At 60.1% G+C, this 56,629-nt stretch carries 56 protein-coding genes, 1 pseudogene and 1 riboswitch (1 of these 58 cut by a window edge); of the genes and pseudogenes, 31 read left to right on the forward strand and 26 right to left on the reverse strand.

The window, feature by feature from the left end:
• Window positions 1-164: 164 nt before the first annotated feature.
• The 3 genes from nrdI to AC13QY_RS00015 all read right to left on the reverse strand — a co-directional run bounded on the left by nrdI (window position 165) and on the right by AC13QY_RS00015 (window position 1,058).
• A complete protein-coding gene (gene nrdI / locus AC13QY_RS00005) occupies window positions 165-560 on the reverse strand; it encodes a class Ib ribonucleoside-diphosphate reductase assembly flavoprotein NrdI (RefSeq protein ID WP_113350930.1) in 396 nt (131 codons plus the stop codon).
• 11 nt (window positions 561-571) lie between these two features.
• Entirely contained in the window at window positions 572-793 is a 222-nt protein-coding gene (gene nrdH / locus AC13QY_RS00010; protein WP_113350929.1) for a glutaredoxin-like protein NrdH, read from the reverse strand.
• 115 nt (window positions 794-908) lie between these two features.
• Window positions 909-1,058: a hypothetical protein gene (locus tag AC13QY_RS00015; protein ID WP_488492648.1), complete on the reverse strand. Its 150-nt coding sequence runs from the start codon at window positions 1,056-1,058 to the stop codon at window positions 909-911.
• Window positions 1,042-1,259, reverse strand: a riboswitch (cobalamin riboswitch). It overlaps the preceding gene by 17 nt.
• 160 nt (window positions 1,260-1,419) lie before the next feature.
• Between AC13QY_RS00015 and AC13QY_RS00020 the strand changes: the two are divergent.
• A pseudogene (locus AC13QY_RS00020) lies at window positions 1,420-2,672 on the forward strand (hypothetical protein).
• A gap of 210 nt (window positions 2,673-2,882) precedes the next feature.
• Here AC13QY_RS00020 and AC13QY_RS00025 read toward each other — a convergent pair.
• Entirely contained in the window at window positions 2,883-4,028 is a 1,146-nt protein-coding gene (locus AC13QY_RS00025) for an acyltransferase family protein (protein WP_488492649.1), read from the reverse strand.
• Window positions 4,029-4,291: 263 nt separating this feature from the next.
• Here AC13QY_RS00025 and AC13QY_RS00030 point away from each other — a divergent pair, with 263 nt between their 5' ends.
• Genes AC13QY_RS00030 through AC13QY_RS00055 form a run of 6 tightly spaced genes read left to right on the forward strand, consistent with a single transcriptional unit; the run spans window position 4,292 to window position 11,616 of the window.
• Entirely contained in the window at window positions 4,292-5,305 is a 1,014-nt protein-coding gene (locus tag AC13QY_RS00030; RefSeq protein ID WP_488492650.1) for a LacI family DNA-binding transcriptional regulator, read from the forward strand.
• Window positions 5,306-5,329: 24 nt separating this feature from the next.
• Window positions 5,330-6,649: an ABC transporter substrate-binding protein gene (locus tag AC13QY_RS00035; protein ID WP_488492651.1), complete on the forward strand. Its 1,320-nt coding sequence runs from the start codon at window positions 5,330-5,332 to the stop codon at window positions 6,647-6,649.
• Between the two features lie 51 nt (window positions 6,650-6,700).
• Window positions 6,701-7,546, forward strand: a complete 846-nt coding sequence (locus AC13QY_RS00040) for a carbohydrate ABC transporter permease (protein ID WP_488492652.1) — start codon at window positions 6,701-6,703, stop codon at window positions 7,544-7,546.
• Window positions 7,543-8,376 (forward strand): carbohydrate ABC transporter permease, encoded by an 834-nt coding sequence (locus AC13QY_RS00045; RefSeq protein ID WP_112342903.1) that lies wholly within the window; start codon window positions 7,543-7,545, stop codon window positions 8,374-8,376. Before AC13QY_RS00040 ends, AC13QY_RS00045 begins: the two co-directional genes overlap by 4 nt.
• A gap of 28 nt (window positions 8,377-8,404) precedes the next feature.
• On the forward strand, window positions 8,405-10,513 hold the full coding sequence (locus AC13QY_RS00050) for an ADP-ribosylglycohydrolase family protein (protein ID WP_488492653.1): 2,109 nt from the start codon (window positions 8,405-8,407) through the stop codon (window positions 10,511-10,513).
• Window positions 10,513-11,616, forward strand: coding sequence for an ABC transporter ATP-binding protein (locus AC13QY_RS00055; RefSeq protein ID WP_488492654.1), 1,104 nt, complete (start codon window positions 10,513-10,515; stop codon window positions 11,614-11,616). The genes AC13QY_RS00050 and AC13QY_RS00055 overlap by 1 nt, the downstream gene beginning before the upstream one ends.
• A gap of 68 nt (window positions 11,617-11,684) precedes the next feature.
• On the opposite strand, the gene AC13QY_RS00060 is transcribed toward AC13QY_RS00055, so the two are convergent.
• A complete protein-coding gene (locus tag AC13QY_RS00060; protein ID WP_488492655.1) occupies window positions 11,685-12,449 on the reverse strand; it encodes a GntR family transcriptional regulator in 765 nt (254 codons plus the stop codon).
• A gap of 125 nt (window positions 12,450-12,574) precedes the next feature.
• Here AC13QY_RS00060 and AC13QY_RS00065 point away from each other — a divergent pair, with 125 nt between their 5' ends.
• Both AC13QY_RS00065 and manD read left to right on the forward strand, forming a co-directional pair.
• Window positions 12,575-13,888 carry an MFS transporter gene (locus AC13QY_RS00065; protein ID WP_113350920.1) on the forward strand — a complete coding sequence of 438 codons (1,314 nt, stop codon included), beginning with the start codon at window positions 12,575-12,577 and terminating at the stop codon, window positions 13,886-13,888.
• 30 nt (window positions 13,889-13,918) lie between these two features.
• Window positions 13,919-15,121 carry a D-mannonate dehydratase ManD gene (gene manD, locus AC13QY_RS00070; RefSeq protein WP_113389521.1) on the forward strand — a complete coding sequence of 401 codons (1,203 nt, stop codon included), beginning with the start codon at window positions 13,919-13,921 and terminating at the stop codon, window positions 15,119-15,121.
• A 20-nt stretch (window positions 15,122-15,141) separates the two neighbouring features.
• Here manD and AC13QY_RS00075 read toward each other — a convergent pair whose 3' ends face one another.
• The 3 genes from AC13QY_RS00075 to AC13QY_RS00085 all read right to left on the reverse strand — a co-directional run bounded on the left by AC13QY_RS00075 (window position 15,142) and on the right by AC13QY_RS00085 (window position 17,363).
• On the reverse strand, window positions 15,142-16,260 hold the full coding sequence (locus AC13QY_RS00075) for an FUSC family protein (RefSeq protein WP_113329262.1): 1,119 nt from the start codon (window positions 16,258-16,260) through the stop codon (window positions 15,142-15,144).
• Window positions 16,261-16,478: 218 nt separating this feature from the next.
• Window positions 16,479-17,021 (reverse strand): DUF1269 domain-containing protein, encoded by a 543-nt coding sequence (locus AC13QY_RS00080; protein WP_113350918.1) that lies wholly within the window; start codon window positions 17,019-17,021, stop codon window positions 16,479-16,481.
• A gap of 51 nt (window positions 17,022-17,072) precedes the next feature.
• Window positions 17,073-17,363, reverse strand: a complete 291-nt coding sequence (locus tag AC13QY_RS00085; protein ID WP_113350917.1) for a hypothetical protein — start codon at window positions 17,361-17,363, stop codon at window positions 17,073-17,075.
• A 274-nt stretch (window positions 17,364-17,637) separates the two neighbouring features.
• Between AC13QY_RS00085 and AC13QY_RS00090 the strand changes: the two genes are divergently transcribed.
• Both AC13QY_RS00090 and AC13QY_RS00095 read left to right on the forward strand, forming a co-directional pair.
• Window positions 17,638-17,904: a hypothetical protein gene (locus AC13QY_RS00090; RefSeq protein ID WP_233788653.1), complete on the forward strand. Its 267-nt coding sequence runs from the start codon at window positions 17,638-17,640 to the stop codon at window positions 17,902-17,904.
• Between the two features lie 59 nt (window positions 17,905-17,963).
• The gene (locus tag AC13QY_RS00095; protein WP_113350915.1) at window positions 17,964-18,443 is read left to right on the forward strand and encodes a pyridoxamine 5'-phosphate oxidase family protein; all 480 of its coding nucleotides are present in this window, start codon (window positions 17,964-17,966) and stop codon (window positions 18,441-18,443) included.
• A gap of 72 nt (window positions 18,444-18,515) precedes the next feature.
• Here AC13QY_RS00095 and AC13QY_RS00100 read toward each other — a convergent pair whose 3' ends face one another.
• The 3 genes from AC13QY_RS00100 to AC13QY_RS00110 all read right to left on the reverse strand — a co-directional run bounded on the left by AC13QY_RS00100 (window position 18,516) and on the right by AC13QY_RS00110 (window position 20,585).
• Entirely contained in the window at window positions 18,516-18,740 is a 225-nt protein-coding gene (locus AC13QY_RS00100) for a hypothetical protein (protein ID WP_113329267.1), read from the reverse strand.
• A gap of 269 nt (window positions 18,741-19,009) precedes the next feature.
• Window positions 19,010-20,113: a dimethylsulfone monooxygenase SfnG gene (gene sfnG / locus AC13QY_RS00105; RefSeq protein ID WP_113350914.1), complete on the reverse strand. Its 1,104-nt coding sequence runs from the start codon at window positions 20,111-20,113 to the stop codon at window positions 19,010-19,012.
• Between the two features lie 304 nt (window positions 20,114-20,417).
• Window positions 20,418-20,585, reverse strand: coding sequence for a hypothetical protein (locus tag AC13QY_RS00110; protein ID WP_173002466.1), 168 nt, complete (start codon window positions 20,583-20,585; stop codon window positions 20,418-20,420).
• Between the two features lie 145 nt (window positions 20,586-20,730).
• On the opposite strand from AC13QY_RS00110, the gene AC13QY_RS00115 reads away from it, so the two are divergent.
• Window positions 20,731-21,525: a putative nucleotide-diphospho-sugar transferase gene (locus AC13QY_RS00115; protein ID WP_113350913.1), complete on the forward strand. Its 795-nt coding sequence runs from the start codon at window positions 20,731-20,733 to the stop codon at window positions 21,523-21,525.
• 40 nt (window positions 21,526-21,565) lie between these two features.
• Here the strand turns inward: AC13QY_RS00115 and AC13QY_RS00120 are convergent, their stop codons facing one another.
• Entirely contained in the window at window positions 21,566-22,495 is a 930-nt protein-coding gene (locus AC13QY_RS00120; protein ID WP_113350912.1) for a phytanoyl-CoA dioxygenase family protein, read from the reverse strand.
• A 97-nt stretch (window positions 22,496-22,592) separates the two neighbouring features.
• Between AC13QY_RS00120 and AC13QY_RS00125 the strand changes: the two genes are divergently transcribed.
• A complete protein-coding gene (locus AC13QY_RS00125) occupies window positions 22,593-23,420 on the forward strand; it encodes a helix-turn-helix domain-containing protein (RefSeq protein ID WP_113389520.1) in 828 nt (275 codons plus the stop codon).
• A gap of 38 nt (window positions 23,421-23,458) precedes the next feature.
• Here the strand turns inward: AC13QY_RS00125 and AC13QY_RS00130 are convergent, their stop codons facing one another.
• Complete coding sequence (locus AC13QY_RS00130) at window positions 23,459-24,352, reverse strand: helix-turn-helix domain-containing protein (protein ID WP_113329272.1); 894 nt, start codon at window positions 24,350-24,352, stop codon at window positions 23,459-23,461.
• 95 nt (window positions 24,353-24,447) lie between these two features.
• On the opposite strand from AC13QY_RS00130, the gene AC13QY_RS00135 reads away from it, so the two are divergent.
• Both AC13QY_RS00135 and AC13QY_RS00140 read left to right on the forward strand, forming a co-directional pair.
• On the forward strand, window positions 24,448-26,010 hold the full coding sequence (locus AC13QY_RS00135; protein WP_113329273.1) for a 4-hydroxyphenylacetate 3-hydroxylase N-terminal domain-containing protein: 1,563 nt from the start codon (window positions 24,448-24,450) through the stop codon (window positions 26,008-26,010).
• A gap of 10 nt (window positions 26,011-26,020) precedes the next feature.
• Complete coding sequence (locus tag AC13QY_RS00140; RefSeq protein ID WP_015342805.1) at window positions 26,021-26,533, forward strand: flavin reductase; 513 nt, start codon at window positions 26,021-26,023, stop codon at window positions 26,531-26,533.
• An 87-nt stretch (window positions 26,534-26,620) separates the two neighbouring features.
• Here AC13QY_RS00140 and AC13QY_RS00145 read toward each other — a convergent pair whose 3' ends face one another.
• Window positions 26,621-28,099 carry an aldehyde dehydrogenase gene (locus tag AC13QY_RS00145; protein WP_113350910.1) on the reverse strand — a complete coding sequence of 493 codons (1,479 nt, stop codon included), beginning with the start codon at window positions 28,097-28,099 and terminating at the stop codon, window positions 26,621-26,623.
• A gap of 52 nt (window positions 28,100-28,151) precedes the next feature.
• Window positions 28,152-29,606 carry an APC family permease gene (locus tag AC13QY_RS00150; RefSeq protein WP_113350909.1) on the reverse strand — a complete coding sequence of 485 codons (1,455 nt, stop codon included), beginning with the start codon at window positions 29,604-29,606 and terminating at the stop codon, window positions 28,152-28,154.
• A 317-nt stretch (window positions 29,607-29,923) separates the two neighbouring features.
• On the opposite strand from AC13QY_RS00150, the gene AC13QY_RS00155 reads away from it, so the two are divergent.
• From AC13QY_RS00155 to AC13QY_RS00230, 16 genes are all read left to right on the forward strand, one after another.
• Window positions 29,924-30,709 (forward strand): IclR family transcriptional regulator, encoded by a 786-nt coding sequence (locus AC13QY_RS00155; RefSeq protein ID WP_113350908.1) that lies wholly within the window; start codon window positions 29,924-29,926, stop codon window positions 30,707-30,709.
• A complete protein-coding gene (locus AC13QY_RS00160) occupies window positions 30,709-31,962 on the forward strand; it encodes a Tm-1-like ATP-binding domain-containing protein (protein WP_113350907.1) in 1,254 nt (417 codons plus the stop codon). The genes AC13QY_RS00155 and AC13QY_RS00160 overlap by 1 nt, the downstream gene beginning before the upstream one ends.
• On the forward strand, window positions 31,959-32,609 hold the full coding sequence (locus tag AC13QY_RS00165; RefSeq protein WP_113350906.1) for an HAD-IA family hydrolase: 651 nt from the start codon (window positions 31,959-31,961) through the stop codon (window positions 32,607-32,609). Before AC13QY_RS00160 ends, AC13QY_RS00165 begins: the two co-directional genes overlap by 4 nt.
• 17 nt (window positions 32,610-32,626) lie before the next feature.
• Entirely contained in the window at window positions 32,627-33,982 is a 1,356-nt protein-coding gene (locus AC13QY_RS00170) for an aspartate aminotransferase family protein (protein ID WP_113350905.1), read from the forward strand.
• Window positions 33,983-33,984: 2 nt separating this feature from the next.
• Entirely contained in the window at window positions 33,985-35,268 is a 1,284-nt protein-coding gene (locus AC13QY_RS00175; RefSeq protein ID WP_145634715.1) for an aspartate aminotransferase family protein, read from the forward strand.
• 6 nt (window positions 35,269-35,274) lie between these two features.
• Window positions 35,275-36,294, forward strand: a complete 1,020-nt coding sequence (locus AC13QY_RS00180; protein WP_113350903.1) for a homoserine kinase — start codon at window positions 35,275-35,277, stop codon at window positions 36,292-36,294.
• Between the two features lie 54 nt (window positions 36,295-36,348).
• Window positions 36,349-36,735: a 5-carboxymethyl-2-hydroxymuconate Delta-isomerase gene (locus AC13QY_RS00185; RefSeq protein WP_113329282.1), complete on the forward strand. Its 387-nt coding sequence runs from the start codon at window positions 36,349-36,351 to the stop codon at window positions 36,733-36,735.
• 41 nt (window positions 36,736-36,776) lie between these two features.
• On the forward strand, window positions 36,777-38,294 hold the full coding sequence (gene hpaE, locus AC13QY_RS00190) for a 5-carboxymethyl-2-hydroxymuconate semialdehyde dehydrogenase (RefSeq protein ID WP_488492656.1): 1,518 nt from the start codon (window positions 36,777-36,779) through the stop codon (window positions 38,292-38,294).
• 39 nt (window positions 38,295-38,333) lie between these two features.
• Entirely contained in the window at window positions 38,334-39,314 is a 981-nt protein-coding gene (hpaD, locus tag AC13QY_RS00195) for a 3,4-dihydroxyphenylacetate 2,3-dioxygenase (protein WP_488492657.1), read from the forward strand.
• 69 nt (window positions 39,315-39,383) lie between these two features.
• A complete protein-coding gene (gene gabD / locus AC13QY_RS00200) occupies window positions 39,384-40,838 on the forward strand; it encodes an NADP-dependent succinate-semialdehyde dehydrogenase (protein WP_488492658.1) in 1,455 nt (484 codons plus the stop codon).
• A gap of 23 nt (window positions 40,839-40,861) precedes the next feature.
• Complete coding sequence (locus AC13QY_RS00205; protein ID WP_488492659.1) at window positions 40,862-41,734, forward strand: fumarylacetoacetate hydrolase family protein; 873 nt, start codon at window positions 40,862-40,864, stop codon at window positions 41,732-41,734.
• Window positions 41,734-42,537, forward strand: coding sequence for a 2-oxo-hept-4-ene-1,7-dioate hydratase (hpaH, locus tag AC13QY_RS00210; protein WP_488492660.1), 804 nt, complete (start codon window positions 41,734-41,736; stop codon window positions 42,535-42,537). The genes AC13QY_RS00205 and hpaH overlap by 1 nt, the downstream gene beginning before the upstream one ends.
• 11 nt (window positions 42,538-42,548) lie before the next feature.
• A complete protein-coding gene (hpaI, locus tag AC13QY_RS00215; RefSeq protein WP_488492661.1) occupies window positions 42,549-43,355 on the forward strand; it encodes a 4-hydroxy-2-oxoheptanedioate aldolase in 807 nt (268 codons plus the stop codon).
• Window positions 43,356-43,519: 164 nt separating this feature from the next.
• Entirely contained in the window at window positions 43,520-44,308 is a 789-nt protein-coding gene (locus tag AC13QY_RS00220) for an SDR family NAD(P)-dependent oxidoreductase (protein ID WP_145319685.1), read from the forward strand.
• Window positions 44,309-44,324: 16 nt separating this feature from the next.
• The gene (locus tag AC13QY_RS00225; RefSeq protein ID WP_113329289.1) at window positions 44,325-45,104 is read left to right on the forward strand and encodes a MoaF C-terminal domain-containing protein; all 780 of its coding nucleotides are present in this window, start codon (window positions 44,325-44,327) and stop codon (window positions 45,102-45,104) included.
• 7 nt (window positions 45,105-45,111) lie between these two features.
• Window positions 45,112-45,501 carry a nuclear transport factor 2 family protein gene (locus AC13QY_RS00230; protein WP_113329290.1) on the forward strand — a complete coding sequence of 130 codons (390 nt, stop codon included), beginning with the start codon at window positions 45,112-45,114 and terminating at the stop codon, window positions 45,499-45,501.
• A 40-nt stretch (window positions 45,502-45,541) separates the two neighbouring features.
• Here AC13QY_RS00230 and AC13QY_RS00235 read toward each other — a convergent pair whose 3' ends face one another.
• The 11 genes from AC13QY_RS00235 to hpaR all read right to left on the reverse strand — a co-directional run.
• A complete protein-coding gene (locus AC13QY_RS00235; RefSeq protein ID WP_488492662.1) occupies window positions 45,542-46,486 on the reverse strand; it encodes an AraC-like ligand-binding domain-containing protein in 945 nt (314 codons plus the stop codon).
• An 11-nt stretch (window positions 46,487-46,497) separates the two neighbouring features.
• On the reverse strand, window positions 46,498-47,214 hold the full coding sequence (locus AC13QY_RS00240; protein ID WP_488492663.1) for an SDR family NAD(P)-dependent oxidoreductase: 717 nt from the start codon (window positions 47,212-47,214) through the stop codon (window positions 46,498-46,500).
• 15 nt (window positions 47,215-47,229) lie between these two features.
• On the reverse strand, window positions 47,230-47,946 hold the full coding sequence (locus AC13QY_RS00245; protein ID WP_152092987.1) for an ABC transporter ATP-binding protein: 717 nt from the start codon (window positions 47,944-47,946) through the stop codon (window positions 47,230-47,232).
• A gap of 1 nt (window position 47,947) precedes the next feature.
• Complete coding sequence (locus AC13QY_RS00250) at window positions 47,948-48,652, reverse strand: ABC transporter ATP-binding protein (protein ID WP_152092988.1); 705 nt, start codon at window positions 48,650-48,652, stop codon at window positions 47,948-47,950.
• Window positions 48,649-49,686, reverse strand: a complete 1,038-nt coding sequence (locus AC13QY_RS00255) for a branched-chain amino acid ABC transporter permease (protein ID WP_113350890.1) — start codon at window positions 49,684-49,686, stop codon at window positions 48,649-48,651. Before AC13QY_RS00255 ends, AC13QY_RS00250 begins: the two co-directional genes overlap by 4 nt.
• Entirely contained in the window at window positions 49,683-50,549 is an 867-nt protein-coding gene (locus tag AC13QY_RS00260) for a branched-chain amino acid ABC transporter permease (protein WP_113329296.1), read from the reverse strand. Before AC13QY_RS00260 ends, AC13QY_RS00255 begins: the two co-directional genes overlap by 4 nt.
• Before the next feature lie 65 nt (window positions 50,550-50,614).
• Window positions 50,615-51,868, reverse strand: coding sequence for an ABC transporter substrate-binding protein (locus AC13QY_RS00265; RefSeq protein ID WP_113329297.1), 1,254 nt, complete (start codon window positions 51,866-51,868; stop codon window positions 50,615-50,617).
• A gap of 59 nt (window positions 51,869-51,927) precedes the next feature.
• A complete protein-coding gene (locus AC13QY_RS00270; protein ID WP_113350889.1) occupies window positions 51,928-53,523 on the reverse strand; it encodes a GMC family oxidoreductase in 1,596 nt (531 codons plus the stop codon).
• A gap of 3 nt (window positions 53,524-53,526) precedes the next feature.
• The gene (locus AC13QY_RS00275) at window positions 53,527-54,933 is read right to left on the reverse strand and encodes an aldehyde dehydrogenase family protein (protein ID WP_113350888.1); all 1,407 of its coding nucleotides are present in this window, start codon (window positions 54,931-54,933) and stop codon (window positions 53,527-53,529) included.
• A gap of 103 nt (window positions 54,934-55,036) precedes the next feature.
• Window positions 55,037-56,023: a helix-turn-helix domain-containing protein gene (locus AC13QY_RS00280; protein ID WP_113350887.1), complete on the reverse strand. Its 987-nt coding sequence runs from the start codon at window positions 56,021-56,023 to the stop codon at window positions 55,037-55,039.
• Window positions 56,024-56,119: 96 nt separating this feature from the next.
• Window positions 56,120-56,629, reverse strand: the 3' portion of a protein-coding gene (hpaR, locus tag AC13QY_RS00285) for a homoprotocatechuate degradation operon regulator HpaR (RefSeq protein ID WP_113351071.1). 12 nt of this gene lie beyond the right edge of the window; 510 of the gene's 522 nt are visible here — the last part of the coding sequence; its start codon lies off the right edge, out of view; the stop codon is at window positions 56,120-56,122.

The following is a 56,629-nucleotide window of genomic DNA, read 5'->3' on the forward strand; positions in this document are numbered from 1 at the left end:
GTCCTTGTCGAGCTGAATTTTTCCGTGCTCGTCATAGAGGTTCAGCATGGCGTTCAGGGCGTGATAGTCCAAAGCGGTTTCCGCGGCCTTGGCTTGCCGGTCATTCCCGGGATGAGAAAAAGTGTTATGCGGCTTTTCGCCCGCGTCCCGCGACAAAGAAGAGCTTAGCGTATCCAAAATCGTTCCAATCCATGTCTGACATTGGTGACATCCTCATCCGTGCCCAGAAGTTCGAACCGATAGAGATACGGCACCTGGCATTTGGCAGAGATGATGTCGCCGGCGATCCCGTAGGTCGCACCGAAGTTGCTGTTGCCCGCGGCGATGACCCCGCGGATGTTCGAACGGTTGCCCGCATCGTTGAGGAAGCGGATCACCTGCTTGGGCACGGCCCCCTTGCCGCCTTCGCCGCAATAGGTCGGAACGATCAGGACGTAGGGCGAGGCCGCACGAAACTCGTCTCCCACGGCAAGCGGGATACGAGCAGCCGGCAATGCGAGCTTGACAACGAAGCGATGGGTATTTTCCGACCGGCTGGAGAAATAGACGATCCCGCCCACCGCCCGGATCCTTAAGCGAGAGCGCTGATCATGTCGGGACGGAAGCCGGCCCAATGCTGTTCACCGGCAACAACGACGGGAACCTGGCGATAGCCGAGACCCTGCACCAGTTCATAGGCGGCGGCATCGGTCGACACGTCGACGATGGTGTAGTCGATGCCTTGGCGATCAAGGGCGCGGGTCGTTGCTGTGCACTGGACGCAGGCGGGCTTGCTGTAGACGGTGATGCTCATGAGATATCCTCGTATGGATGGGCATGGAAAATCGCTCGGGCATCGGGTGATGCCCGCTCGTCGGGTGAAAAGTGGAGACAAACCTAGCGGGCGGCCGGACGCATTTAAGCGACCGTCACTCGCGCTGGCGACTATGGATACTCAGGAACATGCACTTCACCCCGAAGTTCTTCAGCGAGGTATTCGAGGAAGCGACGGCGGCCATCATGCCGCATGGATCATCGCTCGCCAGCCGGACACCCCGCCCGTGGACGTCAATGCTCAAGGCAGGTCTCCTGGCTCGCGGGTCATAACATTCGTCTCGCCTTCCCAAGACACGAGGCCTCAGTGACTTCATCGAACGAATGCTCACCGCTCACAGTTGCGGGGGCAGCTCCGGCTTAGCGATCATCATGTTCGCCGACCGGATTCCCGTCTTAGCCTCCAATCCTTGCGAATCAGAAGAACCTCGAACACTATATATAGTATCTTCAGTTAAAATTGCGTCAACTGCTTCGATGGCCTCAAGCCCATTTCGATGTTGATGAATTCCGGCAATCTCGCCTGATGCGTGCACAGGAGGCTGGACAGATACAGCGTTATTTCATTACGCTGCACATGTAATGTTATTACATAAAGGACCCTTCATGCCTAACACGAGCTCTGGTATCCTCCTGGCGGCCTCATCCCTGGCTTGCGCCCTCCTGCTTGCCTTTCCATCGTTTGCCGACGACGAAAAGGAGATGGAAAGCTGGCGCCTATTCGTCGCCGATCACAGCCTGCCGATCGTCCGCGCGATCGATGCCTCGAGTGGGAAGGAAATCGGCCGGTTCGATCTTGACGGCCATGCCTCCCTGTCTCTCAGTCAATCCGGCCGCACCATATTTGCCGTGCAAGATTTGCCGTGCAAGGCGAAAAGAATGTGGTCCACGCGATAGCAACCGGCATATCCCTCTCCGACCACGGCGAACATCGCGATATCGAGCTTTCCGATCCGAAATTGCTTCCAGCGTCGATCAAAGGCGAAAAGCCCGGGCATGTGGTGACACACGGCAACGATGTCGCGATCTTCTATGATCGCGACGACAAGTTCGATCTCCTGTCCGAAAGTGGCCTTGCCGAAGGCAAAGCAGATAGTCGTTCATTCCGGACGATCGCCGCCCACCATGGCGTTGCCGTTCCGATGGGCAACCATCTTCTCGTGTCGGCGCCGAACATGGAGGCACCTCTCAAGGAAGGCGAATTGCCGCCGCGCCTCGGCTTGCGCGTGTTGGACCGAAAGGGAGAACAGGTCGGCGATATCAAGCGCTGCACAGGGCTTCATGGGGAAGCGACCTCCGCCCGGCTGGTTGCCTTCGGCTGCGAGGAAGGTGTCCTGATCGCGCGCCCCGGCGGCATCGACGGCCCAAAGGTTGAGATGCTTGCCTATGCTCCCTCCCTGCCAAAGGGCAAGGTCTCGACATTGCTCGGCGGCACGTCCATGCAATACTTCCTCGGCAATTATGGTGAGCAGAACGTCGTATTGATCGATCCGGACAATTCTGACCAACCATACAAGCTGATCGAACTGCCGACACGACGGGTCGATTTCGTGCTCGATCCGGCAAAGCCGCAGATCGCCTACATTCTCACGGAGGACGGCAATCTGCACCTTCTTGACGTCGTGAAAGGCGCGATCGTGAAATCCGAAACCGTTACCGAGCCTTACAGCAAGGACGGCCACTGGCGCGACCCGCGGCCTCGCCTGGCGATCGCCGGCAACCTCGTCGCCATTACCGATCCCCGCCACAGCCTCGTGCGCATGGTCGACAATCAATCGCTGAAGGAAGTCCGCACCATTCCCGTCGAGGGGCAACCCTTTGCAATCGTTGCGGCCGGCGGATCGGGAGCGGTGCATTGAGAGCCTGAGATGTAGAGATTGCGATCCGTCTCAGATCATTGATTGTTGGCAGCCAGTCTCTGACTGCCGCCGCCTATTTGGAGCGCCATGTTTTAAGCGCGATGCCATCGATCGCGACCTGTAGATCATCGCAACGGGAGCCGGTTGCGCGGCCAGCTCCCGACAATTGACGATCGATAAGAATCCGATTTGTCAAGCTCGCTCGTGATATCAGGCAGCGTGCGGACGAAACATTGCGTTCGCGGCACTCTCCAGACGAAGCTTCAGATCGTAAGCCACAGCGCAGATTGCCAAAGTGACAACGGAAATCGGGATAAACGACACGGCGGACAAGAGCCCCATACGATCCAACCCATAGGCGATCAGCAGCATAACGGTCTGATGGAGAACGTAGTAGGTGAGAACCGCCCTGTTGAGATAGCGGATCACGGCGTTTTCCGATCGGCACCAAATCCTCGCATAGCCGAGAACGGCGACGATCGCGCACCACTGGAACGTACCACCAAGCACCCTCCCTACAGACAGCCGCCACATTTCTGGATTACCGGATGGCAGACTGGGAAACAGGCATACCAAAGCCACCGCGCAAGCGACCGTCAGAATCAATGCCGGCCTCCGCATGTTGACAATAGCATCCCAGCAATTGTCACGCGTTGCCATCACAGCTCCCATCAGGAACGCGGCCATATAAACGGCATGACTGTACCAATCCGTCAAAAACTCCAGTGATGGGGGGAAAATTGGTCTCAAGACGAGCCGCAGTAAGATAAATAGCAAGGCGGGCGCTATCAGTACCCATTTGCCCGTAAGCCAGGGTGCAAGCCGATCTCCCATATAGGGCAACAACGATGGCCACACCGCTACCGCGAGCGTAATGATCACGGTATAACTCCACAGATACAGGAGATACCAAAGATGCTGCATGCCGGCGAGGAGCGTCTGCTCACCGCTCGGTAAGGAAACTGGAGTCAAGGTCAGATAATTCCAGAAGACCTCCAAAAGGCTGATATGCACACCCATCTCAGCGTTCAAAAACACATATATCTGTGGTGGAATCAGAAATACCATGCCCGCCAGAAAAGGCAGCAATAGTTGTCTTGTCCGCGCACTCCTCAATGCGTCTGGAGGACGCTTCACAAGCAGCATGCCCGTCACGGCGCCTGAGATGAAAAACAGCAACGTCATTCGCCACGGATGCGTCAACAAATGGATTATATCGAAGGCGGGAGAACTGTCCGGCGCCTTCAGCATGAAATTTCTCGAATTATAAATCAGGCTAACGTGGTAGACGATCAGCAGCAAAAATGCTGCCACCCTGACAAAATCCAGATCATGCCGACGTGATGGTCTCTCCATATTTTCGCATTTTAGATTTCAACCATTAATTGATTATATAGTGAGCCACTCAAAATTTCGCGTTGGGAGGGGCAAGCCTCCCTGAAGCTCGGTCGAGCAGGCCAGAGCGCCCTGAGGCGAACGCCCATATGGACGAACGGCACCTCTCCGAAGCACGGCAGCCTTTCCGCCAAAAGCATGGGCAGAGGCGATGACGGCGCTTGACACTCAGCCTGCGAACTTTTATTGATACGTATAACTAATACGTATAAGCAAAGTGAGTGATGACAAACGGACGAGCAACGCAAAAGGATGTCGCAAGGGCTGCGGGGGTTTCGCAGGCTACCGTTTCCATGGTGCTGAGCGGCGGCGGAGCATCCATCCCGGCGGAAACGTGGGAGCGTATCACCAAGGCGGCAAAGGACCTTGGCTACGTGCCAAACCGTTTTGCGCAGGCGCTCAAGACGAGCCGCACGATGACCATCGCCTGCATCGTGCCTGACATCACCAATCCGTTCTATCCGTCTTTGATCCGCGGCATTCAGTCGGTCGCTGACGGCCAGAACTACGATGTGATCACGGTCAACACGGACGGGACGCCCGAGCGCGAACGCCATTTTCTCGATTGGGCTCGGCAGGGGCGCGTCGATGGCGTGATCGGCGTCTTCTTCACGCTGAAAGCCAAGGATTTCAATCCCTTGGTCGAAGCCGGCGTTCCCATAGTAAGAATTGAATCATCCAAGAAACGCGGCGGCGAAATCCCGATCGACGACATCTATGTCGACAGCAGGGCGGCGGCGCAGACGGTGACGGAATATCTGCTGGGCCTCGGTCATAAGCGCATCGCGCTCGTCGCCGGGCGCGGCGGTCCGCAGGCACACCGTATCGAGGGTTATCGTAAGGCGCTCGCAGAGTTCGGCCACCCCGACCATGTTGTCATCGATGACGAATTTTCCGAGATGGGCGGCGTCCGCGCGGCCGAAAGCATCCTCGGCGGCGATTTCAGACCGACCGCCATCTTCGCCGCAAACGACCTGATGGCGATCGGCGTGATGCAGTCGCTGCGCGAGCGCGGCATCCGCATTCCCGAAGATATCGCCGTCGTCGGTTTCGACGATATTTCCGCCGCCAAGCTCGTCACCCCGACGCTGACGACGGTCGCGCAGTTTCAATGGAAAATGGGAGAACGTGCCGCGCAGACGCTGATGGATCGCCTGCGCGGAGAGAAGACCGGTGCTGGAACCGCCGTTGAAATGCCCTTCGATCTCATCGTCAGGGGTTCGACGAGCAACGAATAAAACCAAATCGGGAGGAGAAAACCGATGCACAGACGTACAGTTTTGAAAGCCGGCTTCGGCCTGGCTGCCCTGCCGCTTATGTCCCGCTTCACCTTCGCGGCGGATCAGAAACCCGTATCCTTCTGGTACGAATCCGCTTCGCCGGAGAACCAGGATAACCTCAAGAACATTCTGATCGATCCGTTCAATGCGGCACATCCCGAAGACCTCCTGAGCATCGACTTCCGCGGCTCGGATCTCGATAAGCAGCTGCGCGTCGCGATGCTGGCCGGCACCGGCCCCGATGTCGTCTTCACGGCCGGCCCGAGTTATGTCGCGGCAATGGCACAGGCCGGTCAGCTTATGCCGCTTGACGACTACGCCAAGAAATACGGATGGGACGAGCGTCTGCTGCCGCTCTTCCTGGATCTCGGCCGCTACAACGGCAAGCTCTACGCGCTCGCAAAGACATACGAAACGCTCGGCCTCTTCTACAACAAGACCTTGTTCGACCAGAACAAATGGAAGGTGCCAACGACGATATCGGATTTCGAGGCGCTTGCCGACGAGATGAAGGCCAAGGGCCTGACCCCGTTCGGTGCCGGCAATGCCGACTGGCGCCCGGCCAACGAGCATTATGTCTCGATCGCCATCAACTCGGTTGCAGGACCCGAGAATGTCTACAAAGCGCTAACGGGCGCCATCCCATGGACAGACCCTGCCTTCGTCCACTCGATCGACAAGCTCGCCGAATGGTGGGACAAGGGCTATTTCGGCGACAATTATTTCTCGCTGACGCTGGAGCAGGCCTTCGCACAGATCGCCAGCGGCCAGGCCGGCATGGCGCCGACCGGTACATGGAATTTCACCAACGTCCAGACCTATTTCCCGCAAAATAACGCGGAACCCGGCTTCGTCGGCTTCCCGAGCGAGAAGGGCGATCCGATCTTCGCGCTCGGCATCGGCTCGACGCTGTCGATCAACGCCAAGTCAGGCAATGCCGATGGCGCCGCTGCCGTTCTCGACTACATGTTCACGGACGACTACTACAGCAAGATGAACTCCGTCTGGCAGGGCGAATGGAACCTGCCGCTGGCCGATCTCTCTAAGGTCAAACTCTCCGATAAGGTCCTGCCTCTTTACGAGGACGCAATGAAGCAGCTGGCAGGCGCAGTCGCCGCCGGCAAATACGGCTACACGACTTGGACCTTCCTGCCGCCGGCTACGGACACCTATCTGGTTAGCGGCATGGAGGAAGTCTGGCTCAAGAAAACGAAGTCGGCCGATTTCCTGAAGAAGCTTGACGAGACCTTCAAGCAGGAACGTGACGCCGGCAAGGCGCCGGCGGTCCCGCCCCGCGTCTGAAAAGCCGCCGCAGGACGGCGTTGAAAGCGCCGTCCTCGCCCGGAGGATATTATGTACCGACTCTATCTCGTTCCGACGATGATTATTAATATCATCATCGTCCTCGTCCCTGCTTTGCTGACGGTGGCACTCGCCTTCTGCAATTGGGACGGCATTTCCCCGCCCACCTTTGCGGGCCTCGACAATTTCCGCGCGCTTGCCGACGACCGAGTCTTCTGGCTGGCGCTCGGCAACAACATCATCTGGACCATCGTCTTCTTGACGGTGCCAATCCTCATGGGACTGCTTGCAGCCTCGATGCTGCTCATCGTGCACCGCGGCGGCAATTTCTTTCAGGTCGTCTATTTCCTGCCCGTCGTCATCGCGACTGCGATCACGGCCCGCATCTGGCAGGGTATGATCTATAGCCCCGTGACCGGTGTCTTCGGCCTCCTCAAAAAATACGGGCTGCCGATCCCTAATCCGCTGACCCAACCGCCGATCGCGCTGTTCGGCGTCGCGACCGTCGACCTCTGGCACTGGTGGGGCTTTCTCTGCGTCATTTTCTTCGCCGCACTCCGCCAGGTGCCGCAGGAACAGATCGAGGCGGCCCGCATTGAGGGCGCGACCTATGTCCAGATGATGCACTATGTGCTGCTTCCCGGCATCCGGCCGACGATCACGCTGATGATGATCATGACCGTCATCTGGTCGTTCCTCGCCTTCGATTTCGTCTACATCCTCACCCAGGGCGGCCCAGCCTTCTCCAGCGAACTGCTTTCGACACTCGCCTATCGCAAGGCCTTTTATGATCTGAACGTCGGACAAGCGGCCGCCGCAGCCCTCGTCATCAGCCTGTTCGGGCTGATCGGCACCTTCTTTTACGTGCGCATCCAGACCAGGGAGGGCGAGCAATGAGGCTCGTGGAAAGCCGCCTGACCCTCTGGATCTGCTATATCCTTCTCGGCATATTCGCCTTCATCGCCCTCTTCCCGATCGCGCTTCTGGTGCTGAACTCGCTGAAGCCGGCGGCTCAGATCGTGCAGAATCCGCTCGGCCTGCCGCAGCCGATCCGTTGGCAGAATTTTGCCAATGCCTGGAACCACGCGAAATTCTCAAAGACTTTCGTCAATTCGCTGATCGTCTCCGGCACGACGATCGCGCTCGTCTGCACGACATCGTCGCTGACGGCCTATGTCATCGCGCGCCGCAAGATCAAAAGCTGGAAGATCTTCACCTTCTATCTGCTGGCGACCACGACCGCACCGATCCAGCTCTATATCTTCCCGCTCTATTTCGGCTTCGCCAAGCTCGGGCTCATCAATAACATCTTCGGCGTGGCGCTGATCTACACCGCGCTTTACAGCCCCTTCGCCGTGATGCTGCTCAGAACCTATTTCCTAGCGGTTCCGAAAGAGCTCGAGGAGGCGGCGATCGTCGACGGCGCCACGCACTGGCAGGTTTTCTGGCGGGTGATGCTGCCGATCGTCTCGCCGGGCATCCTCACCGTGGCGCTCATCATCGGCCTGAATTCGTGGAACGAGTTCCTGATCGCGACGACCTTCCTGCAGAAGCAGGAGAACATGACGGCCGTCATCGCCTTCTTCTTGCTGTCCGGCCAGTACAGCTCCGATTGGGGTGAGATCATGGCCGCAGCGCTCATCATCGTCGTGCCCGTCGTCGCGCTTTTCGTCTTCATGCAGAAGCGCTTCATCGAGGGCATGGCCGGCGGCTCCGTCAAGGGCTGAACGAATTTATCGATAAATGGAGTAAGCAATGCAGCTTCCGAACGACTATCTCGAACGTGTCTATGCTGGCGTCCTGGGCAAGCTCATCGGCGTCTATCTCGGCCGCCCCTTCGAGGGATGGACCTACCAGAAGATCATGGAGGAACTCGGGCCTATCGAATATTACGTGCATGAACGCCTGAACCAGCCGCTCGTCGTCACCGACGACGATGTTGCCGGCACCTTCACCTTCATCCGCGCCCTGGAAGATTACGGCATCAAGCCGAACCTCTCGGCCGAAGAAATCGGCAAGGCGTGGCTCAACTACATCGTCGAGGAGCGCGCTATCCTTTGGTGGGGCGGCAATGGCAACTCCACCGAACACACCGCCTGGCTCAACCTGAAGAAAGGGGTGCCCGCCCCGCAGTCCGGTTCGATCGCCACCAATGGCCAGGGCGTTGCCGAACAGATCGGCGCCCAGATCTTCATCGATGGATGGGCGATGGTTGCCCCCGGTCAGCCGGAACTCGCGGCCAAGCTCGCAGAACAGGCCGGCAAGGTCAGCCATGATGGCGAATCCGTTTATGCCGCCATGCTCTGGGCAGCGATGGAGGCCGAGGCTTTCGTCACTTCCGACATCGACCATCTGATCGATATCGGGCTGAAGCAGATCCCGAGCGACAGCCAGATCGCCAAGCTGATTGCCGACATCAGGGCCTGGCACAAGGCTCATCCCGATTGGCGCGACACGCGCCAGAAGATCCAGGACAATTACGGCTACGACAAATATCCGGGCAACTGCCATATCATGCCCAATCACGCGCTGATGATCATGACGGTGCTCTATGCGCCGCACGATTTCCAGAAGGCGCAGATGATCGTCAATACATCGGGCTGGGATACCGATTGTAACGCCGGCAATGTCGGCTGCCTGCTCGGCATAATGAACGGCCTCGACGGGCTGGCCGAAGGGCCGGACTTCCGTAGCCCCATCGCCGACCGCATGCTGATCTCCTCAGCTGACGGCGGCAACTCCATCAACGATGCCGTGCGCCAGGCCTATTTCCTCACCAATCTCGGCCTTCAGCTTGCCGGGCAACAGTCGCTCGCTGCCCCGAAGAACGGTGCGCAATTTCACTTCTCGCTTCCCGGCAGTCAGCAGGGCTTCCGCCCGCTGACAGGTCTCGACGCGGCAGGTGACGTGCGTGTCGGCAACACCGAATTCGAGAGCGGCCGCGCGCTGACGATCGATTACGAAGCCCTTGGCCCGGCGCAAAGCGCCGTGGTGACGACGCCGACCTTCTCGCCGCGCGAAATGCTCGACATGCGCACCTACGACCTGATGGCGACGCCGCTCGTCTATCCAGGCCAAACGGTGAAGGCCCGCGTCAAGGCCGACGCGCAGAACCGCGGCATAATCGAAGCGCGCCTGCGCATCCGCGTCTATGACGGACGGGACCAGTTGAGCGATATTGATTCAGCTCCGGTTGTCATCGAGCCCGGCTCGGAAACCATTCTCGAATGGACCCTTCCTGAGACCGACGGCCAGCCGATCGCCGAGATCGGCATCGCCCTAACCGGCACCGGCAGGCGTGCCGATGGCCGCCTGTTCGTCGATTATCTCCGCTGGGACGGCGCACCCAAACTGACATTGAAACGCCCGGCCGGCGACGGCGATTTCTGGCGCATGGCCTGGGTGAACGGCGCAAGCTTCTTCTCCAAGCGCTTCCCGGCCGCCTTCCGCATCGCGCAGAACCGAGGCGAAGGCATCATCATTCATGGCACGCGCCAATGGACCGATTACCAGGCCTCAGGCCAGGTTATGATCCATCTCGGCAATTACGGCGGCCTTGCCATCCGCGCTCAGGGCCTGCGCCGATACTACGGCGCACGCGTGACGCGCGACGGCAAGATGCAGATCGTCAAGGTGCGCGACGAGGAAACCAAGGTTCTTGCCGAAACCGCCTTCAAGACCGAGTTCGACAAGCATATCGCCATGAAGGTCTCGGCGCAGGGTGCGCGCATCACCTTCGAGGCCGACGGTGTTTCGGTAACGGCTGACGATACCGCCGCCGATGCCTTCCGTGACGGCGGTGTCGGCCTTCTCATCCATGAAGGCGCCTTGTCGTCGAACGAGATCCGGATCGGAGGAGTATGATGGCAACGGTCACCATCGATAAGGCACGCAAGGCTTATGGCGCCGTGGAGGTTCTCCACGGCGTCTCGGCCGACATTGCCGACGGCGAATTCGTCGTCCTTGTTGGCCCCTCGGGCTGCGGCAAGTCAACCCTGCTCAGGATGATCGCCGGCCTTGAAGATATTACCGGCGGCACAATCGGCATCGGCGGGCGCGTCGTCAACAACCTGCCGCCCAAGGAACGCGACATATCCATGGTCTTCCAGAATTATGCGCTCTACCCGCATATGACGGTCGCTGAAAACATGGCCTTCTCGCTGACACTTGCCGGAGCCGCGAAGGAAGAAAAGCAAAAGCGCGTGGCACATGCCGCGCAGATTCTCGGCCTCACCGATCTCCTCGGGCGCTATCCTCGCCAGCTCTCCGGCGGCCAGCGCCAGCGCGTCGCCATGGGCCGTTCGATCGTCCGCAATCCGCAAGTCTTTCTGTTCGACGAACCTCTGTCCAATCTGGACGCGAAGCTTCGCGTCGCCATGCGTGCCGAGATCAAGAGCCTGCACCGGCGCCTGGCAACGACGACCGTTTACGTCACCCACGACCAAGTTGAAGCCATGACCATGGCCGACCGCATCGTCGTCATGAACGGCGGCCATATCGAGCAGATCGGTAAGCCGCTCGAGCTTTACGACAACCCGCAAAGCACCTTCGTTGCCGCATTCATCGGCTCGCCAGCCATGAACCTCCTGAATGGACGCTTCGACACTGATGGCGGAAAGCCTGTCTTCAAGACCAATGAGGGCATCCTGCTGCCCCTGCCCGACAATGCACCCAGGGTTTCCGGCGTGGAAGGCGTCTACGGCATCCGGCCGGAATATTTCACCCTCTCGCCCGCAAATATCGGCATTCCCGCGCGCGTGGTGGTCGTCGAGCCGCTTGGTTCCGAGACGCATATAACGGCGACGGTGGGCGGGCAGACAATCGTCACCGTCTTCCATGACCGGCTCGATATCGAACCGGAAGAGACGATCTGGCTGCAGCCGCGGACGGAACGGATCTGCCTGTTCGATGCTGGCGGGCGCCGGCTGACCGATAAGGCCGTCGCGCGGGACCTGCAACATTCGTGATGCCAAAGCGCCGTCGTAAGGCGGCACTTCAACCCCCGCCATATCGAATTGGCGGGATACCTGTTCGATCAGTTGATTGGGCCGGCGACACCGGTCCTGACAGCCATATCGGCAAGGCTGACATCGAGTGTTGCCGGATCGACCGACTGGCGCACCTTCAGCAACATATTGCCGAGGTCCTCCATCATCTCACGCACAAACTTCTCCGTGCGGTCGCGATCTCCCGAAACGATGAAGCGCAGCAGCGATATATGGCTTTCGACAGTTGTCTCCATCGGGGCGCCAGGGCCAAGATAGGTGTGATAGATCCATCCGGTACGGCGATAGAGCGTCTGGAGTGGAATGAGCGTGTTCGCCAGGAGCGGCTCTCCGGATGCCGTCAGGATCGCTCTGTTCAATAGCCGATCGGTGACATTGAATCGCTCAAGGCTGAGTTCCGCCTTGGAAGCCTCCAGATCGGTAATGAAGGTTCTGAGGATCTTGTGATCCTGAGGCGTCGCCCGCTCGGTCGCAAGCCCGCAGGCAATCGCCTCCATTTCCGTACGCAAGGGAAGCAAGGTCCGCTCCTGCGCCAGATTGACAGGCGCGATCCGTAGGCCCGAGCGCGGGCTGACATGGATAAGCTGATTTGCGGAAAGGCGCTTGACCGCATCATGAACGGGCGTGCGGCCGAGCCCCGCCTGCTGCTGCAACTGCTGGATCGTGTAGCGTGCGCCAGGCATCAGTTCTGTGGAAACGATCATGCTTTCAAGGCGATCATAGGCCTCCTCCGACAGGCTTCGAGACTGTTTTTCCTTCTTGACCATCGCGCTGTCGATCTTCTCCCGCTCCAACTCACCAACGTCCCTCCCGCCCGATTCACGAGGGTAGGCATTGACTTTTGGCTGCTTATATCAAAATCATTGCGTCATGTGAAATTTCAGATTAGTAGCGTGATATTTCTTAGAGGGAGGAATCTATGACAATCGAACACGCATCAGCTGTTGGCGCCATGCGCCGGCCATCCACCAATCGACGCTGGTGGATCGGCGCGCTTCTCGCGCTCGGCGTTCTCGTCAATTATTTCGACCGGGTGAACCTGACGGTCGCTTCGCCGCTCATTCAGGACGATTTTCACATCGGCCCTGCAGAAATGGGCATCCTGTTCAGCGCCTTCGGCTGGACCTACGGTTTCCTGCAAATTCCCGTCGGAATGCTGCTTGACCGTTTCGGCGTAATGCGGGTCATGCGTTGGAGCACATTCTCCTGGGGTGTCGCCTCCGTCATCACGGCCTTTTCGACGGGCATGCAGACGCTTTTTCTTTCCCGCATGCTTCTGGGCGTAGCGGAAACTCCGGGCTTCCCGGCCAATTCGAAGGCGACCGGCTATTGGTTCCCGCGCCATGAACGCGGTCTCGCAACCGCACTCTTCGATGCTGCCGCGAAATTCTCCAATGTCATCGCCATCCCGCTGGTCGCCTTCCTGATGCTGCATTTCGGCTGGCGCGGCGGCTTCCTGGCGACGGCTATCATCAGCTTCGTCTTCTTTGTCATGTTCTGGCTGTTCTACCGCGACCCCAGTGTCGACAGGAACCTTTCCGATGAGGAGCGGGCCTATCTGAAGGCCGGCGGCGCTGCCCAGGAAGGCGAAGCCTCGGCCAATGCCGTCGGCATGCTCGGCTACCTCCTGCGCAATCGCAAGGTCTGGGGCCTTTCGATCGGCTTTGCCGCCTATGGCTATGCTTTCGCCCTCTTCATCTTCTGGCTGCCGGATTATCTGGTCAAGGAGATGCATATGGACATCCTGAAATCGGCAAGCTTCACGACGATCCCATGGATCTTTGCGACGATCTCGGATCTCCTGATCGGCGGCTGGCTGATCGACCATCTCATCCGCAAGGGCCACGACGAATCCAAGGTTCGCAAGTCGATCATCGTTTTCGGCATGCTGATGGGTCTTGCCGTCGTCGGCGCCGGCCTCACGGCCGATCCCTATTGGGCCATTCTCTGGATCACGATTTCGCTGAGCGGCCTTGCCGCTGCCGCACCGGCCGGATGGTCGATCCCTGCGCTGATCGCTCCCAAAGGTGGCGCGGCCACGGTTGGCGGCATCATGAACTTCCTCAACAGCGTCACCGGCATCGCCGCGCCGATCATCACCGGCTTCATCGTCGGCGCTACGCAGTCCTTCAGCCGCGCCTTCCTTCTGGCCGGCGCGATGCTGGCGATCGGCATCGTCTCCTATGTCTTCGTCCTCGGCCGCATCGAACCGATCGCCGATCCGAAGGCATGATTTAGATCCTTAGACCATGAAAGGGTTCCCATGAAAATCACCAATGCGAAGGTCATCGTCTGCTCGCCCGGACGCAACTTTGTCACGCTCAAGATCGAGACGGACGAAGGGATTTACGGCATCGGCGACGCCACGGTGAACGGCCGCGAACTGGCCGTCGCCTCCTATTTGCAGGATCACCTCGTTCCCTGCCTCATCGGCCGCGATGCATCGCAGATCGAGGATATCTGGCAGTATTTCTACAAGGGTGCCTATTGGCGCCGCGGCCCGATCACTATGGCGGCAATCGCCGCCGTGGACGTAGCGCTGTGGGACATCAAAGCCAAGGCGGCCAACATGCCGCTCTATCAACTGCTCGGTGGCGCCAGCCGCACGCATATGCTGGCCTATACCCATGCCAACGGCGAGACGATCGAGGAAACAGGCGACAAGGTCGCCGCCTTCAAGGAACAGGGCTGGAAGGCAATCCGCGTGCAGAGCGCCGTTCCCGGCCTGCCCATCACCTATGGCGTCGAAAAGGTCGGTTCGCTGGCCCAGGCGGAAGACAAGCCACGGGAAACGCTATGGGATACGCCGACCTATCTGCGGTTCCTGCCGAAGCTCCTCGACCATCTGCGCGATCGCTTCGGTTATGATCTCCACCTGCTGCACGACGTCCACCATCGCCTGACGCCGCAGGAAGCGGCAGGGCTTGCGAAGGACGTGGAGCGCCACAGGCTCTTCTGGCTCGAAGACGCAGTTCCAGCCGAAAACCAAGAATCCTTCCGCCTCATCCGCCAGCACTCGACCACGCCGCTCGCACTCGGCGAGGTCTTCAACTCGATCCATGATTGCCGCCAGCTGATCCAGGAACAGCTGATCGACTATATCCGCACGACGCCGCTGCATGCCGGCGGCATCACCCATGTGCGGCGCATCGCCGATCTCGCCGGCCTCTATCACATCCGCACGGCCTGCCATGGCGCGGCCGACATGTCGCCGATCACGATGGGCGCTGCTCTGCACTTCGATCGCTGGGTGCCGAATTTCGGCATTCAGGAATATGCCTTCCATCCGGACGAAGCCAAAAACGTCTTCCCTCACGAATGGCATCTGAAGGACGGCCATCTCTACAGCGGCGAAAAGCCGGGCCACGGCGTCGACTTCGACGAGAAAGCGGCCGAGAAATATCCGTATCGGCAGGCCTATCTCGACGTCGCGCGGCTTTCCGATGGGACCATGTGGAGTTGGTGATTGTTTCAGGGCCGGCCGGCTTACCCGAGCCCGCCGGCCTTTTCATTGACATCGCTTTCGCGGATGCGGTCGGCAAGATCCAAAAAATTCTGCCGCATCCGGCGCAAGGTGAAATCAAGGCCGAATAGACGGCCGGTTTCGCTGAAGCCCATCGATTGGGCCTCTGTCGAATTCTGCAGAGCGCTGAAAGCGGCTTCGAAGGCCTCATCACCGGCGGAGAGCACCTTGGGATCGATCTCGCCGCCTGAACGAAGCGCCCGGCCACATGCTTCCGCGAAGCGGGCCTGTGCCTCGAGCACTTGCCCTGCTTGCGGCCCGATCGCTTCGACGATCGCCGGTGGGAAGGGCGTTTCCACGATATGGCTGACATAGGTCATGTCGTTGCGAATGCGCCAGAGAGAGCGAGGGATGGCCTCAGAAATCCCATGCCTCGTCAACCAGAAGGCGCGCTCGCGCTGGGCGTCGGTCAAAAGCGTTTCCGTTGCCATCAGCGATTGACGCAGCGCGATATTGGCTTCGGAAGCCGAGACCGGCTCTCCTTTTTCGACTGCGGTTGCCAGAGTGCGCAATATCTGCGCCATGACATCGAGGGCCGATCCGAAACGATCGAGCACCATGGTCCGCGAACGCGTCGGCAGGATGAAGAGGCTGGCGAGCACGCCCACGACACCGCCCAACGTGATCTCGGCGATGCGGTCGATGACGAAAATCTCGACGGGAACGGCGGCGGAATGCGTCAGCATGACGATCGCCGCCGTCAGCCCTGCATTGCGCAGGCGAGGCACGCGCGCCGACACAAAGCTAGAAAAGCCGACGACACAGATAAGTGCGATCCCGATAGCGAGCGGCTCGTGCGGTGTGACGAACACCGCTGCTCCTCCGAGCATAGCTCCGGCGACGGTCGCCACCAGACGGTCGACAGCCATGCCGGCGGTGGCGCCGACAGATGCCTGCATGACGATCAGCACCGTGAAGACGGCCCAATAGCCTTGCTGAAGTTGCAGAAGCTGGGAGACGGCATAGGTGATCGTGCAGGCGATCATGACACGCAACGCCTGCACCGCCGCGCGCTTGGTCTGGATCAGCGATATCCTGGGCTTTGGCGGGGGCTGGCTTTGAGGCGATACGGGTTCGGTCATCGCGCTACTTTTGGTCTGAAAACGTATGCTGACAATGGCCGTTAGGGTCTTGCCCCCTCCCCTGCTGCAACGCCGATCGCGGGATGAACCCGCGAATTACAATGGCAGTGTTCGGCCTGATATGGAAGGAGAGCGAATAATGGCAAATCATCCGATGGCTCGCCGTGTCCTCTGCGGAAGCACGGCTTTGACTGACCGCTACGGATCGGATTTTACGCTCAAACGGTGGCGGACGCCGCAGACGTCGGCGAGGTCTCCTCAACGAGAACTTGTCGCAGCCGTGCTTCCTGTTCCGGTGAAAGCGAGGTGCGCAACAGCCGCGCATGCTCGCCCTTGAATTCGGCGAGGACCTTCTCGGGCTGAACCTTGCGGATCAGCAGGAAGAGCGCGGAACTATGCACCGGAATGGTTTCGGCGAGCTTTTCGATGAGGCCGTCATCGATGCCGTAATCGGCCATCGATCCGGCGAGAGCACCGGAGCCGGCACCGATCGCACCGCCGACCACCAGGCCCGCAAGAGGATTGAGGAAGATCAGGCCAACGAGCGAGCCCCATAACGCACCCGAAAGACCGCCGCTTGCGGCACCGGCAGCGGTCAGATTGACACTCTGCTTGAGACGGACCTTACCGGATTCGTCGCGAATGGCGATAACGGCATCTTCCAGATCGATCAGATATTCCTTCTCGAGCTGAACGAGACGATTAAGGATAGCATCCGCCTTATCGGCATCATCGAAACCAAGCACTATGAGTTCTGACATCGAAATCCTCCGGGTGGTGTTGTCGAGACAAGAAGTAGGGCATCGGGCCGACTAGTGAACAGCCGTGCTGATCAACCGGTAAGGATGAGTAGCATTGAACTGCGAGATCATTGCGACAGCCTGCTGCAGCAATTCTTCCGCTTGTTCGGGATTGTCGCGCGCCAGTTCGTCGGCATGGATGCGGATCGCTTGCGCCATATTGGTGGAAAGCGCCGCAAATTGCTGATTGCCTTCGACGAGAGCCTCGCGTGCGTTGCCCTCCAGCGTCCGGGCGGCGTCGATGAGGATTTCCTCGCGCTCTTCGACGGTGAGGTCTTCGATGGTTCTGGTTCTATCTTCCATTTTGGTCACTCCTAACAGACGTGATTGCAGCCGAGCTCATAAAGCCTCGACTGCTACTCACGTAGGAAGACGTAAATTCGGGTTCAAGGTTCCCTTCTACTCATCCCGCCGGCCGCGAAACCTTGTCATTACGCCCCAGCCGATACGGAACAATGCGGCTGCCGTACGGTTTGATTGATATGGCCCGGCCGCCTTTTCACGCGGAAAAGCTCCCGGCCCTGCTGCATTCGACATGACGCGAGATCTTACGGATCAGACGAACAGGAAAATCGACATGACGGACACGCAACAAGACAAAGGCCATGCAAGGACCGAGCATGACGCTACGCATCATGGCATCGGATCCGTTCCGGCCGACCAGACCAAAGGCGAGATCGACGCGACGTCGGAGCACGTCAAGGAGCGCACTCCCGACGACCTGCCCAATATCGAAGCGGAGAAGGAGGCCGTGCGCCAGCACGACGATGCCTTTGTCGTAAAGAGCGATCTCGAAGATGCGGATGAGCGTGAGGCTGCACCAGGAACCCGCGAGCAGCCGTAGGCTTCATCGGGATGATTTCACCCGCTCCATCCTTTTGCAATCAAGAACAGGAGACAGCCATGACCGAGACCGACGAAAACGCCCGCGTTTGGGAGCTGGTCGACAAGATCGGCTTTTGCATGTTGACCACGCAAATATCCGGCAGCCTGCGCGCCCGGCCGATGGCGGCGCATCCGGAGCCAATTGAAAATGCAATCTATTTCCTGACGGATGTTGCGGGCCACAAGGATGAGGAGATCGCCCGCTGGCCGAATGTCTGCCTCGCCTTTGCCGACACCAGGGGTCAGAAATATGTTTCGATATCCGGAACGGCTGAAGTCAGCAACGACCGCGAACGCGTCAGGGATCTCTGGTCCACGGGCGCCAGGGCCTGGTGGGATAGTGCCGATGATCCTTCGATCCGTGTTTTGAAGGTAACACCTGTCTTCGCCGAATATTGGGATAGCCCCGGCAGCATCATCAGCTACATCAAGATGGCGGCCGCCGCAGTCTCGAATAGAAGACCCGACATGGGCGACAATGTAAAGGTCGAGCTTTAGCCTTTAGCTGGAGCCATGCCGCGCATAGATGGCGACATGGCTTGCCTCAAGCCCTGAGAAGGGCGCGAATTGCTATTCTTCCCATTCCTCGTCATCGGCGGAAAGCAGATCCACCAGCGCTGCCACCTTGCCGTCTGGCAGATGGCGGCCTTCGCCGATCAAAGCCTCATCGCTGTTGACCCAAGCCCATGCCTCGGACAGTTCCGTCGGCGTTGCACCTGTCGCAACGATATCAGCGATAAGGGTCTCGTCTACAGGGCCGAGTACGGAGGTGACGTCTTGTGAAGTCAATATCATGTCCTGCTCCTCTTCCTGTTTGTCAGACCATGAGCATCCCTCGAATATAGAAACTTAGGGATAAACTTCCACCCGTGACCAGGCCGCGTCAGTATGAAATATCTCCATCAATCGATTGAAATATCTGGGAAAAGATCCCGCTCGCCGGCAAAGGAAAATCTTGCCGGTGAGGGAGGTCGTTTGCATATCGCTGCCGCGGTTCGCCGAAATATGGGGCGCCAGCTTTGAAAAGCGCAGGAGATCAAAGCGGTGTTACGTGGGGAAAGCGCTTACTCCGCAGCCACAGCAACAGCATCCCGAGTTTCCTCAAGCGCACGCACCAGCGGAATGACGTGCTTGCCGAAATATTCGACCTCCTCCTGGAAATGCAGGAAGCCGAGAAGGATCAGATCGGCACCCGCCTGCTTCAGAGCGATAATGCGCTCGGCAACCTGCTGCGGCGTGCCGATCAGGTTAGAGCGGAAACCGTCATTATACTGCACCAGATCTTCGAAGCTGGATTTCGCCCAATTGCCCTCGCCTTCCGGTGAAGCCTTGCCGGCATTCTTCACCTCGTGCCCGAAGGCCTTGACGGCATCGGGATTGGCTTTCTCGACAATCTCGGCAAGAACCGCCTTGGCCTCCTCTTCCGTCTCGCGCACGATCGCGAAGGCGTTGACGCCGATGCGCACATGATGGCCGTTCGCTTTTGCCTTGGATTGGATATCGTCCACCTGCTTGGCAATCTCCTCGGGCGTGTTGCCATTGGTGAAATACCAGTCGGATACGCGCGAGGCCATGTCGCGGGCCGCACGCGACGAGCCACCCTGGAAAATTTCCGGCTGCGGATCGATCGGCTTCGGCTTCAGCGAATAATCGGTAAACCGATAGAAATCGCCACGGAAAGTGAAGCTGTCTTCGGTCCAGATGCCGCGCAGCGCCCGGATGAACTCCTCCGAGCGGCGGTAGCGCTCGTCATGATCGAGCCAGTGCTCGCCGATGGCCGCGAACTCGCCGCGAAACCAGCCGCTGACGATATTGACGGCGACGCGGCCGTTGGTCAGGTGGTTGATGGTGGCGATCTGCTTCGCTGCCAGCGCCGGCGTCCATGGCCCGGGCAGGATTGCCGCAATGACTTTCAATTTCGTCGTCGATTCCAGCAGGGCATGGCTGAAGGAAACGGATTCATGCTGAAACTCCGCGCCGTAGCCCGCCGTGAAGCGTATCTGGCTCAGCGCATAGTCGAAACCACTCGCCTCGGCGATCTGCGCAAGCTTTCTGTTGTAGTCGATCGTCCAGCTCGTGCGCTGCTCGATGTTCGAGATGACCAACCCGCCCGACACATTCGGCACCCAATAGGCGAATTTCAAAGCGTCTCTGTTCGCATCGCTCATTGATATCTCCCGGTTTGAATTGTCCTCTGCCGAGTACAAGGATGAAGATTCCAACCCATTGCGATTACATTCTATAGATTCTCTAGATTATCGAACAAACCTATCCCAAGTTTCAGCTGTTTTGCGAAAAAGCTGCGTTGCGAACCTCGCCCGATGGGGACGATGACGTGACAAGGAAGCTTGGGGCCCAAAGGTGGAACGGCCGTCGAAGGCCATAATGCAGCCGCAAAGCGCGCAAATCAAAGCGCCGCCGTCCCCATACCTGATCGGACAATCGACCCGAGATCGCATAGGTCTCGAGCTGTCAGAATGTTGGGCCGGCTCCGCCGTTCTTCAGCGTGAAATAAGCAAAGGCTGCTACGAAAAATGCAATGATGGCCAAAATCGCCAGCAAACGCTTGAGCCAGGGAGGCGTTTGTCTCGGCGGTTTCGGCTTCGGACGGCGTTCAAACTTGATGACATTATCGGACATGACAATCGATTAGCGAAGATCAAATGGTTTGCCAATCCTGTACGAACGCCAACGATGTGACGTTTCCGCCATCGGCCAGATTAAATGCTCCATTCATCCAAACTCTCAATCTTGTCCGCTACGCTTCGGGGTGGCGGATAGTCGATTGAAGCTCACACATCCCGAAGGTGCCTTCTTGAATATCCTCAATAAAATTCGCCCCTGGAGCCCGCAGCAGCGTGCATTGATCGTCCCCTTCCCGGCAGAACAGGATCTGGCCGAACGCAAATCCGCGGCAACCAGCGCCGACGGCCCGATTGTGGCGTTTTTTACCGAAGGCAGTTTTTACGAACAGGAAAAGGAGCGTATGGCCCATTCGGCGGAGCGGATCGGGCTGAAGGTACATGCAACGGCAGTGCCCAGCGCCGGCAGCTGGGTACTGAATGCCGGGCTGAAACCCGGCTTCCTTCTGCAGGAAAGGGCGAGGCTGCGCGGGCCTATTCTTTATGTCGACGTCGATGCAGTCTTCCACCGCAATCCCTGGCAAGAGCTTCGTAAACTCGAATGCGATATTGCAGTCTACTATGAGTTCGATGCCCGTCTTATCAGCGCGACGATTCTCATCAACGACACGCCCGGCGCGGCGGAGCTCATCGAGCGCTGGCGGGAAGGATGTCTTGCCAAGCCTGACGTGTGGGATCAGGTGGTTCTGGAGGAAATCATCGCCGAGGACGCAGCGAGCGCGAAGCCCCAATTCCGTGTAGCCAGACTGCCTGCGTCATTCTGCTGGATATTCGATCGGGTCGAGAATGGTGCCGTCAGCGAGGTCTTCATCGAACAGCTCCAGGCAAGCCGCGAGGCGACCAAGCGCAAACGCTGGTTTGGCCGCATCGGCAAACGGCTGAAGCGCCGTCGCGATCGTGTCGAGGAAATCGAGCGCGTCCTAAACGGTGACAATTAGGGCACGCTTCGAACGAGCCTGCCACACGATCAAACCTGAATCACAGCATGTCGCCCAGCGTCCAATGATTGTTCCATCGCGCATCGATCTCATCCTCGACATTCTGATAGCGAATATCGGTGGAAAGGCGCAGTCTGCGCTGGCCGTCCTGATTGGTGGTGGCGGCGTGGATCATGAACGGTGAATGGAGCATGACGTCGCCCGCCTCATAATCGGCGACCAGCCAGCGCGTGTCGAAGCGCTCAGCCATGCCAGGCAGATCTTTCGAAACCCAGCCACCCTCCGTCATATTGCGGTTGAACGCGCTGACACGCTCTTCGGGGCTGAGGTCCCTGTTCTTTTCGCCAAACTCCCGCTCCATCTCTAGGCCGATTGCGTGCGATCCCTCCAGATAGGTCAGTCCGCCCATTTCAACCGGGATATCGCCGATCGGTATCCATGCCGTGACGATCCGGCTGGTGCCGCCCCGAAGATAGACCAGATCATAATGCGCCGGCGTCGCCGTCGCCGTTCCCGGCCGCACATGGCGCATGATCTTGCGCTTATGCAGATAGGAGATGCCCGAGAGGAATGCATCCATGAAGCGCGAAAGACGCGGCTGCGCGCAGAAGCCCTCATAGGCGACCGAGCGCACGAGCGACATCAGGCAACGATCGACCTCTCTGCCTTCCGGCGCCGAAGCGGACGATATCCCATCCCTCGGATCCGTTCCCTTCTCGACCAGCCCCGTCTTCGCCATGTGACTGAAGACCCAGCCGCGAAAATCGATCACGTCCTTGCGCGGCAGAAATCCCTTGAGCCACACATAGCCGTTCTCCTCGTAGAGCGTGCGGATTGCCTCAACACCGATGCACGGATCGGTCGGGGTGAGATAACCGAGCCGATGGGGCGCGGTGGAGAGAACCTTTCCATTGGCAACAAGGTTAAGTGCACTTTTGTCGGAAAGGACGCTCTGCATGGGAATCGACATTTCACTCGCCTACGGTTTGATTTGATTGCCCATTGAATCTAGCAGCCAGCGATGCTTCACTACATGGACGAAAGTGATACTGGACTTTTCGCTCACCATGACATCGACAACACATGCCATCTACCGCTCGCCACTTGCCTCCACCGGAGGACTGGCCGTCACCGGCAGCGGCAGGCAGCATGCCATGCATGCCGTTAAAGCACGGAAGCTGCCGAGCTATGCGGTGGTGCTCGTCGAAAGCGGCCAAGGCTTTCTCGAAACGGATGCCGGCGGCCGCAGAAGCGTGAAAGGCCCGGCGCTCTTTTGGCTCTTCCCGAACCGCCAGCACTCTTATGGTCCCGATGCGCAAGGCTGGAGTGAGCGATGGGCGCTTTTCGAAGGCTCTCTCGTGCGCGACTTCCTGCGACTGCGCCTCATCAGCGAGCAGAATCCGCTTACCACCCTTCGTAATCTCGATAATGTGCAGCGTCTCTTCGGCTCCATCCACGACGACCTTATCGAAGACACCAACCTATCAAGAGCAGCTGCTTCATCCGCTCTTCATCAGATCGTCATTCTGGCTGCACGGCAGGCGAGCCAGATCGCTCCCTCTCCTCGGCAAGGCTCGGATATCGGCGAGATCATCGAGGCTCTTCGCCAAAGAGCAACAGAAGCTCTCGACATGGCGGCTTTTGCAGCTGAATGCGGCATGTCGCCCGCCACGCTGCGCCGAAAAATTTCGGCGGAAGTCGGGTTGCCGCCGAAGGGGTTTCAGCTTCGCGTGCGCATGGACCGTGCAAAGGAGTTGCTGACGATGACGGATGACAAGATCGAGATCATCGCCTCAAAAGTCGGATTCGATGATCCGTTCTACTTCTCCCGGCTGTTCCATGAGCGCGAAAACTGCACGCCGCGCGATTTTCGCGCCCGCTACCGGAGAAGCTGATCGATCAAGATAGGCCGAACACGTCGCAACGGCCCTTGTCAAGCCGCATCATTCCCCGACGGCGCTCGCTCCAAATTCCGGCGCCGCCAGGCCGCCGGTGCCTCCCCCACCCGCTTGCGAAAAAAGCGTGAGAAATAGGCGGGATCTTCAAAGCCTACTTCACGACCAATATCCTCGACGGAGCGGATGGTGAACATCAGCAGACGCTTGGCTTCCAGCAGCCGCCGGTCCAAAAGCATCTCCTTGACACTGTGCCCGAACACCTCGCGCGCCGCCTTATCGAGCAGATGCGGCGTCGTGGCGAGCAGGTCGACATAGGTGCCGACCGGCCAATCGCTCTTGTAATGGCGGTCTATGGCGCTGCGTAGCGCCAAGGCAAGCGTCACGGTCGGTGAAGCTGAAGGCAGCGCCGCGCTGCCGCCAAGCCGGTTCATCAGCGACAGCACGACGCCGATCAGCCCCAGCATGACTTTTTCGCTTTGGCCGCCGCGCTCGCGATATTCGGCGCTGACCATTTGCAGCAGCGTGTCGATCTTTTGCCAGGAAGGATCGCCCGGCCGTGCCGTCAGAAAGGTCGGCACGTCAAGGCTTAGATCCACCTGAGGTACCAAAGCCTTTAAAGTATCGTCCGATATCGAGACGACGATGGCATCGGACTGATCGTCGACATCGAATCCATGAATGATGTTACTCGGCACGAAGCTGATCGTCGGAGCGGAAAAATTCCAAGTCCGATCCTCGATCCGGTAGCGACCGTCGCCCTTGTACCAATAGGTGATCTGCCCCATCAACGGGTGTTTATGAGACGCGACATGCCCAAAATGCAGCGTTTTGCGGTCCATGACCGTTTCCACGTGCAGAAATCCGACGTCAAGCGCCCGGCTCGGCACGCCATAGACAAAGAAATTCGGGATTTCGTTCTTCTGCGACATGCCGGAAAAAGTACCAGCGAATTGCCCCCTTTGTCCATGGTCGCGCCGAGGGTTCGGACGTAGCATTGATCATGATCTCAAGGGAGGAATACGAGATGCGAGCTGAAGATCACCGCAGCGACAAGACCCGTCCGTTTACCGGCGCCGAATATCTGGAAAGCCTGCGCGATGGCCGCGAAGTCTATATCAATGGCGAGCGCATCGCTGATGTGACTGCGCATCCCGCCATGCGCAACTCCGTCCGCTCACTCGCCCGCATGTACGACGCGCTGCATGACGAAAAGACTAAGGAACGTCTGACCTCGCCGACGGATACGGGATCGGGCGGCTATACCCACAAATACTTCCGAGTGGCGAAATCTTCCGCCGAGCTTGTGGCACAGCAGGGCGCCATCGCCGATTGGGCGCGCATGTCCTATGGCTGGATGGGCCGCACCGCAGATTACAAGGCGGCCCTTATGAATACACTCGGCGCTAATGCCGACTGGTACGGCCCGTTCAAGGACAATGCGCTTTCCTGGCATAAGCGCGCGCAGGAATCCGTGCTCTTCATGAACCATGCGATCGTCAATCCGCCGATCGACCGCCACAAGCCCGCCGATGCCGTCAAGGATGTCTTCGTCCACATTACCAAGGAGACCGATGCTGGCATCTATGTCTCCGGTGCCAAGGTGGTGGCGACATCCTCCGCACTGACCCACTATAATTTCCTCGCCCAGAGTTCGGCGACGGTCACGGAAGACCCGTCGCTCTCTGTCATGTTCATCGTTCCGATGAATGCGCCTGGCATTAAGATGTTCTGCCGCGTCTCCTATGAGCAGACCGCCAATACTGTGGGACATCCCTTCGACTATCCGCTGTCGTCACGCTTCGATGAGAACGACGCCATTCTGGTGCTCGACAATGTCTTCGTGCCCTGGGAGGATGTGCTTGTGCTGCGCGACGCGGCAAAGATCCTCTCCTTCCACCCCGCTTCGGGCTTCATGCATGGCTATTGCTTCCAGGGCTGCACGCGTTTCGCCGTGAAGCTCGATTTCATCGCCGGATTGCTGGCTAAGGCGCTGCGCGCGACCGGCGGCGATGCCTTCCGCGGCAATCAGGCGGCACTTGGCGAGGTCATCGCACTTCGCCACATGTTCTGGTCCTTCTCTAATGCCATGGCCTACAATCCGCAGCCCTGGGCGAATGGCGCGGTGCTGCCAAACATGGAAGCGGCCCTCTCCTACCGCACCTTCATGTCAGAGGCCTATCCCCGCGTCATCGAAACGGTCCGCAAAGTCATCGCGTCCGGGCTGATCTATCTGCCTTCCTCGGCCAAGGATTTCGGTAATCCGGAGATCGACCGCTACCTCGCGCAATATGTACGCGGTTCCAACGACATGGGTCATATCGAGCGCATCAAGATCATGAAGCTGCTGTGGGACGCCACCGGCACCGAGTTCGGCGGACGCCATGCCCTTTACGAGCTCAACTATGCCGGCGCGCCGGAGGAAGTCCGCCTGCAGGTGCTGAAGGGTGCCGAGCGCGGCGGCCGGCTGAAGGAAATGGAAGCGCTCGTCGATCAGTGCATGAGCGATTACGACGAGAATGGCTGGACCGGAGATACGTGGTTGCCGCCTTTGGGTGACACCTCCCCCGTCCGCAACGCCGCCGAGTGAGGACGTTGCCATGGAGGAGCAACTCTCGAAAACAGAATTTCGCAACGCCATGGCCAGGGTTTGCGCACCGGTGAATGTCATCACCACCAACGGCCCCGCCGGCCGCGGCGGCTTTACCGCCACCGCCATGTGCAGCGTCACCGACGAACCGCCGACGCTGCTGGTCTGCATGAACAGCCGCTCGGCGCAAACTAGCCTCTTCCTCGATAATCGCCGCTTCTGCGTCAATGTTCTGACGCAGGAGCACAAGGAACTGGCCGGTTATTTCGCCGGCCAACGCGCCGACATGGAAGAGCGCTACGCCGCCGCGGAATGGATCAACTTCCGCTCTGGCAGCCAGGCGCTTTCCGATGCCATCGTCTCCTTCGATTGCCGGCTGACGGAAGCGCGCTTGGTCGGCACGCACCATATCTTTATCGGCGAAGTGATGGATATCCGCAGCCGCAAGGATGGGCATGCGCTGCTCTATTTCGACCGCAACTATGTGCATGTGCCGACCCAGACGGGGAGCTTCGGCGGCTAGGTGCCGCAGGAACAGCTATCGATCGTGGGAGCAAAAAAGGGGGCCGGCGATAACGCGGCACCCCTTCTTGCGTAATAAAACAATCTGTCAGAGCTGAATCCAGGCCGTCTTCAGATCGACATACTTGTCGAGCGCATGCAGCGATTTGTCGTGGCCATTGCCGGATTGTTTGACGCCACCAAGTGGTACGCTGTTATCGGCACCGCCATAGGTATTGACATGCACCACGCCGGCGCGGATGCCCCGGACCATTCGATGAGCCTGCGACAGGTTCGATGTCCAGACGGCCGAGGCAAGGCCATATTCCGTGGCATTGGCGATCCGCAGGGCCTCTGCTTCACCTTCAAAGGGAATGATCGACAGGATCGGCCCGAAGACCTCTTCCCGCGCCAGGGTCATCGACGGCTTCACGTCGAATACGGTCGGCCGCATGTAATAACCGCCCGTCTCCTCGAGAATACGCGAACCACCAGTGCGCAACGATGCACCCTCCGACAGCGCCTGCGAGACGTAGCCAAGATCCTTCTTCAGCTGGATCTCGCTGGAAATCGCCCCTGCCTCCGTCGTCAGCTGCAGGGGATCGCCGGCTTTCATGCTTTCGGCGATGCGAGCCACCTTCTCGGAGAAGGCTTCATGAATCGACTTCTCCACAAGCAACCGGGAGCCGGCGACACAGACCTGGCCGGAATTGCGGAAGATGCCATAGGCGGAAACCTTGGCCGCATGATCGAGATCGGGCGCATCGGCAAAGACGATGTTCGGCGACTTGCCGCCAAGCTCCAGATAGACGCGCTTCAGGTTAGAACGCGCCGAATATTCCAGGAGCCGCCGCCCGACAGGGCCGGAACCGGTGAAGGCAAGCACATCGACCTCCATGTGCAGCCCCAGCGCCTCGCCGCAGACCGCACCTCGGCCAGTCACGACGTTGAGCACGCCTTCGGGCAATCCCGCTTCGGCGCAAATTTCGGCGAGCCTGAGCAGCGTCAGCGACGCGCCCTCGGCCGGCTTCAGCACGACGGAATTGCCTGCGGCGAGCGCCGGTGCGATCTTCCAGGCGCCGATCATCATCGGAAAATTCCACGGTACGATAGCGGCAACGACACCGATGGCTTCGCGGTGGACCAGACCGAGAATATTCTCCGCCGTCGGCGCGATCTCCCCATAAACCTTGTCGATCGCCTCGGCATAGTAACGGAACGTGCCTGCGGCGCTGCCGGGCTCGGCCTTCAGCGCCATCGAGATTTCAGTGCCGTTGTCGCGCACGCCGAGGACGGCGAGCTCGAGCGCGTTCTTCTCAATCAGTTCGGCAATCTTCAGCAGCACTTTCTTGCGTTCGGCCGGTGCCGCCTTCGACCAGCTGCCCTTTTCGAACGCCTGCCGCGCGGCCTTGACCGCGAGATCGACATCCTCCGTGCCGGCGTCAGCAATCGTGGTCAGCTTTGTTCCATCGATCGGCGAAATGACGTCCATGGCGGCTCCGCTGATCGGCTGGCGCCAGGCACCTGCGATGAACAATGCCTGCGGCGAAACGGATAATGTCCGGAGCTGGTCGATCTTGTCCTGCATCTCATTCTCTCACAAAGAGGGTGGCGGGGTCCTCCGCCACCGCGATTGGAACTCAAGCTTCCTGGCCGGCGCCGAGGCGGGCATAGCCGGCCGCATCCGACGACTTCAGGCGAGCCGCCGCGATGAAGCCGATGATCCCTGCGAGCAGCACGAGCCCCGGCAAGACCACGGCCAGCACGCCATTGGCGCCGGCAATCGCGCCGAAATTCGCCGAGATATAATAGACGAGCGCCAAAAGGATCAGACCCGTCAAGATGGGCAGCACCTTGATCGCGAGCACATTGCGCTCAAGTCCCGGATTGCAGCTGAAGAACACCACGATCGAGAAGGCTGTAAACGCCATCAGCAGGATGATCGCCAGCGTCGCGACATTGGTGAGCCAAGAGAAGAGCGCCAGCACCGGATCCTGACCCGTCACCGCAAAGAGCGCGACGACGAGCACGGCAATAACGGTCTGGATGATCGAGCCGACATGCGGGCTCTGGAAGACTGGATGCGTGACGCCGACCGATTTTGGCAGCAAGCCTTCGCGGCCAGCAACATACATGTAGCGGGCAACGCCATTGTGAAAGGCGAGAATGCCGGCAAACAGGCTGGTGATGAAGAGCACGCTCATGACAACGGTGATCCAGTGGCCGACATAGCGTTCGGCGAGGCCGAAGAGGAACGTCGTGGGATCGGCAAGACCCTGCAGGGTCGGGACGAGCTTGTCGACACCAGCGCCGGTCACCATCAGCCAGGACGTCAGCATATAGAAGAGGCCGATGATGAGAACGGAAATATAGGTCGCGCGCGGCACGGTCTTTTCCGGTTCGCGAGCTTCTTCGCTGTAGATAGTGGTCGCTTCGAAGCCGATGAAGGCGGCAAAGCAGAATAGGAGACCCACGGCCGGCGTTCCGCTCCAGAAGGCGGTCGGCGTGAACGGCGCGGCCGTCAAACCGGTATCGCCACCCTTGATGAAGATCGCAGCATCGATGACGAGCACGACGAGATATTCGAGAATAACGAGCACCGTCAGCACTTTCGCCGACAGATCCACACGGCGGTAGCCGAAGACGGCGACGAAGGCGATGCCGATGAAGCTCCAGACCCACCAGGGAAGATCGAGACCGAGCTGCTCGGCAAAGAAGCCTTTGGTCGCCGCACCGAAAAGCCCGAGAACCCCGACCTGCATGGCATTATAGGCGAGGATCGCGATCAGTGCAGCGGCACCGCCCATCAAGCCGCCAAGGCCCTGGGCCGTATAGGCATAGAAGGCGCCGGCATTGCGAATGTGACGCGCCATGGCGACATAGCCGACCGCAAACAGCAGCAGAATACCCGTCACCAGCAGAAAGGTCAGCGGAATGCCTGGCCCGTTGCCGAGCATCATCGAAAGCGGCACGCCGCCGGCCACCGCCGTCAGCGGTGCGGCAGCCGACACCACGAGGAAGGTCACGGCACCGACGCCGAGACTGTTCTTGCGCAGCTGGTTGTCAGCCGCACCTTGCGAATTTTGCGTGTTCATCTGCGTTCGTTCCCCTTGTTTAAGAACATCCGATCATCGCCGCGATTGCACGCGTGCGACCTCCACCAAAAACCGGACTGACGATCGGGGCCTATGTTTTGTTGATCTTACCGCCGTCAGCGCTTATGGTTCATTATTTGAACCACAGCTTCAAATACAGACTTGCAAACATTGCCGGCCTCTGTCAAGTTATTTCGCATGTTAAGTATCTTGGGTCGCTGCTATCGTGCCGCGGCGCAGGGTCAACAGGCTGATTTGACGGGAAGCCCCGGCTGGACGCGTAGAATCAGACCCTGACCAACCCAAGAGGAGGAATAATGAGCACGATCGGAAAGGCGCTGGCATTGCTGGATACTCTGTCACGGCTGGACAAGGAGGCGGGTCTGACCGACATCGCCCGCCTCTGCGCGCTGGACAAGGCGACGGCACGACGCTTTCTCGTGGAGCTGGAAAAACACGGCTTCGTCGAGCAGGATCCAGAGACGCGCCGCTACCGCATCGGCTCGGCACCGGTTCGCCTCGCCCGTATCCGGGAAGCGCGCTTTCCCTTCCTGCGGGTCGCAATCCCCTTCATCAGGACACTTGCCGAATCCTCGATCGAGACCGTGCATCTGTCCGAATTTTCGGGCGGGCAGCTTTCTACCATTCATGTTGAAGACTCACCGCGCGCCCACCGCATCATCGTCGATGTCGGAAGCCTCCTTCCCTTTCATGCGACGGCATCAGGCCTCGCCTTTCTGGCCTTCTGCCCACCCGTGGAAATCGACGAAGCGCTTAAAAAGCCGCTGGAAAAATTTACCGACCACACCGTCACCGACCCCCAATTGCTGCATAAAATGCTCGATGAAACCGCTGCACGGGGCTTTTCCGTCATTGACCAAGGTCTCGAGGTCGGCGTCATCAGCACGGCGGCACCGGTGCGCACGCCGAGCGGCCGCCCGATCGGTTGCGTGGCAATCGCCGCCCCGCTCTCTCGCACCACGAAGGCTACCATCCAGGAATTCGGCGCGCAGGCCGCCGCCACGGCCAGCACGATCTCAGAAAAATACTACGGGTCGGAAAGACCCACGGGAACCATTGCGAAACTCAGGAGGACGGATTGATGAGCCCGGAGGCTCCCTCACCGCGGATACTCGTCATCGGAACCGGTGACACCAAATGCGACGAACTGCAATTCATGGCGTCCGTCATCAAGCAAGCCGGCGGCCAGCCGGTCATGATGGATGTGAGCATTCTCGGCGACCCACCTTACAGCCCCGATTATTCCAAACATGACATTGCGAAGGCTGCCGCAACGACAATCGAAGCCATTACCGAAAGCGGCGACGAAAACAGCGCCATGGCGGCTATGGCGAAGGGTGCGTCGGCCCTGACCCTCCGCCTCTATGACGATGGACTAATCGACGGCATTATCGTGCTCGGTGGCTCTATGGGCACGGATCTGGCGCTCGATGTCGCTGCCGTCCTGCCGCTCGGCGTGCCGAAATTCGTGGTTTCGACCATTGCCTACTCCCACCTCATACCGCCCGAACGCATCGCGCCCGATCTTATGATGATCCTGTGGGCTGGCGGTCTCTATGGTCTCAACAGCATCTGCCAGTCGGTTCTTTCCCAGGCCTGCGGCGCAGTGGTCGGCGCTGCAAAGCACGGCACCAAGCCCGATCGCGAACGTCCCCTCGTCGGCATGACCTCCCTTGGCTCCTCCTGCCTGAAATATATGAAATATCTGCGGCCAGAGCTGGAAAAGCGCGGCTACGACGTCGCCGTGTTTCATTCGACCGGCATGGGCGGACGGGCCTATGAAGCGATCGCCTCGAAGGGTGGCTTTGCCGCCGTCTTCGACTTCTGCATCCAGGAAGTCAGCAATCATCATTATAGCAGTGTCGTCACCTCTGGGCCCGATCGTCTCGAAAACGCCGGTCGCGCCGGCATTCCGCAGATCGTCGCACCTGGCGCGATCGACATGGTCGATCTTCAGGCATGGCAAGCCCTGCCAGAGATCTTTGTGGATCGCCCGTATCACGCCCATAACCGGCTGATCGGGTCGGTAACGACATCGCCGGAAGGGCGGCGTGCAGTCGCCCGTGTGATCGGAGAAAAACTGCGGCGCGCTGAAGCGAAGGTCGCCTTCCTCCTGCCGACTGAAGGCTTGCAGGAATGGGACAAGCCGGATGAACCCTTGCATGATCCAGAGGGCCTCGACGCCTTCCTCGACGAAATGCGCCGAGCCGTTCCGCCCAGCGTTACGCTGCAGGAGGTCGATGCGCATATCAACGCCCCGGCCTTCTCGACCGCTGCCCTTGCCATCTTCGATCGATGGGTTGCCGAAGGCGTCATTCCGGAGGGGCGGCCATGAGCCAAGACCGCGCGCTTATCCTCGACTTCGGTGGTGTCGTTACCCGCACCCTGTTCGAAACCCATGATATCACCGAGCGCACACTCGGCCTTCCCAAGGGATCGCTGACGTGGCGCGGCCCGTTCGACACGACGACGGACCCGCTTTGGGTCGAAATGCAGAACCGCGAGATCACCGAACGCGACTATTGGCTGAAGCGCACGAAGGAAGTCGGCAAGCTGGTCGGCGAAAACTGGACGGACATGCAGACCTTCGTGCGCCGGGCGCGCGGCGCCGAGCCGGAGCTGGTTCTGCGGCCAGAAGCCCGCGACGCCATCCTGCGCACCAAGGAGGCCGGCCTCAAGCTGGCAATCCTGTCGAACGAACTCGACCTTTTCTATGGCGTCGAATTCCGTCAGCGCTTTCCGCTGATCGAGCTTTTCGACGTCATCGTCGATGCCACCTACACGAAGATCCTGAAACCCGATCCCCGCGCCTACGAGCTCGTCCTTGCCGAGCTCAACCTCCCGCGCGAGGCCTGCGTCTTCGTCGACGACCAGAAGAAGAACATCGAGGGCGCCGAAGCCGTGAGCTTGCCTCACGTGCATTTCGACGTGACCCGCCCTGCCGAAAGCTATGCCCGCGCACTTGCGATGCTGGGGCTCTGAACCAAGAGGAATTTGACATGCGTGAGACCAATTTCATCATCGAAAACAACGCCCGTCACCTGTGGCATCCGATGGCTCACCCCGCTGAGATGCAGGCCAATCCGCCGCGCATCATCAACTCAGGCGAAGGCGTCGAGATCGTCGATATCCAGGGCAGGAAAGTGCTCGACGCGGTCGGGGGCCTCTGGAATGTCAATCTCGGCTACTCCTGCGAGCCGGTGAAGAAGGCGATCCGCGACCAGCTCGACGAACTGCCTTATTATTCGACCTTCCGCGGCACGACGAACTCACCCCTGATCGAACTGTCCTACGAGCTTGCCGAATGGTTCAAGCCGGACGGCCTCAGCCGTTCCTTCTTTACCTCAGGCGGCTCGGATTCGGTCGAGACCTGCCTGCGGCTGGCGCGCCAGTACCACAAGGTCAATGGTCAGCCCGAGCGCACCAAGTTCGTCGCGCTGAAGAAGGGCTATCACGGCACGCATTTCGGCGGCGCCTCGGTCAACGGCAACCAGAACTTCCGCCGCAACTACGAGCCGCTGCTTCCAGGCGTCTTCCACCTGCCGGCACCCTTCACCTACCGCAATCCCTTCAACACCACCGATGGTGCGGAGATTGCGGCTGCAATCGGCAGGCTCTTCGAGGATGAAATTGCCTTCCAGGGTGCCGACACCATTGCGGCCCTGATCGTCGAACCGGTGCTCGGCGCCGGCGGCGTCATCGTTCCGCACGAGACCTTCCTGCCGCTGATGCGCGAGATCTGCGATCGGCACGGCATCCTGCTGATCGCCGACGAAGTGATCACCGCCTTCGGCCGCACCGGCGCCTGGACCGGATCGCGTCTCTGGGGCGTGCAGCCGGACATGATGTTGACGGCCAAAGCGATCACCAACGGCTACTTCCCCTTCGGCGCGGTGATGATCTCCGACAAGGTGGCGCAGGTCTTCGAAGGCAACAAGGGCGCTGTCGGCAGCATCGGCCATGGTTACACCTATTCCGGCCATCCGGTCGGTGCCGCCGCAGCCCTTGCCACCTTGAAGGAAACCAAGCGACTCAATGTCGTCGATAATGCGGCTGCTCGTGGCGAAGAACTGCTCGCCGGCCTGAAAAAGCTGCAGGACAAGCACGAACTGGTGGGCGATGTGCGCGGCAAGGGCCTGATGTGCGCCCTCGAACTCGTCAGCGATCGTGCAAAGAAAAGTGGCGCAGCTAAGGACGTCATTCAGAAGGTGCAGGACGCGACCTATGATGCCGGCGTTCTGGTCCGCACCTCCGGCGCCAATGTCATCATGTCGCCGCCGCTCATCGTGACGGCGGAGAATGTCCAGACCATCCTGACCGCGCTCGACGCAGGTCTCACCGCGGCAAGGGGCTGATCATGTCCGACAATGCAGCCCTCATCGCGCGTCGCGAACGGCTTCTCGGCCGGAACATGTCGCTCTTTTATGACGACCCCGTGCATCTGGTGCGCGGCGAAGGCGTCTGGCTCTGGGATGCCGATGGGAAAAAGTACCTCGATTGCTACAACAATGTGCCGCATGTCGGCCATTGCCACCCGCGCGTGGTGGAAGCGATCGCGCGGCAGGCCTCGACGCTGAACACGCATACCCGCTACCTGCACGAAGGCATACTTGATTACGTCGAGCGGCTGACGGCAACCTTCGACAGGAGCCTCAACGCGGCGATCCTGACCTGCACCGGCAGCGAAGCCAACGACGTGGCGTTGCGCATGGCGCAAGCCATGACCGGCAAAACCGGCGTTATCGCCACCAACCACACCTATCACGGCAACACGGCAGCTGTGTCGCAGCTGTCGACCCGCATGCCGCCGGTCGGCGGCTTCGGTGGCCATGTGCGCCATGTGCCGGCGCCGGACAGCTATCGTCCGCTCGGCGGCGAAGGCGGAGAGGCCTTTGCTACGGCCTTTGCGGCCGAAGTGGAGAAAGCAATTACCTCGCTTCAGGAGAGCCCGCACGGCTTTTCGGCCATCATCATCGATCCGTTCTTCGCCAATGAAGGCTTTCCGGACCTGCCGCCGGGTTTTCTCGACAAGACGGTTGCCGCCGTGCGCAAGGCCGGCGGCCTCGTGATTACCGACGAGGTACAGCCCGGTTTCGGCCGGACCGGCACGCATATGTGGGGTCACCAGCACGCTGGCATCGTTCCCGATATCGTCACGCTCGGCAAGCCGATGGCCAACGGCCATCCGGTCGGCGGCGTCATTGCCAATGTCGATACGATCAACACTTTTCGCAAAGCATTCCGCTATTTCAACACCTTCGGCGGCAATCCGGTCTCCTGCGCGGCGGCCATGGCCGTGCTCGATGTCATCGAGGATGAGAACCTTATCGAGAACGCCCGCAATGTTGGCGAATATACGCGCGATGCCTTCAAGCGGCTGGCCGAGAAGCACTCGATCATCGGCGACGTGCGCGGCAGTGGCCTCTTCATGGGCACTGAGTTTGTGCTGGACAGGCAGACGAAGGAGCCGGCTACCGCTGAGGCAACCCGGATCATCAACGCCATGCGCGAACGCGGCGTGCTGATGGGCAAGATCGGCATTCACCAATGCGCCACGAAGATCCGACCGCCCATGCCGTTTACCCGGAGCAATGCCGACTACATGTTGTCGATCTTCGACGATGTCCTATCCGGCCTGTGAGGCAATATGGCTGATCAATTGCCTCAGGCCATCCGCGATGCCCTGCAGAGACGTGCGCTGGAGGCCCTCGACCATTGGCCTGTGCAGGCCCATGAACCTCTCCTGATGAAATATCGAGAGAATGCCGTCTTCCGCATCACGCTGGAGGATGGTCAGTTCGCCGCACTGCGGCTCCATCGGCCGGGCTACCATGACGAGACGAGCCTGCGCTCGGAACTGCACTTCATGGCGGCGCTCAAGCTCGGCGGCCTTGATGTGCCGAGTCCCGTTCCGACAAGCAGAAAGCAGAGCCTCGTCCGACTGCCAGCCAACAGGCATTTTGCCGAACAGCATGCCGACGTGGTGAGCTGGATCGACGGCGTGCCGCTTGGCCAAAGTGGCGTGCCGCTGTCGCATTCGGCAGAGATGCAGGCCGACATCTTCTTTCGCGTCGGACAGAGCATGGCGACCATGCACGAGCTTGCCGATGCTTGGGAGCCTCCGGAGCGTTTTCGCCGCCCAGCATGGAACGTCGAGGGTTTGGTCGGCGAAAAGCCGTTATGGGGTCGCTTCTGGGATTGCCGGGGCCTTTCGTCCGAGAGCACCACTGCGCTCTCGGCATTACGCGACGAACTACGCCGCACCCTTGGAGATGCAGAAGCTCAAGACTTCGATTACGGGCTGATCCATGCCGATCTGGTGCGGGAAAACATCTTTCTGACGGGAGCCGACGGCGATGTCGCCTTCATCGATTTCGACGATGCGGGACATGGTTTCCGCCTGTTCGATCTTGCCACCACCCTACTCAAGAACCGCAGAGAGCCCGCCTATCCTGCAATCGAGCAAGCGCTGATAGCAGGTTATCGCAGCCGGCGATCCCTCTCCGACGCGGCGCTGGCGGCCCTGCCCCTATTCATGGTGCTGAGGAGCCTTACATATATTGGATGGCTCGCGGGACGTCCGGAAATTCCGGGCAGTGTCGAGCGCCTGTCGCGTTACGTCAATGAAAGCATGGAGATGGCGAGAAAGCTCAATATCGCCGCTTGACATCTTCCGCATAATTATTAACGTGTTAAGTAAATAAGAGATCGGGAGGACTCAATGCCACATCTCGCCATCGAATATTCGGCCAATCTGGAGGGTCGCACCGATATCGGTGCGCTCTGCGAGCGACTGCTGAAGACGGTGCTGGAGACCGGACTTTTCGAGGTCGGGGCTGTGCGCGTGCGCGCCTTTCGCGCCGAGCACTACGCCATCGCCGACAAGCTGCCCGAAAACGCCTTCATCGACTTGAACTTCCGCATTGGCAAGGGCCGCACGCAGGAAGAAAAGAAACGCACCGGCGAGGCAATCTTCGCCGCAGCGATCGACGTTCTCGGCCCGCTTTTCGAGACGCCGCATTTCGCCCTTTCGCTTGAGATCCGCGAGATCGATGCGGAGCTCAGCTGGAAGAAGAACGCCATTCATCCGCGGCTTCGCGGCAAGTGACATTCCCTTCGTGGGACGACATAACACCAAAGGAATAGACGATGTCCAAACTGCAGGAAAACATCGCAAAGGCGGAAGGCTTTCTCGCCCGTTTCAAGGATCGCGGCATTCTCAACCGCATCAATGGCGAGGATGTCTCGGCCGATGACGGTTCCACTTTCGAAACGATTTCGCCTGTGGATCTGAAGCCGCTCGCTACCGTGGCCCGCGGCAAGGCAGCCGATATCGATCGCGCTGCAAAGGCCGCAAAGGCTGCCTTCGCAGAGTGGGCCGCGATGCCTGGTGAAGCCCGCAAGAAGCTCCTGCATAAGATCGCCGATGCGATCGTCGCGCGCGCCGAAGAAATCGCCTTCGTCGAGTGCATGGATACCGGACAATCCCTGAAATTCATGGCGAAGGCCGCTCTACGCGGTGCGGAAAACTTCCGCTTCTTCGCCGATCGCGCCCCGGAAGCCCGCGACGGCAAGACGTTGCGTGCGGAAGGTCAGGTGAACCTGACAACGCGCGTGCCGATCGGCCCGGTCGGCATCATCACGCCCTGGAACACGCCCTTCATGCTGTCGACCTGGAAGATCGCGCCGGCTCTCGCTGCGGGCTGCACCATCGTCCACAAGCCGGCAGAATTCTCGCCACTCACTGCGCGCCTTCTAGTGGAGATCGCCGAGGAGGCCGGCCTGCCGAAAGGTGTATGGAACCTTGTCAACGGTCTCGGCGAGGATGCCGGCCGCGCATTGACCGAACACCCGCTGATCAAGGCGATCGGCTTCGTCGGCGAAAGCCGCACCGGCTCGATGATCATGAAGCAAGGCGCCGACACGCTGAAGCGCGTGCATTTCGAGCTCGGCGGCAAGAACCCGGTCATCGTCTTTGCCGATGCCGATCTGGAGCGCGCCGCCGATGCCGCCGTCTTCATGATCTACTCTTTGAATGGCGAGCGCTGCACCTCGTCCTCGCGCCTGCTGGTGGAGGAAAGCGTCTACGACAAGTTCACCGCGATCGTCGCTGAGAAGGCCAAGCGCATCAAGGTCGGCCATCCCCTCGATCCGGAAACGGTCGTTGGCCCGCTCGTCCATCCCGTGCATGAAAAGAAGGTGCTGGAATATATTCAGATCGGCCGTTCGGAAGGTGCGACGCTCGCCGCCGGCGGTGAGAAAGTCAACGGCCCTGGCGGCGGTTGCTATGTCTCGCCCACGCTCTTCACTGGCGCCAACAACCAGATGCGCATCGCTCAGGAAGAAATCTTCGGGCCGGTTCTGACCGCCATCCCCTTCAAGGACGAAGCCGATGCGCTGGCGCTGGCTAATGACGTCCAATACGGCCTGACCGGTTATCTCTGGACCTCGGACGTCACCCGATCCTTCCGCTTCACCGATCACCTCGAAGCCGGCATGATCTGGGTGAACTCGGAAAATGTGCGTCACCTGCCGACACCCTTCGGCGGGGTCAAGAGTTCCGGCATTGGCCGCGACGGCGGCGACTGGTCCTTCGATTTCTACATGGAAACCAAGAACATCGCCTTCGCCACCAAGCAGCACGCCATCCAGAAACTCGGCGGCTGAGCCGCTAATATCTATAAGTACGCATAAGAGGAGGAACAAATGCCCCTGCCGAAACCCAATCTCTATCCGCCTTTCAACATCGTGCGTCTCAGCCATGTCGAATTCGGCGTTACGGATCTTGCCAAGTCCCGCGCCTTCTATGTCGACACGCTCGGTCTGCAGGTGACGGATGAAACGGCCGATACGATCTATCTCCGGGCGATGGAGGAACGCGGCCACCACTGCATCGTGCTGAAGAAATCCGACAAGGCCGAAGCCCGCGATCTCGGCTTCAAGGTCTTCAGCGACGAGGATCTCGACAAGGCGGCGCACTTCTTCAAGGGCAAGAATCTGCCGGTCGAATGGATCGAGCGCCCCTATCAGGCGCGCACCTTCCATACCCGCGACCCGCATGGCATACCCCTCGAATTCTATTCTAGGATGGACCGTCTGCCGCCGATCCACCAGAAATACGCCCTCTACAAGGGCGTGAAGCCGCTGCGCATCGACCATTTCAACTGCTTCTCTACCAATGTCGATGAAAGCGTCGCCTTCTATAACGAGCTCGGCTTCCGCGTGACCGAATATACCGAGGATGCGGAAACAGGCCGCCTCTGGGCCGCCTGGACGCATCGCAAGGGCGGCGTCCACGACATCGCCTTCACCAACGGCCGCGGTCCACGCCTGCACCACACCGCCTTCTGGGTGCCGACGCCGCTCAACATCATCGACCTGCTAGACCTGATGGCGACGACCGGCTGGGTCGCCAATATCGAGCGCGGCCCGGGCCGCCACGGCATCTCCAACGCCTTCTTCCTCTATATTCTCGATCCCGATGGCCACCGCATCGAAATCTATTGCTCGGACTATCAGACGGTCGATCCCGATCTGGAACCGATCAAGTGGGACCTCAAGGATCCGCAGCGCCAGACATTGTGGGGCGCACCCGCTCCCAAATCCTGGTTCGAACATGGTAGCCTGTTTGCCGGTGCGGAAGTCGCCGAGCCCGATCTGAAGGCACAGCCGATTATCGCGCCTTAAGCGTTACCCTTGAGAGCGGGTGAAAGACGCCCGCTCCTCATCAACGTTCGAAAGCGCGAGGAGTCCGTCATGAATTTGAAAGACGCAACATTGTTCCGCCAGGCCGCGTTGGTCGGCGGTGAGTGGATCGAGGCCGATCCATCCAACGCGATCAAGGTCGACAACCCGGCAACGGGCGAGATCATCGGCCTTATTCCCAATCTAGGCGCCGCCGAAACCAAAAAGGCGATTGCCGCAGCCGAAGCCGCGCAGAAGGAATGGGCCGCCCGCACCGCTAAGGAGCGCTCCGGCATCCTCAGGCGTTGGTTTGAGCTGATGATGGAAAACCAGGACGATCTCGGACGCATCCTGACGGCCGAACAGGGCAAGCCGCTGCCTGAAGCCAAAGGCGAAATCGCCTATGGCGCCAGCTTTATCGAATGGTTTGCCGAGGAAGCCCGCCGCGTCTATGGCGACATCATTCCCGGCCACCAGAAGGACAAGCGCATTCTGGTCATGAAGCAGCCGATCGGCGTGGTCGCGGCGATCACGCCGTGGAACTTCCCGAATGCGATGATCACCCGCAAGGCCGGCCCGGCCTTTGCCGCCGGCTGCGCCATGGTGCTGAAGCCTGCCTCGCAGACGCCGTTCTCGGCCATTGCAATCGCCATTCTTGCCGAGCGCGCCGGCCTGCCCAAGGGCCTCTTCAGCGTCCTGACCGGCTCGGCCCGCGCCATCGGCGGCGAGATGACCGCAAGCCCGGTCGTGCGTAAGCTCACCTTCACCGGCTCGACGGAAGTCGGCGCCGAGCTCTACAAGCAGAGCGCGCCGACCATCAAAAAACTCGGGCTGGAGCTCGGCGGCAATGCACCCTTCATCGTCTTTGACGATGCCGATCTCGATGCCGCCGTCGAAGGCGCGATGATCGCCAAATTCCGCAACAATGGGCAGACTTGCGTCTGCGCCAACCGTCTCTACGTGCAGGACGGCGTCTATGATGCCTTTGCCGAGAAGCTATCCAATGCTGTCGGCTCGCTGAAGACCGGTAACGGCTTCGACGAAGGCATCAATCTCGGCCCGCTAATCGACGAGGCGGCCCTTGCCAAGGTCGAAGAGCATGTCGCCGATGCGCTTTCCAAGGGCGGCCGCGTCGTCGCCGGCGGCCATCGCCACCAGCTCGGCGGACGCTTTTATGAGGCGACGGTACTTGCCGACGTCACGCCTGCCATGGCCGTAGCCAGGGAAGAAACCTTCGGTCCCGTGGCTCCCCTCTTCCGCTTCAAGGATGAGGCCGATGTCATTGCACAGGCCAACGACACCGAGTTCGGCCTTGCCTCCTATTTCTATGCCAAGGATCTCGCCCGCGTCTTCCGCGTCGCTGAAGCGCTGGAATATGGCATGGTCGGTGTCAATACTGGCTTGATCTCGACGGCCGAAGCGCCGTTCGGCGGCGTCAAGCTTTCCGGCCTCGGCCGTGAGGGTTCGCGCTACGGCATCGAGGAATTCACCGAAATCAAATATGTCTGCCTCGGCGGCGTCGTCTGAGGTCAGGAGAAGGCCGTGAAAGCATGACCCATCCCAGATTCCTGTCTTTTTCGAGAAACGGCCGTCATGGTTACGGGCTTGCGGTCGACGGTGGTGTCGTCGACCTCTCTGCCCGCTATGGCGCGACATGGCCGACGCTGCGCGAAGTGATCGAGGCCGGTCGCCTCGTTCAACTCGCCGAGGAAGCCAAGACGTTGAAGCCGGATTTCGCGCTCGACGACATTCGCTTCGAAATTCCCATTCCGTCGCCGGAAAAGATCATTTGCGTCGGGGTCAATTTCCCCGATCGCAACGAGGAGTACAAGGATGGGCAGGCAGCTCCCCCCAATCCCTCGCTTTTCATTCGCTTTCCGCGGTCGTTCACCGGGCACGATCAGCCCCTGATCCGCCCGCCGGAAAGCCCGCAGCTCGATTATGAAGGCGAGGTCGTCATCGTCATCGGCAAAGGCGGTCGCCGCATTGCCGAGGCCGATGCCTTCTCGCATATTGCAGCTCTTTCGCTCTGCAATGAGGGCACAATCCGCGACTGGGTGCGGCATGCGAAGTTCAACGTCACCCAGGGCAAGAACTTCGACAATACCGGCTCGATCGGCCCGTGGCTGATCCCCTTCACGGATGCGGCCCAGATTGAAGACATAGCGCTCACGACCCGCATCAATGGCGAAGTGCGCCAGAGCGACCGCACCAGCCGAATGATCTTCTCCTTCCGCAAGATCATCAACTACATCTCCACTTTCACTACGCTCGTCCCCGGCGACGTCATCGTCACGGGCACGCCGACAGGCGCCGGCGCCCGCTTCGATCCGCCGATCTGGCTAAAGCCGGGTGATGTCGTCGAGGTCGAAGCCGATGGCCTCGGTATCCTGAAAAATACCATTGCCGACGAGGTGCACTGATGCTGTCTCATGACGAAATCCAGGCTGCGGTCGAAAGCCTCGATCAGGCGGAGCGGACGCGCGTCCAGACCGGGCTCCTCTCGCTCAAGCATCCCCAGATGACGATGGACGATTCCTATGCCGTTCAGGGCGCCTGGGTCAAAAAGAAGATTGCGCGCGGCCGCGAGCCGATCGGCTGGAAGATCGGGCTGACGTCGAAGGCAATGCAATATGCCCTCAACATCAACATCCCGGATTCCGGCGTACTCTTCGACGACATGGTGTTCGAAGATGGCGCCACCGTGCCGGCCGACCGCTTTATCCAGCCGCGCATCGAGGCCGAGATCGCCTTTGTCATGAAGGCGCCGCTCAAAGGCCCGAATGTTTCGATCTTCGATGTGCTGAATGCCACCGACTATGTGACGCCGGCTCTTGAGATCCTCGACACGCGCATCCTTCGCGTCGATCCCGATACGAAAAAGGCGCGCACCATCGTCGACACCATCTCCGACAATGCCGCCAATGCCGGCATCGTCACCGGCGGCCGCGCCGTGCGGCCCGGTGAGATCGACATGCGCTGGATGGGTGCGATCGTCAGCCGCAATGCCGAAGTGGAAGAAACCGGGCTTGGCGCCGGCGTGCTCAACCAGCCCGCACGTGGCATCGCCTGGCTTGCCAATCGACTGTCGCAATATGGCGATGGCATCGAAGCCGGCCAGATCGTGCTTGCCGGCTCATTCATCCGCCCGATCGAGGCGCGGCATGGCGATACGATCAATGCCGATTTCGGTCCCTACGGATCGGTTAGCCTGTTCTTTGCATGAAGGAGCGAGCCATGCCTGCGCCGAAAAACCTCTTCAAACAGGCCCTGAAGGAAGGGCGGGCGCAGATTGGCCTCTGGCAGGCGCTCGCCAATGCCTACACGGTCGAAATCTGCGCCGGCGCCGGCTACGACTGGCTGCTGCTGGATGCGGAGCATGCCCCGAACGATGTGCCGCTTCTCGTCTCCCAGCTGCAGGCGATGAAGGGCACGGATAGCCATGCGGTGATCCGTCCGCCGATTGGCGAGACCTGGATCATCAAGCAGATGCTGGATATCGGCGCCCAGACCCTATTAATACCGATGGTCGACAGCAAGGAAATGGCCGAGGCCATGGTCAAGGCTGTTAGATACCCGCCGCATGGCGTGCGCGGCGTCGGCGCAGCCCTTGCCCGCGCCTCCGCCTTCAACCGTTTTCCGGACTACCTTGCGACGGCCAATGAGGAGATCTGCCTGCTGCTGCAAGTGGAAAGCCGCGCCGGGCTTGCGGCGCTTGACGACATCGCCTCAACGCAAGGCGTCGATGGCGTCTTCATTGGACCATCCGATCTCGCGGCCGACATGGGCTATCTCGGCAAGCCGGGTGCCCCTGAAGTTCAGGCAGAAGTCGAAAAAGCGCTCACAAAAATCCAGTCGCATAGCAAGGCCGCCGGCATCCTGATCGGCGATCTTTCGCTGGCCAAACGCTATCTCGAACTTGGTGCCACTTTCGTCGCGATCGGCAACGACGTCACCGTGCTTGCCAATGCCACAATCAAGCTCCTTGACGATTTCAAGAAGACGGATGCCGCCAAGCCGCCTCACGACGTCAAGGTCTATTGAGCGCCGACGCCACCTTCCCTGCGTCGCGTGACTTTGCGCCTCATCACGCAAATTTCGGCATAAAGAAAGCCTTGTGCACGCTCAGTCAAAACGGACTGCACAGCTGGACGCGACGCCTCCGCGAGCATCGGTCATGATGAACCCGAAAGCCAAGAGGAGGAAACATGCGTTTCAAGAACAAGACTGCCCTGATCACCGGCGGCGGCACGGGCATTGGCGCGGCCGTCGCCCGCCGCATCCGGCAGGAAGGCGGCAATGTCGCACTCGTCGGGCGCCGTCCCGAGCCGCTGAGAAGTGTTGCCGATGAAATCGGCGCGACCATCGTCGCGGCCGATGCCGCCGACGGCGCCGCAATGAAGGCTGCCGTCGAGAAGGTCGTCGAGACCCATGGCGGCCTCGATATCCTGATTGCCAATGCCGGCGGCCACGGCGTCGGGCCGACGGTCAGCATGTCGGACGAGACCTGGGATCTCGCCGTTCGTCTCAACCTCAACACCGCCTTCGTCAGCGCCCGCGAATCCCTGCCGCATCTCATCAGGAACCAAGGCAACATCGTCGTCCTGGCCTCGATTGCCGGACTCTTTGCCGGGCCGGATGCGGCGGGCTACGTCACCATGAAACATGGCTGCATCGGCCTCGCGAAATCGCTGGCGCGTGACTATGGCCGCAGGGGCGTGCGCACCAATACCGTCTGCCCGGGCTGGGTCACGACCGCCATGGCCGATGAGCAGATGGAATTCATCGTCGAGAAATACAAGCTGAACAGCATCGAGGAGGCCTACGCGCTCGTCACCAAAGACGTGCCGCTCGGCCGGCCGGCAACCGCAGAGGATGTCGCCAATGCTGTCTGCTTCCTGGCTTCAGGCGAGGCATCAATGATCAACGGCGCGGTGCTTACCGTCGACGGCGGCGCCGGCACCGTCGACCTGCCGACGCTGGCTTTTGTAGAATAACGGGGAGGAAATAGAGATGAACCAGAATCCCAAGGACTGGAAAACCTACGACGAATTCGCCTATGGCATCGACACGAACCGTCTGCCCGCCACGGAGGCCCTGACCGGCTCGACGCACAAGATCGCGTTCGACGATGGCCGTAGGTTGGAACTCTCCTTCGCCAAGGGTGAGGTGAAATGGTCGGATGGCAAGGACAGCGGGAACGACTTGTCCGAGGTGATCGAAGTCGCGCCGAAGACTTATTTCGTCGAGATCATCTTTGCCGGCCGCCCCAGGGAAGCCGAGACGCTGATCCTCAACACCGAGACGCGCCGCGTGCTTTCCATTTACTCGGTCGTTCGCGAGCTCAAGGATTCCGTCGGCGAGCCGCAGGTCGCGCAGATCTTCCGGCCGGGTGTTATTGAAGGTGGCGCCGCAAGCGGGCCGGTGCCGCACGAGAGCCGCGACCTGATCGGGCTCAGGGCTCATTTCACCTACAGCCCCAATCATGTCTACGAGCACACCTATCTCTCGTCGCAGCGCTATGCCTGGCAATGCCTTGTCGGTGTGCAGCGCGGCCACGGCGATGTTGATCTCGCGACGACGTATAAGTTTGATGAAAATCTCTACATCTTCACCTTCCGTGAATTCAAAATCGCGGTCGCATCCACATTCTTCTACAATTTCAAGGATATGCGCTCGACAGGCAAGTTCCTCGGCATCACTGGCGACGGGCGCATCCAGAACAGCCCGGCCGGCGCCTTCATCCGCAAGGCCTCGATGACCTATTACCTGCCCGGCCAGGAACCCGTGTGAGGACGCCATGCGCACAGCATTCGATATCGTAAAGGCGCACTACGACGCCAATGACCGCCGCGACATGGATGGCATGCTTGCCGACATCGCCCCCGATTGCCGCTGGACCGAGATGGATGGCTTCCCCTGCGCCGGCACCTATGTCGGCCCGCAGGAGATCTTCAGAAACGTCTTCCAGGCACTCGGAGAGGCCTTCGAAGGCTACACCTTCAATCTCGAACGCCTGCTCGACGCCGGCGACGAGGTCGTTGGCGTAGGAGACTATAGCGGCACCAACAAGCAGACGGGAAAGACCTTCAAAGCCCGGGTCGTGCATGTCTGGGGCGTGGCGGGCGGCAAGATCCGGCGTTTCGAACAGTTCACGGACACGCTGAGAGTGGCTGAATCCATGAAATGAGAAACGAGGCGGCCCGGCTCCGGCAGGGCCGCTTCATCAACTAAGACATATTGGCCTTGCGCCATTGCGACGGCGACACACCATATCGAAGGCGGAAAGCGCGCGAGAAATGCGCGCTGGAGGAAAAGCCGAGAGCGAATGCGATCTCGGATATTTCTCCCGCGTAGCCGCCGGCATCGCGCAGCTTTTCCGCAGCCTTTTGGACGCGCAAATCCCAGATATAATCGGAAGGCGTCAGGCACTCCACTTCGAATGCGCGATAGACGTAACGCACCGAACAGCCCATGCGGCGCGCGATCATGGTTATCGTCAAATCCGGCCGTTCGAGATTGAGATCGATGAAATCCCTGATCCGCTGCAGCAGCGTGTGAAGGGGGTTTGCGACCGGTATTGCCTGTTGCAGGTCGGCGCCAATCAAGGTGCGCACGAGCTCGATCATGGTCTGGCCGACACTTGCGCGCCTGGCCTCGTCAAGATGATCGATCTCATGAATGGTCGAATCCATCAGCGACAAAAGGATCCGGCACATGCCATCCTTATCGGCATGCGCCGTGAAAGGTTGCGACAACCGTTCTACGGCCGTCGCGGGCAGGCTATGGCGCGGCAATTGCAGCAACAATTGGCGGACCGGCGTACTGTTCGTCAGCATATAGGGGCGGCTGGGATCGTAGACGACAAGCGCATTCCGCGAGACGGGCGCATGCAATCCGCCCTGCGTCAGCGAAGCGCAGCCCTCAGTCTGCACGATCAGTTTGATCGCGTCGGGATCATTCGGCGCTGCCGTCACATGATCGCCGAAGACGACATGCCGATCCGCCTCCAGCCGCGTCAGCCGGCAAGTACCCAGCATGGCAGAGGTCATGCGGCTCTTTTCCTCATCCGCCGTGCTGAAATCAAGCCGGACATTACCGAAGAGATTGCGCGCCAGCCCTGCGAACGATCGACCGCTGGCGCTATCGACATGCCGGTGAAGTGCTGCGGTCATGATTGCTGTCCTCAGGAGGTGAGATAACCGCCATCGACCGGCAGGCAGGCGCCGGTGATATAGCGCGCGGCATCAGATGATAGAAAGACGATCGCATCGGCGACTTCTTCGGACGCGCCCCAGCGGCCGGCGGGAATACGCCGCAGGATCGGCGTCGATGATCGTTCGTCGGCAAACAGCGCGCGGCTCAATGGCGTGACGATCCAGCCGGGTGCCACCGCATTCACGCGGATATCCGCCTGGGCGTATTCCTGGGCGAGCGATTTCGTCAGCTGCACGATCGCACCCTTACTGGCCGCATAGGCCGGACGATCGGCGGCGCCGAAGGTCGAATACATCGAGGCTATATTGACGATCGCCGACCCCGCCCGCATGCGCGGACGGGCCAGCCGGCAGCAATCCATGATCGACGTGAGATTGATCGCCATCACCTCGTCGAATGCGGTCTTCTGCCATTCGCCCCGATCCCTGCTAACACCGGTGCAATTGACGAGAATATCGATTGTCTCGACCGAGGAGAAGAAGGCTTCCAGCGCGCCAGGCTTCAGTACATCGAGTTCGCGATACTCGATCTGCCGACTTGTTGGCGCGATCGAGGCACCGAGCCCGAAACTCACCACACGGGCGCCGAGATCGGCAAAGCTCCGCGCGGTCGCTGCCCCTATGCCAGATGTACCACCGGCTATGACGACCGTTCGCCTCGCAAAAAGATCGGCAGAGAATGTCATGAAGGCTCCCTCGCGTCAGCTTGCCAGATAGGCGCCGTGCAGAATGTGCGGCTGGGCCTTGAGCGTCGCCGCGGCGCCGGAAAAGACCAGGCGTCCGCGCTCCAGCACAAGAGCCTGATCGGCAAGATCGAGGGCGAGATTGGCGAACTGCTCGATCAGCAAAACGCCTATGCCGCGCGTGGCGGCGATTTTTAGCGCCTCGGCCAACCGCTTGACGACGGCCGGTGCAAGGCCGAGCGACAGCTCGTCAACGATCATGAAGCGTGGCTTGGCGACGAAGGCCTGCGCCATCGCCACCATCTGCTTCTGGCCGCCGGAAAGATCCGATGCCGATTGACGCCGCCGTTCCGATAGTTCGGGAAAGATCTCATAGGCATGAGCCAGTCCCTCTCGTCGGGCAGCCGCCGATGTCTCCAGCGCTGCCACGAGAATATTATCCTCGACGGAAAGCTGCCCGAGCACGCGATGCCCCTCCGGCACGAGCGCAAGACCAGCGCGGCGAATGCGGTCAGGCGAGAACCCTTCGAGCGCCGCGCCGGCGAGGCATACGGAACCGCCACGCGGCAGGACGCCCGCCATGGCCATAACCGTGCTCGACTTTCCGGCGCCATTGGCCCCAAGCAGTGTCGTGATCTTCCCAGCCGTGACGGAAAACGAAATGTCATGGATGACGCGCTTGCCGCCGCGCTCGACGACGAGATTTTCAACGCTGATTTCCGACGTGGCGTCCATATCAGAACTCCCCTAGATAGGCGCGCCGCACATTGGGATCGGCAAGCACAGTCTGTGTCGGGCCAAGCGCCAGAAGCTTGCCGTAGTCGAGCACCATCGTTTCGCTGCACATGGAGCGGATGAGATCGACATCATGGTCGATAATCAGCACTTGTGCTCTGAATTCCGCTGGGATGCGCAGCACCAGCTCGCGAAAAGCCTTGCCCTCTTCTTCCGTCAGACCCGCTGCCGGTTCATCAAGCAGGATAAGCTTCGGCTCGCCGACAACGCATTTTGCCAGCTCGACGAGACGGCGCTGGAAGAGATTGAGGGATTGGCCGGGCCTCTCGGCGGCATCGGTCAGCCCGACAAAGGCAAGGGCCTGCTCGACCGCACGGGCATGGTGGCCGGTGCCAACGACATGATCGGCGATCGCGGCAATATTGCCGGCAACGGTCAGATCCTCCACCACCTGCTCTGTCTGGAACGAGCGTCGCAGGCCGGCGCGCACGCGCTGCAGGGGCGTCATCGCCAGCAGCGGCCGCTCGCCGAGCGAGACCGATCCCTGGATCGGCCTCACGAAACCGGAGAGCACATTGAGCAACGTGGTTTTGCCTGCGCCGTTCGGGCCGATGAGACCGGCGACGGGCGCTGTCAGCGCCGCGCTCAGCTCATTAATCGGTCGGACACCACCGAACTGGACGATGAGATTGTCGATCTTGATCATCGTGCCCTCCCCGTGGAGAGAACGGCATTCAACCGGGCAATAAGAGCCGATATCTGGCCGGCAATGCCCGTCGGCGCGGTCGCCAGCGCATGGAACAGGGCGACGCCGAAGATCCCGATCGTAACATAGCCATCAATGCCGAGATCCGTGAGCAGGGCCGGCACGGCACGCAGCAACAAACCGGCGATGACGGCGCCGTACCAGTTGAAGACGCCACCGACGATGGCAAGTGCGAAGAGATTGAGGCTCTCGAAGGCGCCGAAGGCACGCCCGTCGAGCTGACCGACATTGCCTGCGAGCAATCCACCCGCAAGACCGGCAAGAAAGCCGCTCAACGCAAAGGCCCAGGCCTTATAGATCAGCACATTGACGCCGCTGGCAACCGCAACCGTCTCGCCTTTGCGGATCAGCGCCCATGCGCGACCGGGTCGGGCAAGTTTGTGCCATTGCGCGATCAGCAGGCCGATCGCTGCCGCGACACAAACATAGAGGAAATAGGAGACCTCGCCATCGGCGACTATTGGTCTTGCGAGCATTGCACGGCCGGAGCCATCGGCGCGACCCAGGAAGCCGGGACCGCCATCCGGAAAGCCCCAGGCGCTGATGACGATCTGAAAAGCGCCCGCCAGCATCAGCGTTACCAGCGCAAGATAAAGACCGCGCAGGCGCAAGGCGGGCAAGCCGAAAACCAGCCCCACGATCGAAGCGACCATACCGCCCGCAAGCAGGCTCAATTCAAAAGGCGGATGAAAGGCATGGCCGACACGAAGCGTCACCCAGCCGCCGACGCCGACAAGCGCGAACTGGCAAAGCGAGACGAGACCAAGCTGACCATAGAGGATGGCAAGCCCCGCAACGGACAGCGACAGAGCAACCGCGGATGTGGCGGCAGAAAGCCAGAAAGAATTGGCGAGCAAAGCGACGACGAGCGAGAAGATCAGCATCGTCACAGGCACGTGAAGAAGCTGCTTCGGCAGGCGCATCATCGATATGCTTCCGGCTGTTGGGGTGATTGTTTGCTCCTGAACGGTCATCGGTCCTTCAACGCGGCCCTGGCCGTGCCTCCGAGAATGGTGACCGCGACAAGCGCGATGATGAAGGGTGCTGCTGCGCGATAGGGCGATATCCAGGCGACAGGCGTCAGCACGGCCTCGGCAATACCGATCAGAATGCCGGCGACGGCCGTTTGCCACAGCGACTGCAACTGACCGAGGATCGCTGCGGCGATCGCCGGGATCACCAGCAAGGTCAGGAAGGTGCCCTGTAGCCGGACGAGATCGGCAAGCAGCAGGCCGGCAAGACCGGCGAAGATGCCAGTCATGATCCAGGCGGCGGTTTCCGTATAAAGGATGCGCACGCCAAGCATGGCGCTGAGATCGCGATCATTGGCAAGCGCCCTCATATCGAGACCAAGGCGCGTGCGAGTCAGAAGCAGAGTGATGGCAATGACCATGACGACGGCAAGAATGATGGCGATGATACGCGTAAAGGTCAGGCGCACGGCGAAAAGAGAGATGAACATCTGGTCGGTCGGGAATTGCAGGCGGCGCGGCAGCTCGCCCCAGATGACACCCATGATCGCGATCAGGATCAGCGCCGGTGCCAGGGTCCCGACGGCGCGCACGACGATATCGCGATGCGACAGCATGGGCGCGAGGACCCGACCATAAAGAAAACTGATCGTCGTCGAGACGGCAACGGCGGCGAGGATGGCGACGGGGAGCGGCATCTTCCACTCCAACAGTTGCCAGGCGCAATGCGCACCGATCGCGCCGAAGGCACCGAATGCGAAGTTGAGAACGCCAGTCGCCCGAAACAGGACGACCAGGCCGACGCCGGACAGCGCGTAAACAGCGCCGATCCCAAGCCCGGATATGATGAAAGGCAGGATGTTCATAAATCGATCCTTTCGGGTCGTTCGGTTCCGCGGATTTGCCGCGGAACCGAGGCAAGCGTCTGGGCTCAGTTGATGCCGGCGGACTTTTCAAAAGCACGCACGTCCTTCAGCTCCGGATCGGGCGATTGGGCGCAATCGGAAACGACTTTCCACTTTCCACCCTCGGCAACCGCCATGCGTGTCGTCGAATTGGCATTGTGGCGCGGCTGGCCATCGCCGAAGTACCAGGGAGCGCAGAAGATATCGCTCCTGAAGTCCTTGATCTCGCGCACGGCGGCAGAAGCCGTCTCGCGGTTGATCTTGGCAGGGTCAAGCGTCATCAGTGCCTTTTCGGCGATGCGAGCTGCGAGGTAGCCAGCCTGAGCAAAGGTATCGCGCGGATCAGACTTCTGGCCGTACTGATCCATGACGGCGAGCCAGTTCTGATTATCCGGCGTCTGCGCGTTCAGATCGTTGAATTCCATGTTGACATAGAACTTGTCGTCCCAACCCGAACCAATGGTAGCTGGAACCGAGAGATCATAGGCCGAGGCCGCGCTGAGGAAGGTGATCGTCTGGTTGAGCCCCTGTTCTTCGGCAGCCGTCAGCAGCGGCACGGCAACGCCCTTCGACAGGCCAAGCACGATGACATCCGGCTTGCTTGCGGCCGCCTGCAGGATGATCGATGTGGCGTCTGCAGAGCCCGGATCCATAAGGATCGTCTGGGCCGCAAAGCCTTTTTCCTTGGCAAGCAGCATCACGCCGTCACAGGACCAGGTGCCGACATTCGGGATGTTCGGGCCGATACAGACGACGGACTTCGCATTCAGCTTGTCGAGCGCGTAGCCCATGGCGCCGAGCATCGAGACGCGCGGCCCGGCATTGGTCGGCGCATAATTCTCAGCAAAATAGCATTCGCGCGGCACGCCGACGCCGGCGACGACAAGGATGCCGGACTTCTTGTAGAAATCGGCATTGGCGCCGCACTCGACATAACTGGAATTGCCGACCATCAGCACGGCCTTCTCGTCGTTGACGAGCTTGGCGGCGAGCTGCGCGGCGATTTCCGGATTCCACTGATCGTCCTCGACCAGATATTTGACCGGCCGCCCCTTGATGCCGCCATTGGCATTCAGGCAATCAAAATAGGCCTTTGCCGCCTTGGTGGAGTTGGAAAAATCATCCGGCCCGGTCTTGCCGGTAATGGCGCCGATGATGATCGGTTCGCCGGTTGCCGGCTTGCCAGTGTTGTCGCCGCAGGATGCGGCCGCATGCACGCTGAATGCCGATGCGAGCGTCAGAAAAAGGCCGATTGCCAGCCCTCTTAGATTGATAGGCATTGTCTCCTCCAGTTTGTTGTCCCGCTCCCCACGGGCTCTTTTCTTCCCCGACGTCCGGCTCAGCCGGAAATCGCCTTTCCAGTCATGAAAGCCGCAGCCTTGGCCGCGATCATCATCGTCGGTGCATTGGTGTTGCCGGATACCAGTGTCGGCATGATGGAGGCGTCGCAAACGCGCAGACCCTCGATCCCACGGACCTTCAGATCCGGCCCAACGACGGCCATGCGATCGTCCGCCCGGCCCATACGGGCCGTTCCCGCCGGATGGAACACGGTCTTGCAGGACTGGCGAATGTAATCGCGGAGCGCTTCGGGATCTTTCTCGACGCCCGGCTTCGGCAGCACGCGGCGCTTGACCAGCCTGGCAAGCGCCGGCGCGTCGAGGATGCGGATCGCCGTTTCCACACCGCGCACCAGGGTTTCAAGGTCGGCCGGATCGGAAAGCAGGTTGGCATTGAAATCCGTCTGCTCGGTCGGATCGGCGCTTTTCAATCGTATCCAACCGCGCGAGCGCGGCCGCAGATAGCATGGGCCAATACTCAAGCCGTGGCCTGGTTCCGGATCACGATCGACGAAACCGATCAGAACAGGCAGGACGTGGAACTGCACATCCGGCTGGCCGGTGCCTGACGTATCGATGAAACCGCCGCATTCGACGACATTGGACGACAGCAGGCCGCGATGCGAAGTCAGATAGCGCAGCATATGGCCGGCGGCCCGCAGCCCCTTGTCATGGCCGAGGATCGAGATCGGCTCACGCGTCTCGCCCTGTACCGGCACCTCGAGATGATCCTGATAATTGGCACCGACACCCGGCAGATCGGCAACGATCTTGATGCCCAGCGAAGAAAGATGCGCGCCGTCGCCGACGCCGGACAGCTGGAGGATCTTCGGTGTTGCGATAGCACCTGCGGTCAGCGCGATCTCCCGGGACGCCCTGAAGACTGTGCCATCGAGCAGCTCGACACCGGCGGCCTTCTGCCCTTCGAACAGGATACGGCCGACCTTGCGCTCCGTCAGCACGGTCAGGTTCGGCCGCTTCTCCGCCTCGCGCAAAAAGGCCTGGGCCGAGCTCCAGCGACGACCGCCATAGGTGGTGCTCTGATAGAAGCCGACACCGGCCTGATCCGCACCGTTGAAATCATCATTATGCGGAATGCCGATTTCGGTCGCCGCCTTGATGAAAGCCTCGCTCAATGGATGGCGATGGCGCGGGTCCGAGACACGCAGACCGCCCTTTTTCCCATGGTACTGGCCGTTCAGCCGCTCATTGTTTTCCAGAGAACGGAAGGCCGGCAGCACATCCTCGTAGGACCAGCCCTGGCAGCCCATCTGCGACCAGGTATCGTAGTCGTTGCGATGACCGCGAATATAGATCATCGCATTCACGGAGCTGCCGCCGCCGAGCACATTACCCTGTGGCACGATGCTCGGACGCCCATTCAGGCCCTTGTCAGGGTTCGAGGCATAGGGATGGATGTCAATGCCCTTGCCCAGCACCTTGAAGAAGGTCGCAGGAATGTGGATCCATGGGTCGGAATCCCGGCGGCCGGACTCGATCAGCAGCACCTTATGCGCCGGATTTTCTGAAAGCCGATTTGCCAGCACGCAACCCGAAGAACCGCCACCGACAATGATATAGTCGTAAGTCGTCATGGCTCAGCTCAATACGGTCTGGATCGTGGTGAATTCCTTCAGCCCTTCCGCGCCGAATTCGACGCCGATGCCGGACTGCTTGACGCCGCCGAAAGGTGCGTTCGGCTGGATCGTGCCATGCTTGTTGATCCAGACCGAGCCGCATTCGAGCTGCATCGCGTAGCGCTTCGCCTTCTCGACATCGGAGGACCAGACGGAGCCGCCAAGCCCGGCAGGATTCTGGTTGGCGCGAGCAACCACTTCGTCGATGTCGCTGTAGCGGATGATCGGCAGGGCCGGACCGAACTGCTCCTCATCGACCAGGCGCACGCCATGATCTACATCTGCGACGAGCGTGATCGGATAGAAATAGCCCGGGCGATCCATCGGTGCGCCGCCGGTCAGGATGCGCCCGCCATTGGCGCGCGCATCCTCGACCAGTTCGCGCACCTTGTTGAACTGCATCTCGTTCTGCACGGGGCCGAGAATGCTTGCCTCGTCCAGCCCGTCGCCGACGGCGATCTTGGAAGCATAGTCCGCAAGACCACGGCACACTTCCTCATAGATGCTGTCATGCACGTAGAGACGCTTCAGCGCCGCGCAGGTCTGGCCATTGTTGATGAAGGCGCCCCAGAAGAGGCCCTCGATAATGGCCTTCGGATCGGCATCAGGTAAAACGACGCCGGCATCGTTGCCGCCAAGTTCCAGCGTGAGGCGTTTGAGGGTCGCAACCGCAGATGCCATGACCTTCTTGCCCGTTTCCGTCGAGCCGGTGAAGGTCATCTTGGCGATGCCCGGATGGGAAGAAAGCGCCGCACCAATCCTGTTTTCGCCGGTGACGACGTTGACGACGCCGGGTGGGAGAACCTCGTTCATGATTTCGACGAGACGGATGGTCGACAGCGGCGTCAAGGGCGACGGCTTGATGACGACGGTGTTGCCGGCACGAATAGCCGGAACGATATGCCAGCACGCGATCATCACGGGCCAGTTCCAGGGCGTGATCGAACCGACGACTCCGATCGGCTTGCGATGCAGCTCGACGCGGCCTTCATTATCGTCCTGCAGGATCTCGATTGGCAGATCCAGCTCGGCAGTATGGCGCGTCCATGCCAGCGCGCCACCGATCTCGAAGCGAGAGCCGAGACCATTGAGCGGCTTGCCCTGTTCGCGTGTGAGCAGCTGGGCCAGCTCCTCGGCGTGCTCGCTGATCTTTTCCGCAACGGCATGGCAGGCCGCCGCACGTTCCCCGCTCGATACCTGCGACCAGCCCTTGAAGGCTTGCGCGGCCGCGGCAACGGCGCGATCGAGATCCGCTTCGCCGGCAAGCGGCATAAAGCCGACCACGTCGCCATTCGATGGGTTTTTTACCGGCGCATGATGGGACGTGGCAACAGGCTCGCCACCGATAAGCAGGGTGTACTGCTTCACGACATTTTCCTCCCGTGACTTTCGGGAGGACTATGGCTTTTGCCCCAACATCCGTCTTGGGGAGAAACGCGCCTCGTCTTGGACTGAAGCGCAGCCCCGCGGTTCAGTCCGATCTATGGGCCGGCTCTGCGGCGCGCAGCAGCTCGCTCGGCGCACAATCGAACAGTTCCTTGAAGCTGCGATTGAAATAGGAAATGTCATTGAACCCGGCCGAATAGGCGACTTCGGCTATCGTCGTCGGGTTGCGCTGCTCCTTGAGCTGCTCGATCTTTTCCCGTGCAAAGCGCAGCCGCTTGTCCCGAATGACCGTCGTGCAGGTCATGCCCATGCCCTGAAAATCCTGCTGCAGTGTACGGATCGAAATGCCGAGCCGTGTCGCCAGCCATTTGGCGCTGAGGTCGCTATCGGTCAGATGCTTGTCGATGAGGATATCGACCATCTGCATGCGCTTGCTGGCGCTTTCATGCAGAGAATTCAGGCTTGCCGTCTGGGCGCCTGTGGAGAGGAATGCCTGGCGGGTCGTGTCGAACATCAGCTGGCGAAGATAGGGCGAAGCTGCTTCATTATCCGGCGTGGTCATCATCTTGGCGATCAATGCACGCAGCATCATTGCCATCGGATCGCTCGCCTCGAGCTTGCGCGCAATATCAAAATCGATCTTGCTCTCGGAATACATCAGCTGCCGGGGCAGATGCAGCGACAGGTGATTGGAAAAGTGCCCGCGGAAATAGAAAGTTGTCGGTCGCGTGGAGTCGACAAGAATGCATTCGCCGACATCGAGGATGTTCTGCTGGCCGGAATGCTCGACGCCGCAGACGCCTTCCAGCTGCAGGATCAGGAACAGGTGCTCATTGGCGTCGCGGCGAATGTCATCCCAATCGCGATGAACATAGTCGAGATCATTGGAAACATGGGCGAATTCCATGCCGCAGACGTCGATGCGGCTGGCTGTGCCTATGACACTGTCACCGCGCTGCACCGTGTGCGGATTGAAGTTGCCGCAAATGCTCTGAAGATCGTCAACCCACTGGTCGTAGGGCGTCGGCGACCAGGTCCGGTCGACCAGGCTGCGATTTTGTAGCAGGTCCAACTCCGCCTCCCAACAGTGTCAGCACCGCGGAAGACTGCTACAGATCTCCTGACGCGTCAATCAAATACTTAACACATTAATAAAATCGAAGAGGCCTCATTCCTCACCGGCTGGGCCGTTCTCCAATTTCAGCGAGGCAAGCTCCTCCAGCATATCGAGCAGCTTCTCCACCCGCTCTTCGCCGAAACGGGCATCGATATCGGCATAGACTTTCTGGCTTTCCGGCATGACGTCCTCGACGATCGCCTGCCCTGCCGGGGTGATCTGCAGCAATACTCTGCGTCCGTCGGCATCATCCTTGTGCTTGGTGATGAAGCCGCGCTCCTCAAGCGAGCGGATCATGCGCGTCAGGCTCGGCGCTAGAATGGATGCCTTGTCGGCCAATTCGGTCGCGTCAAGCTGGCCGCCTTCATAGAGAATGCGAATGACACGCCACTGCTGCTCGGTTACGTCATGCGCCGCCAGGATCGGCCGGAAATGGCTCATGACCGCTTCACGGGCGCGCAGAAGTCCGATCGCCAGCGAGCGGCGGCGATCGCGCAGCGGCCGCTTAGCTTGTTTTGCTGCGGTTTCAGGTTCTAGGCGCGGCCTCACGCCACTGTCTGT

It is taken from the genome of Martinezella sp. CNPSo 3795 (assembly GCF_057784475.1).

Coding starts and splice junctions, on each gene's coding strand:
- AC13QY_RS00245 (WP_152092987.1), bottom strand. CDS start 47,946: ATGGACGCCACGTCGGAAATCAGCGTTGAAAATCTCGTCGTCGAGCGC.
- AC13QY_RS00040 (WP_488492652.1), top strand. CDS start 6,701: ATGTACCGACTCTATCTCGTTCCGACGATGATTATTAATATCATCATC.
- AC13QY_RS00110 (WP_173002466.1), bottom strand. CDS start 20,585: ATGTCCGATAATGTCATCAAGTTTGAACGCCGTCCGAAGCCGAAACCG.
- AC13QY_RS00095 (WP_113350915.1), top strand. CDS start 17,964: ATGACCGAGACCGACGAAAACGCCCGCGTTTGGGAGCTGGTCGACAAG.
- AC13QY_RS00160 (WP_113350907.1), top strand. CDS start 30,709: ATGAGCCCGGAGGCTCCCTCACCGCGGATACTCGTCATCGGAACCGGT.
- AC13QY_RS00090 (WP_233788653.1), top strand. CDS start 17,638: ATGACGGACACGCAACAAGACAAAGGCCATGCAAGGACCGAGCATGAC.
- AC13QY_RS00065 (WP_113350920.1), top strand. CDS start 12,575: ATGACAATCGAACACGCATCAGCTGTTGGCGCCATGCGCCGGCCATCC.
- AC13QY_RS00050 (WP_488492653.1), top strand. CDS start 8,405: ATGCAGCTTCCGAACGACTATCTCGAACGTGTCTATGCTGGCGTCCTG.
- AC13QY_RS00075 (WP_113329262.1), bottom strand. CDS start 16,260: ATGACCGAACCCGTATCGCCTCAAAGCCAGCCCCCGCCAAAGCCCAGG.
- AC13QY_RS00165 (WP_113350906.1), top strand. CDS start 31,959: ATGAGCCAAGACCGCGCGCTTATCCTCGACTTCGGTGGTGTCGTTACC.
- AC13QY_RS00085 (WP_113350917.1), bottom strand. CDS start 17,363: ATGGAAGATAGAACCAGAACCATCGAAGACCTCACCGTCGAAGAGCGC.
- AC13QY_RS00120 (WP_113350912.1), bottom strand. CDS start 22,495: ATGTCGATTCCCATGCAGAGCGTCCTTTCCGACAAAAGTGCACTTAAC.
- AC13QY_RS00270 (WP_113350889.1), bottom strand. CDS start 53,523: ATGACGACTTACGACTATATCATTGTCGGTGGCGGTTCTTCGGGTTGC.
- AC13QY_RS00055 (WP_488492654.1), top strand. CDS start 10,513: ATGGCAACGGTCACCATCGATAAGGCACGCAAGGCTTATGGCGCCGTG.
- AC13QY_RS00045 (WP_112342903.1), top strand. CDS start 7,543: ATGAGGCTCGTGGAAAGCCGCCTGACCCTCTGGATCTGCTATATCCTT.
- AC13QY_RS00255 (WP_113350890.1), bottom strand. CDS start 49,686: ATGACCGTTCAGGAGCAAACAATCACCCCAACAGCCGGAAGCATATCG.
- AC13QY_RS00155 (WP_113350908.1), top strand. CDS start 29,924: ATGAGCACGATCGGAAAGGCGCTGGCATTGCTGGATACTCTGTCACGG.
- hpaD (WP_488492657.1), top strand. CDS start 38,334: ATGCCCCTGCCGAAACCCAATCTCTATCCGCCTTTCAACATCGTGCGT.
- AC13QY_RS00230 (WP_113329290.1), top strand. CDS start 45,112: ATGCGCACAGCATTCGATATCGTAAAGGCGCACTACGACGCCAATGAC.
- AC13QY_RS00250 (WP_152092988.1), bottom strand. CDS start 48,652: ATGATCAAGATCGACAATCTCATCGTCCAGTTCGGTGGTGTCCGACCG.
- hpaH (WP_488492660.1), top strand. CDS start 41,734: ATGCTGTCTCATGACGAAATCCAGGCTGCGGTCGAAAGCCTCGATCAG.
- AC13QY_RS00180 (WP_113350903.1), top strand. CDS start 35,275: ATGGCTGATCAATTGCCTCAGGCCATCCGCGATGCCCTGCAGAGACGT.
- AC13QY_RS00125 (WP_113389520.1), top strand. CDS start 22,593: ATGACATCGACAACACATGCCATCTACCGCTCGCCACTTGCCTCCACC.
- AC13QY_RS00235 (WP_488492662.1), bottom strand. CDS start 46,486: ATGACCGCAGCACTTCACCGGCATGTCGATAGCGCCAGCGGTCGATCG.
- AC13QY_RS00225 (WP_113329289.1), top strand. CDS start 44,325: ATGAACCAGAATCCCAAGGACTGGAAAACCTACGACGAATTCGCCTAT.
- AC13QY_RS00025 (WP_488492649.1), bottom strand. CDS start 4,028: ATGGAGAGACCATCACGTCGGCATGATCTGGATTTTGTCAGGGTGGCA.
- AC13QY_RS00130 (WP_113329272.1), bottom strand. CDS start 24,352: ATGTCGCAGAAGAACGAAATCCCGAATTTCTTTGTCTATGGCGTGCCG.
- AC13QY_RS00185 (WP_113329282.1), top strand. CDS start 36,349: ATGCCACATCTCGCCATCGAATATTCGGCCAATCTGGAGGGTCGCACC.
- nrdH (WP_113350929.1), bottom strand. CDS start 793: ATGAGCATCACCGTCTACAGCAAGCCCGCCTGCGTCCAGTGCACAGCA.
- AC13QY_RS00030 (WP_488492650.1), top strand. CDS start 4,292: ATGACAAACGGACGAGCAACGCAAAAGGATGTCGCAAGGGCTGCGGGG.
- AC13QY_RS00265 (WP_113329297.1), bottom strand. CDS start 51,868: ATGCCTATCAATCTAAGAGGGCTGGCAATCGGCCTTTTTCTGACGCTC.
- hpaE (WP_488492656.1), top strand. CDS start 36,777: ATGTCCAAACTGCAGGAAAACATCGCAAAGGCGGAAGGCTTTCTCGCC.
- AC13QY_RS00080 (WP_113350918.1), bottom strand. CDS start 17,021: ATGTCAGAACTCATAGTGCTTGGTTTCGATGATGCCGATAAGGCGGAT.
- AC13QY_RS00205 (WP_488492659.1), top strand. CDS start 40,862: ATGACCCATCCCAGATTCCTGTCTTTTTCGAGAAACGGCCGTCATGGT.
- AC13QY_RS00145 (WP_113350910.1), bottom strand. CDS start 28,099: ATGCAGGACAAGATCGACCAGCTCCGGACATTATCCGTTTCGCCGCAG.
- sfnG (WP_113350914.1), bottom strand. CDS start 20,113: ATGAGCGATGCGAACAGAGACGCTTTGAAATTCGCCTATTGGGTGCCG.
- AC13QY_RS00100 (WP_113329267.1), bottom strand. CDS start 18,740: ATGATATTGACTTCACAAGACGTCACCTCCGTACTCGGCCCTGTAGAC.
- AC13QY_RS00150 (WP_113350909.1), bottom strand. CDS start 29,606: ATGAACACGCAAAATTCGCAAGGTGCGGCTGACAACCAGCTGCGCAAG.
- AC13QY_RS00170 (WP_113350905.1), top strand. CDS start 32,627: ATGCGTGAGACCAATTTCATCATCGAAAACAACGCCCGTCACCTGTGG.
- AC13QY_RS00175 (WP_145634715.1), top strand. CDS start 33,985: ATGTCCGACAATGCAGCCCTCATCGCGCGTCGCGAACGGCTTCTCGGC.
- hpaI (WP_488492661.1), top strand. CDS start 42,549: ATGCCTGCGCCGAAAAACCTCTTCAAACAGGCCCTGAAGGAAGGGCGG.
- AC13QY_RS00035 (WP_488492651.1), top strand. CDS start 5,330: ATGCACAGACGTACAGTTTTGAAAGCCGGCTTCGGCCTGGCTGCCCTG.
- AC13QY_RS00135 (WP_113329273.1), top strand. CDS start 24,448: ATGCGAGCTGAAGATCACCGCAGCGACAAGACCCGTCCGTTTACCGGC.
- manD (WP_113389521.1), top strand. CDS start 13,919: ATGAAAATCACCAATGCGAAGGTCATCGTCTGCTCGCCCGGACGCAAC.
- AC13QY_RS00260 (WP_113329296.1), bottom strand. CDS start 50,549: ATGAACATCCTGCCTTTCATCATATCCGGGCTTGGGATCGGCGCTGTT.
- AC13QY_RS00140 (WP_015342805.1), top strand. CDS start 26,021: ATGGAGGAGCAACTCTCGAAAACAGAATTTCGCAACGCCATGGCCAGG.
- AC13QY_RS00240 (WP_488492663.1), bottom strand. CDS start 47,214: ATGACATTCTCTGCCGATCTTTTTGCGAGGCGAACGGTCGTCATAGCC.
- gabD (WP_488492658.1), top strand. CDS start 39,384: ATGAATTTGAAAGACGCAACATTGTTCCGCCAGGCCGCGTTGGTCGGC.
- AC13QY_RS00220 (WP_145319685.1), top strand. CDS start 43,520: ATGCGTTTCAAGAACAAGACTGCCCTGATCACCGGCGGCGGCACGGGC.